The 42,561-nt window shown below is 71.9% G+C and carries 38 protein-coding genes; 11 read left to right on the top strand and 27 right to left on the bottom strand.

What is annotated here, in order from left to right; translation table 11 throughout:
• The 3 genes from AB0N03_RS47615 to AB0N03_RS47605 form a co-directional block, all read left to right on the top strand.
• Positions 1-386: universal stress protein (locus AB0N03_RS47615; protein WP_364387309.1), on the top strand; the 386-nt coding region annotated here is incomplete at its 5' end.
• A gap of 58 nt (positions 387-444) precedes the next feature.
• The gene (locus AB0N03_RS47610; RefSeq protein ID WP_364387307.1) at positions 445-846 is read left to right on the top strand and encodes a hypothetical protein; all 402 of its coding nucleotides are present in this window, start codon (positions 445-447) and stop codon (positions 844-846) included.
• Positions 847-1,014: 168 nt separating this feature from the next.
• The gene (locus tag AB0N03_RS47605) at positions 1,015-1,881 is read left to right on the top strand and encodes a manganese catalase family protein (RefSeq protein ID WP_364387305.1); all 867 of its coding nucleotides are present in this window, start codon (positions 1,015-1,017) and stop codon (positions 1,879-1,881) included.
• A 111-nt stretch (positions 1,882-1,992) separates the two neighbouring features.
• On the opposite strand, the gene AB0N03_RS47600 is transcribed toward AB0N03_RS47605, so the two are convergent.
• The 14 genes from AB0N03_RS47600 to AB0N03_RS47535 form a co-directional block, all read right to left on the bottom strand.
• Positions 1,993-4,890: a beta-galactosidase gene (locus tag AB0N03_RS47600; RefSeq protein WP_364387303.1), complete on the bottom strand. Its 2,898-nt coding sequence runs from the start codon at positions 4,888-4,890 to the stop codon at positions 1,993-1,995.
• Positions 4,891-4,900: 10 nt separating this feature from the next.
• A complete protein-coding gene (locus AB0N03_RS47595; protein ID WP_364387301.1) occupies positions 4,901-5,050 on the bottom strand; it encodes a hypothetical protein in 150 nt (49 codons plus the stop codon).
• A gap of 171 nt (positions 5,051-5,221) precedes the next feature.
• Positions 5,222-6,226 (bottom strand): pectinesterase family protein, encoded by a 1,005-nt coding sequence (locus tag AB0N03_RS47590; RefSeq protein ID WP_364387299.1) that lies wholly within the window; start codon positions 6,224-6,226, stop codon positions 5,222-5,224.
• Positions 6,227-6,289: 63 nt separating this feature from the next.
• Complete coding sequence (locus AB0N03_RS47585; protein ID WP_364387313.1) at positions 6,290-7,060, bottom strand: pectate lyase; 771 nt, start codon at positions 7,058-7,060, stop codon at positions 6,290-6,292.
• A gap of 161 nt (positions 7,061-7,221) precedes the next feature.
• Positions 7,222-8,505, bottom strand: a complete 1,284-nt coding sequence (locus AB0N03_RS47580) for a pectate lyase (protein WP_364387297.1) — start codon at positions 8,503-8,505, stop codon at positions 7,222-7,224.
• Between the two features lie 11 nt (positions 8,506-8,516).
• Complete coding sequence (locus AB0N03_RS47575; RefSeq protein ID WP_364387295.1) at positions 8,517-9,437, bottom strand: PmoA family protein; 921 nt, start codon at positions 9,435-9,437, stop codon at positions 8,517-8,519.
• A complete protein-coding gene (locus AB0N03_RS47570) occupies positions 9,434-10,660 on the bottom strand; it encodes a Gfo/Idh/MocA family oxidoreductase (protein ID WP_364387293.1) in 1,227 nt (408 codons plus the stop codon). Before AB0N03_RS47570 ends, AB0N03_RS47575 begins: the two co-directional genes overlap by 4 nt.
• Positions 10,657-11,766, bottom strand: a complete 1,110-nt coding sequence (locus AB0N03_RS47565; protein ID WP_364387291.1) for a Gfo/Idh/MocA family oxidoreductase — start codon at positions 11,764-11,766, stop codon at positions 10,657-10,659. Before AB0N03_RS47565 ends, AB0N03_RS47570 begins: the two co-directional genes overlap by 4 nt.
• Positions 11,763-12,320 carry a DUF624 domain-containing protein gene (locus AB0N03_RS47560; protein ID WP_364387289.1) on the bottom strand — a complete coding sequence of 186 codons (558 nt, stop codon included), beginning with the start codon at positions 12,318-12,320 and terminating at the stop codon, positions 11,763-11,765. Before AB0N03_RS47560 ends, AB0N03_RS47565 begins: the two co-directional genes overlap by 4 nt.
• Before the next feature lie 5 nt (positions 12,321-12,325).
• Positions 12,326-13,171 carry a carbohydrate ABC transporter permease gene (locus AB0N03_RS47555; protein WP_364387287.1) on the bottom strand — a complete coding sequence of 282 codons (846 nt, stop codon included), beginning with the start codon at positions 13,169-13,171 and terminating at the stop codon, positions 12,326-12,328.
• Positions 13,168-14,148 (bottom strand): sugar ABC transporter permease, encoded by a 981-nt coding sequence (locus AB0N03_RS47550; protein WP_364387285.1) that lies wholly within the window; start codon positions 14,146-14,148, stop codon positions 13,168-13,170. Before AB0N03_RS47550 ends, AB0N03_RS47555 begins: the two co-directional genes overlap by 4 nt.
• A 3-nt stretch (positions 14,149-14,151) precedes the next feature.
• Positions 14,152-15,441 (bottom strand): extracellular solute-binding protein, encoded by a 1,290-nt coding sequence (locus AB0N03_RS47545; RefSeq protein WP_364387283.1) that lies wholly within the window; start codon positions 15,439-15,441, stop codon positions 14,152-14,154.
• A 211-nt stretch (positions 15,442-15,652) separates the two neighbouring features.
• Complete coding sequence (locus AB0N03_RS47540) at positions 15,653-16,840, bottom strand: Gfo/Idh/MocA family oxidoreductase (protein WP_364387281.1); 1,188 nt, start codon at positions 16,838-16,840, stop codon at positions 15,653-15,655.
• 211 nt (positions 16,841-17,051) lie between these two features.
• Complete coding sequence (locus AB0N03_RS47535) at positions 17,052-18,020, bottom strand: polysaccharide lyase family 1 protein (RefSeq protein ID WP_364387279.1); 969 nt, start codon at positions 18,018-18,020, stop codon at positions 17,052-17,054.
• Between the two features lie 230 nt (positions 18,021-18,250).
• Here AB0N03_RS47535 and AB0N03_RS47530 point away from each other — a divergent pair, with 230 nt between their 5' ends.
• A complete protein-coding gene (locus AB0N03_RS47530) occupies positions 18,251-19,228 on the top strand; it encodes a LacI family DNA-binding transcriptional regulator (protein WP_364387277.1) in 978 nt (325 codons plus the stop codon).
• 86 nt (positions 19,229-19,314) lie between these two features.
• On the opposite strand, the gene AB0N03_RS47525 is transcribed toward AB0N03_RS47530, so the two are convergent.
• From AB0N03_RS47525 to AB0N03_RS47500, 6 genes are all read right to left on the bottom strand, one after another.
• Positions 19,315-20,550 carry an FAD-binding protein gene (locus AB0N03_RS47525; protein WP_364387275.1) on the bottom strand — a complete coding sequence of 412 codons (1,236 nt, stop codon included), beginning with the start codon at positions 20,548-20,550 and terminating at the stop codon, positions 19,315-19,317.
• A 41-nt stretch (positions 20,551-20,591) separates the two neighbouring features.
• Complete coding sequence (locus AB0N03_RS47520; protein WP_364387273.1) at positions 20,592-21,731, bottom strand: serine hydrolase domain-containing protein; 1,140 nt, start codon at positions 21,729-21,731, stop codon at positions 20,592-20,594.
• Between the two features lie 15 nt (positions 21,732-21,746).
• Positions 21,747-22,778 carry an Lrp/AsnC family transcriptional regulator gene (locus tag AB0N03_RS47515; protein WP_364387271.1) on the bottom strand — a complete coding sequence of 344 codons (1,032 nt, stop codon included), beginning with the start codon at positions 22,776-22,778 and terminating at the stop codon, positions 21,747-21,749.
• A 67-nt stretch (positions 22,779-22,845) separates the two neighbouring features.
• Positions 22,846-23,613, bottom strand: a complete 768-nt coding sequence (locus AB0N03_RS47510; RefSeq protein WP_364387269.1) for a hypothetical protein — start codon at positions 23,611-23,613, stop codon at positions 22,846-22,848.
• Positions 23,610-24,197, bottom strand: coding sequence for a papain-like cysteine protease family protein (locus AB0N03_RS47505; protein WP_364387267.1), 588 nt, complete (start codon positions 24,195-24,197; stop codon positions 23,610-23,612). Before AB0N03_RS47505 ends, AB0N03_RS47510 begins: the two co-directional genes overlap by 4 nt.
• A gap of 194 nt (positions 24,198-24,391) precedes the next feature.
• Positions 24,392-24,982: a DUF6801 domain-containing protein gene (locus AB0N03_RS47500; protein ID WP_364387265.1), complete on the bottom strand. Its 591-nt coding sequence runs from the start codon at positions 24,980-24,982 to the stop codon at positions 24,392-24,394.
• Between the two features lie 264 nt (positions 24,983-25,246).
• On the opposite strand from AB0N03_RS47500, the gene AB0N03_RS47495 reads away from it, so the two are divergent.
• Entirely contained in the window at positions 25,247-25,753 is a 507-nt protein-coding gene (locus AB0N03_RS47495) for a hypothetical protein (protein ID WP_364387263.1), read from the top strand.
• Positions 25,754-25,821: 68 nt separating this feature from the next.
• Here the strand turns inward: AB0N03_RS47495 and AB0N03_RS47490 are convergent, their stop codons facing one another.
• Positions 25,822-28,563, bottom strand: a complete 2,742-nt coding sequence (locus AB0N03_RS47490; protein ID WP_364387261.1) for a BTAD domain-containing putative transcriptional regulator — start codon at positions 28,561-28,563, stop codon at positions 25,822-25,824.
• 297 nt (positions 28,564-28,860) lie between these two features.
• Here AB0N03_RS47490 and AB0N03_RS47485 point away from each other — a divergent pair, with 297 nt between their 5' ends.
• The 3 genes from AB0N03_RS47485 to AB0N03_RS47475 all read left to right on the top strand — a co-directional run bounded on the left by AB0N03_RS47485 (position 28,861) and on the right by AB0N03_RS47475 (position 31,288).
• Complete coding sequence (locus AB0N03_RS47485) at positions 28,861-29,562, top strand: trypsin-like serine protease (protein WP_364387259.1); 702 nt, start codon at positions 28,861-28,863, stop codon at positions 29,560-29,562.
• Between the two features lie 71 nt (positions 29,563-29,633).
• Complete coding sequence (locus tag AB0N03_RS47480) at positions 29,634-30,203, top strand: TetR/AcrR family transcriptional regulator (protein WP_364387257.1); 570 nt, start codon at positions 29,634-29,636, stop codon at positions 30,201-30,203.
• A gap of 74 nt (positions 30,204-30,277) precedes the next feature.
• Complete coding sequence (locus AB0N03_RS47475; RefSeq protein ID WP_364387255.1) at positions 30,278-31,288, top strand: medium chain dehydrogenase/reductase family protein; 1,011 nt, start codon at positions 30,278-30,280, stop codon at positions 31,286-31,288.
• Positions 31,289-31,339: 51 nt separating this feature from the next.
• On the opposite strand, the gene argG is transcribed toward AB0N03_RS47475, so the two are convergent.
• Positions 31,340-32,788: an argininosuccinate synthase gene (gene argG / locus AB0N03_RS47470; protein ID WP_364387253.1), complete on the bottom strand. Its 1,449-nt coding sequence runs from the start codon at positions 32,786-32,788 to the stop codon at positions 31,340-31,342.
• Positions 32,789-32,885: 97 nt separating this feature from the next.
• On the opposite strand from argG, the gene AB0N03_RS47465 reads away from it, so the two are divergent.
• Positions 32,886-33,809: an aminoglycoside phosphotransferase family protein gene (locus AB0N03_RS47465; RefSeq protein ID WP_364387311.1), complete on the top strand. Its 924-nt coding sequence runs from the start codon at positions 32,886-32,888 to the stop codon at positions 33,807-33,809.
• Here AB0N03_RS47465 and AB0N03_RS47460 read toward each other — a convergent pair.
• The 4 genes from AB0N03_RS47460 to AB0N03_RS47445 form a co-directional block, all read right to left on the bottom strand.
• On the bottom strand, positions 33,733-34,830 hold the full coding sequence (locus tag AB0N03_RS47460; RefSeq protein ID WP_364387251.1) for a hypothetical protein: 1,098 nt from the start codon (positions 34,828-34,830) through the stop codon (positions 33,733-33,735). The genes AB0N03_RS47465 and AB0N03_RS47460 overlap by 77 nt on opposite strands.
• 65 nt (positions 34,831-34,895) lie before the next feature.
• Positions 34,896-36,602, bottom strand: coding sequence for a glycerol-3-phosphate dehydrogenase (gene glpD, locus AB0N03_RS47455; protein ID WP_364387249.1), 1,707 nt, complete (start codon positions 36,600-36,602; stop codon positions 34,896-34,898).
• Positions 36,603-36,611: 9 nt separating this feature from the next.
• Positions 36,612-38,126: a glycerol kinase GlpK gene (gene glpK, locus AB0N03_RS47450; protein WP_364387247.1), complete on the bottom strand. Its 1,515-nt coding sequence runs from the start codon at positions 38,124-38,126 to the stop codon at positions 36,612-36,614.
• A gap of 14 nt (positions 38,127-38,140) precedes the next feature.
• Positions 38,141-38,962, bottom strand: a complete 822-nt coding sequence (locus tag AB0N03_RS47445; protein WP_364387245.1) for an MIP/aquaporin family protein — start codon at positions 38,960-38,962, stop codon at positions 38,141-38,143.
• A 155-nt stretch (positions 38,963-39,117) separates the two neighbouring features.
• On the opposite strand from AB0N03_RS47445, the gene AB0N03_RS47440 reads away from it, so the two are divergent.
• Together AB0N03_RS47440 and glpK (AB0N03_RS47435) are read left to right on the top strand one after the other, a co-directional pair.
• Positions 39,118-39,870 (top strand): IclR family transcriptional regulator, encoded by a 753-nt coding sequence (locus AB0N03_RS47440; protein WP_364387243.1) that lies wholly within the window; start codon positions 39,118-39,120, stop codon positions 39,868-39,870.
• A gap of 10 nt (positions 39,871-39,880) precedes the next feature.
• On the top strand, positions 39,881-41,830 hold the full coding sequence (gene glpK, locus AB0N03_RS47435; RefSeq protein ID WP_364387241.1) for a glycerol kinase GlpK: 1,950 nt from the start codon (positions 39,881-39,883) through the stop codon (positions 41,828-41,830).
• Here the strand turns inward: glpK (AB0N03_RS47435) and AB0N03_RS47430 are convergent.
• The gene (locus AB0N03_RS47430) at positions 41,827-42,420 is read right to left on the bottom strand and encodes an acyl-CoA dehydrogenase family protein (RefSeq protein WP_364387239.1); all 594 of its coding nucleotides are present in this window, start codon (positions 42,418-42,420) and stop codon (positions 41,827-41,829) included. The two genes, glpK (AB0N03_RS47435) and AB0N03_RS47430, sit on opposite strands and share 4 nt — an antisense overlap.
• Positions 42,421-42,561 lie beyond the last annotated feature (141 nt).

The raw sequence follows: 42,561 nt of genomic DNA, 5'->3' as shown, positions 1-42,561 counted from the left end.
CCGGCATCGACGGCAGCGAGGCCGGCACGCGCGTGCTCGCGGCGGCGCTCGCCGAAGCCCGCGTCCGCCGCGCTCCCCTGGTCGTGCTGCACGCCTGGACGGACGCCTCGCCGCCGCGGCCGGACCCGCGGTGCGTCACCGACGCCGGGCGCCGGCTGCTCGGCGAACGGCTCCACGACCACGACGTCGGCGACGTCGCGGTCGAGCAGGTCGTCGTCCACGCTCACCCCCGGCGCGAGCTGATCGACCGCAGCGGGGCCGCGCAGCTGGTCGTCCTCGGCGACCGCGGCCGCGGCGGCTTCCCGGGGCTGCTGCTCGGGTCCACCGGCCAGGCGCTGCTGCACCACGCGGCGTGCCCGGTCCTGCTCGTCCGCACCGCCGGCTGAGGGAAGCGGGACGGAAGCGGGCTCCGGCAGGATGGCCGGGACCGAGAGCGAGGATCAGATGAAGACAGTGGTGCGAGCCGGGCTCGTCGCGATGCTGGCCACGGCGCTGGCGGCCCCGGCCCAGGCGGCGACCGTCAAGCAGGTCACCAGCACCTGCCATTCCGGGGAGTTCGGCGCGACGTTCACCCTGCGGTACGAAACCTCCGGCGGCTACCACCACCCGATCGGGTCGTACACGACGTCGGGCCCGTACATCGGCGACACGGGCACGCAGTCGCTGCGGATCTCCTACCGCGACGGGCTGGGCACCCACACGGTCTACACCCGGGTCGGGCCGGCCACCAACGGCACCGAGTCGCTGCCGGCGGGGCTCGCGATCCCGGCCACCGCACGAGGCACGGCGTCCACCACGTTCGACAACGGGACGGCGTCCTGCGTCGCCACGGTGCCGATCACGTAGCCCCGGCACGGCACGCGGGCGGCCGCTTCTACCCCGTTCCCTGGCACCGCAAACCTCCCGCGGAAATCACGGTTTTCGTGGTTATCGTCCCGACGTCCGGGAATGCGCTGGCTTCCGGCCACCGGTTCCGCCCCGGGAACCACCGGCGCCGACGAAAGGGACCTTCGCGTGTTCCGTCACACCAAGCTGCTGCAGTTCGAAGCCAAGCCCGAAAAGCCCGACCCCGTCTACGCGCACAAGCTGCAGGAACTCATCGGCGGCGCGTTCGGCGAGATGAGCGTCACCATGCAGTACCTGTTCCAGGGCTGGAACTGCCGCATCGAAGGCAAGTACAAAGACCTCCTCATGGACACCGCGACCGAAGAAATCGGGCACGTCGAAATGCTCGCCACCATGGTCGCCCGCCTCCTCGAAGGCGCACCCGCCACCATGACCGCCGAAGCCGTCAAAGACCCGGTCATGGCCGCCACCCTCGGCGGCATGGACGTCCAGCAGGCCATCGTCGCCGGTGGTGGCGCGCTCCCGGCCGACAGCAACGGCTACCCCTGGAACGGCCGCTACATCGTCGCCTCGGGCAACCTGCTCGCCGACTTCCGCGCCAACGTCGCCGCCGAAGCCCAAGGCCGCCTCCAGACCGCCCGGCTCTACAACATGACCGACGACCCCGGCGTCAAGGCCATGCTGCAGTTCAACCTCGCCCGCGACACCGTCCACCAGAAGCAATGGCTCGCCGCCATCGAAGAGCTGAAAGCCGACGGCCTCGAAGACGAAATCGTGCCGAACGCCCTGCTCGACGAAGAAGACCAGACCCACAACCACACCATCTGGCACCTCTCCGACGGCCCCGACGGCGCCAAGGGCACCAGCTGGACCACCGACGCGGGCATCGAATACCTCATGGACCCCGAACCCCTCGGTGGCCCCGGCACCGCGCCGAAGCCCGACCCCGCCCTCTACGGCACCTACGCCCCGCTGCAGGACGCGAAGGGCACCGCGAAGGGAAAGGCCAAGGAACTCAAGAACAAGCTGACCTGACCGGAAGCCCGGTGCGTCCCCGGGCGCACCGGGCCATCGGCCTGGGAGTGAGCGCGGTCGGCCCACGCCGTCGTGACGCGGCCGGCCCGCGACCTCGTGCTCAAGGCGCTGTCAGGGCCGCCACCCGGGTGAGTACACCGGCCGGACCGGCACGCCGCCGCGCGCCGAACCCAGGTCCGTCAGCGACACCTGCTCCAAGCCGTTGCCCTCGCCGCCATCGCTGGTCACCGCCAAGGCGAGCGTGTTGCGGCCGTGCGGGTCGAGGATTCCGGTCGGCAGCGCGAACGTGTGCTGCGGCCCCACGTCGGCGATGTACTGGCCGACGTTCCAGCCGTTGAGGAAGATCAGCACCCGGTAGTGCCCGCCGGAGCGAGGCCGCGCCGGATCGCCGAGGGTCAGGCCCACCGAGGTGTCCTGTCCGGCCGGCACCTTCAGTGAGAACGTCGTGCGGTACCACGTCGTCCCCGGGGCGGCCGTCGCCGCCGGGACGACGGCCGGCGTCCAGCTCCGGTCCGGGAAGCCCGGCAGGGACCAGCCCGCGCGCTCGCCCGCGAGACCGCCGCTGTTCAGCGGGCCGCGCACCGGATCCGCCGTGCCGCCCCGGATCTTCCACGTCGCGGCGGTCAGCGACGACGAGATCAGCCCGCGCCCCTCCTTGTGCGCGTCGTTGACGCCGCCGTCTTCGTTGTGGCCGTCGTTGCGCACCATCACCGACAGCACGTGCGGGCCGTCGCCGCGCAGTCCTTCGGGCACGGGGAACGTCGCGGTGCCGGTCGTCGGCGGCGAAGCCAGCGCGGACGGCAGCACGTTCTCGCCGAGGTACTGCCCGTCCAGCCACGCCTGCAGCATCCCGGCGCCGCCCCCGCCGTAGCGCAGGCTGACCTGTTTCCCCGGCGAACCCGTGAACCGCCCGCGGTACCAGACGTCGCCGACGCCGAAGCCGTAGTCGTCCGCGGTCAGCACCGGCTCGCCCGCCGGTGGTGGCGTCGTGCTGTTCGTCGTGGTCCGGTCCGCGGTGGGCCACGCCGAGTCGTCGTAGCCGGGCGCCGACTCCGGGGAGCCCGGCGCGGACCGCCAGCCGGTCAGCTCGGGCAACCGCGGGCCGGTGGGTCCCGGCAGCGGCCGGAGGGCGGCCAGGCTGCCCGACGCCGTCGGCCGCATCGGAACGACCGCGCCGTTCCACCGCACCACCGGGCCGCGGGCGCCCCAGACCTCGAGGTCCCGTGCTCCCTTCGTGTCGCCGGTGAGCGAGCGCGCGTCAGCGGTCCGCACCAGGTCCGGCCCGCGCACGAGCAAGCCCGAAGCCAGCCAGAACGTGTCGGCCGTCGGGTCGTCGGCGAGCAACAGGGTGACGGCCGGGCGGCCGCCGCCGCTGATCCGGACGCGGGCGAGGCCCTCGTGCCGGTAGTCCAGCCGCAGGTCGTTCCCGGTCCAGGTCGTCGTCACCGCGCCGGCGAGGACGTCCACCCGCGGCCGGGACGCGTACCGCAGCACGGTCCGGCCGTCTTCACCCGGCCGGCCGTGCAGCAGGAGGGTTCCGGCGGTCCCGGCCATCAGCTCCGACGTCGAATACACCAGGTGCTGGCCCGCGACGTCGAAGTTCGCCACCAGCTGCTTGGCGTCCTGGCCGTTCAGCCGCACCGGAACGGTGTAGGCACCGTCCGGTGTGGACAGTGGGAAGGTGAAGCTGTCGTCGGTCGTCACATTCGACGGCGAGTGCATCGGCACGTACAGCTGGACCCCGGTGTCCGGGTTGACGTTGTGGTAGACCTTCACCGCGGCCGACGACGGTGTCACCGGATCGCCCCGGTCCATCTTCGCCACGTCGGGAACCGTGGCGAGGAAGTAGCCCAGCTCCTTCATGGTCAGCGCCTTCGGCCGCAGCTGACGGCCTTCGTCGATCGCCGCGCCATAGTCGTACGACGAATAGACGACCGGTGCCGGCAGCCGGCCCCACGACGTGCCGCCGAAGGTCATGTAGAAGTTCTGGAGCGTCAGGCCGTTCGCCAGGTTGGTGCCGTAGAACACGCGCTCGTAGCCCGGCCCCTGCCGGACGGCGGTGCAGGGGTAGGTGCCGTTGCTGCCCCAGTAGTCGAACCAGCCGCCGCCGAACTCGGCGACGAACCCCGGGGTGTTCGGCGACGCGCTCGCGCCGCCCTTCGCCCCACCCGGCCCGTAGGTCCCCCAGTCCGGTGCGACGCTCGGGCTGCCGGGTGTCGCGTCGGTCCGGCAGGTGCCGCCGGGGTAGCCGTCGAAGGCGTACAAATCGACCTTGCCCGGCACCGTGCCGGGCACGCCGGAGTCCGCGGGCACCCAGATCCCGTTGCGGCCCTTGTCGTTGTGGAAGACCGGGACGGCGATGCCGTCGGACCGCACCTTGTCGTACAGGTGTGCCACGTAGTTCTGCTGGGACGTGCCGGTGGCCGCGAGCTCGTTCTCGATCTGGTAGAGGATCACCGAGCCGCGGCCGTCGGTGTACTGGTGGCGCGCGATGATCCGGTCGATCCGCGTCAGCCATTCGTCCGCAGCCGCGAGGTAGTCCGGCGCGTCGCTGCGGGCCCGACCGGCCTGGGTGCTCAGCCACGCCGGGAAGCCGCCGCCGGTGACCTCGGCGTTGATGTAGGGGCCGGGCCGCGCGATGACGTACAGCCCGGCCTCGGCCGCCAGGTCGAGCACGCGGTCCATGTCGCGGACGCCGGTGAAGTCGTAGACCCCGGGTGCCGGCGAGTGGTAGTTCCAGTCGAAGTAGATCGACACCGCCGTGTAGCCGGTGGCCTTCATCTTCTGCAGCACGTCCCGCCACAGGGCCGGGCTGGGCAGCCGGAACGGGTGGAACTCGCCGGACCAGACGACCTGGCGGCGGCCGTCCAGCATCAGCGAGTACTTGTCGAACGTGACCTGGTGCTTCGCCGGCGACCCCGCCGACCCGGCGGACACGGCCGACGTGGGCGCGGCGCACAGCCCGGCGCCGAGGAGCAGGGCGAGGACGAACGTGCTGAAACGGTGCATGGAAGGCCCTTCAGGCGCGGCTGCGGCCGACGTAGACGTTGCGGGCGCGGTAGTACGTGTCGGACGTCGGTCCCGGCGAGCCGGCCGAGCCCTCCATCTGCAGGTTCAGGATCAGCCACATCGGCTTGCCGGTGAAGTTCGCCCCGCGGCGCCGGCCCACCCAGGTGCCGTCGAGGTAGTAGTGGTTTCCCAGGTGGCCGCGGCGGCCCGGCCGCCGAGTGCGGCGCCGGCCGCCCCGGCGGCGCCCGCGGCGAGGGTGTGCGGCATGGTGAACCTCCCCAAGCTCAGTGGACGCAGGGGCCGGCGCTGTCGTAGCCCGGTTCGACGCTGATCAGTGCACGGGGTTCCACCCGTCGCCGCCCGCGAGGTAGCGCTGCGCGGTGAACGTCGCGGCCTGGGCGGCCGTCAGCTGCGGCCGGTCGGTGCCGGTACCCGCACCCGGTCCGGTGTTGCGGTACTCGAAGAACCGGGCGTCCTTCCAGGAGAAGCCGGACATGTCGGTCCACGGCGTCGCCTTGATCGCCGCCGGCAGGGCGGTTTCGCGGATGACGACCTGCGCGATGGCGTCGACGTCGCCGCTGGGGTGCCACGGCCGGCCCAGGTAGAAGCCGGCGTTCGCCGCCGGGCTGACCACCTTGCTGCCGACGACCAGGAAGCCGTACGGGTTGCTCCGGCGCGTGCTCGCCGCCGTCAGGTAGCCGTTGGGGTTCGAACCGCGGTCGAGCGCGGTGATCGTCGCGCGGTCGAACACGGCGGTGGCGCGGCCGAAGAGGAAGTCGACGTCCCCGCTGATCGCGCAGTTCCGGTAGTACTGGCGGCCCACCGTGCCGACCGCCGCGGTGTCGGCGTACAGCGTGTCCTGGTGGCCGAGGAACGTGACGTTGTCGAAGACCATCCGATCGCCGGTGGTCTTCACCGCGACCGCCTGGGTGGCGGTGATCTCCGGGTGCGCCTTGCGGTCGAAGGAGTTGCGGAAGGTGAGCGCGCTCGCGGTGAAGCCGTTCGCGGCGATCGTCGCGGTCGCGCTGCCCGTGGTGCCGTACGTCGAGCCGTCGGGTTTCCCGGTCCCGCTGGCGTTGTCGTAGTCGATGACGACGTCCGACGCCTTGCCGGTGGTGCCGCGCAAGGTGATCCCGGTCTTGCTCGCGGGCACGGTGATCACTTCGCGGTAGGTGCCGGGCTTGAGCGAAACCGTGCCCCCGGCCGGGACGGCGTCGATCGCCGCCTGGACGGACGCGAAGCTTCCCGAGCCGTCCGCGGCTACCACGAGGTGCGCGCACGCGGGCGCCGTGACCGACGCGCCGGCGAGGACCGAAGCGATGAGCAGGGTGAACACGGGACACCTCCACGGGTGGACGCCGGGGGTACCGGACGGCGGCCGGCACCCCCGGCGAGTCGATCACTGGTAGGTGATGTTCGCGGTCGTGTAGAGGCAGTTCGTCGAGTCGGGCCCGCTGCCGATCGTCGTCGGCTCGCCGCTGGTGACGCCCTTGTACTTCTGGCAGGGCACGATCTTGCGGCTCGAGTCGCCGACGATGGTGATCCGGGTCAGCTTGGCGGTGTCGCCGTAGTTGGTGTTGATGCCGACGAGCGCCTTGCCGGGCACGGCGGCGGTGACGTTGTCGACGACGACGTTGCGCTTGTACTGCGTCTTGCAGTTGCCGCAGGAGCGGTAGAGCTTGCCGAAGTCGTTGACCTGGAAGTTCCGGATGTACATGGTGCCGGGGCCGTTGTGCTGGAAGACCTTGTCCGACGCCTTGCGCGCGCCGCCGCCGTCGATGGTCATGGTCTGCGACGCCGAGGTGCCCTTGAAGGTCGCGGCGTCCTCGCCGACGTCCTCCCACCAGACGTTGAGCAGCGTGCAGGTGCCGAGGCAGTGCACGCCGTCGGCGGCCGGGTTGCCGAGGACGACGTTCTTCAAGGTGGTGCCGTTCGACAGTTCGAAGATCGGGCCCTGGTCCTCGTCCTGGCCGCCGGTGCCGAGGTCACCGGTGCCGTAGAACCGCTTCAGGCCGCCGTCGTAGGTGCCGCTGGTGACCTTGATGGTCGCGCCGACCGCCTGGCTGACGCTCGGGTTGGGCCACGAGGCGGCGCTCGCGGGGTGGCCGGCGACGATCACGGTGGACACCGCGAGCGCGGCGACGGCCGCGGCCCGGGCCACCCGGGAAATCGAAGACATGCTCATCACTCCTTGGTCTTCCCTGGTCGGGAAATGGTCCTAGCGAGTGCTGAAAGCGCTTTCTCAGTCTCGGGTTCCCGGGTTCGGCGTGTCAATGCCGCTGGGCGAAGGGACGTCGGTGTCGCCCGGATGGCCGTCGCGGAAGGGAGTTTTCAGAAAACGGGACCCGCACCCGTCAGCACGCGCACCGGCACCGCCCACGTCGGGTCCAGGCGGTCCACCAGCGTCGGCGTCCAGCCCACGTCAGAACCCAGATCCGGGTCGTTCGCCGCGTTGTACTCCGCCAGCAGGTCCACCGAGCGTGGCCGGGCCGCACCGGAAGAAACCAGCGTCCCCGTCGCGTGCAGCACCGTCCCCTTCCAGTACTCGACCAGCGCGCCCAGCGGCACCGAAGCCGGGATCCGGAAGAAGTTGTTCTCCGCGTAGATCCGCGACTCGACCCCCACCCCCAGCGAATACGTGTAAGCCGCCGGATCCCGCACCACGTACAGGTTGTCGTAGACGTGGACCTGCCCGTACCGCACCCGCGGCGCGCGCTGCCCGATCTCCGAGAACAGGTTGTGGTGCACCGTGACGCGCAGCTTGCCGACGTCGTAGGTGGGTTTGTCGGTGTTGCCGATCAGCATCGTCTTGTCGTGGTCGTGCAGCCGGTTGTCCGACACCGTCACGAGGTCCGAGCCGTTCACGATGTCCAACAGTCCGTCGTGGACTTCGTACTTCCGCCCGAAGTACGACGGCTGAGTGTTGTTCCCGCCGTCGCTGAACTCGTTGTGGTTCACCCAGACGTGCGTCGCCCCGACCAGGTCGACGTTGTCGTACTCGGAGTTCCAGTTCCCGTCCGCGCCGTCGAGCGGGTCCCATTGCGGGAAGCAGTCGTGCGCGTCGGAGAACCGCAGGTTCCGCAGGATGACGTTGTCGCCGGTGACGCGCAACGTCAGCCCGTGCAAAGTGGCGCCGCCGAGGCCGTAAATCGTCGTGTTCGGGCCGACGTCGAGCACCACCTGGGCGGCCTGGTTGGCTTGCGACCGGGCTCGCGCCTCCTCCAGCGGCCCGGACGGCTCGACCTTCCCCCAGGTCGCCGGGTCGTACGCCGCCAGGTACGCGGGCAAGGTGTAGGCCGGGTCGGCGAAGTCGTCGCACGACCGAGGCCGATCGCGGGCGTCCACGTTGCCCTCGATCGTGCCGCGGACGTAGATGATCTTCGGGGCGCCCGGGTGCGCCACCAGCGCGGCGACCAGCTCCGAGCGCTTCGACACCGTGTGGACGTCGCCGCGGGCGGCGGCCGCTCCCCCGCTCGTCCCGGTGGTCGCCGCGCCCCAGCCGTCGTGCGCGCCGAGCACCACCCGGCCCGGGTCGTGGCCGTGGGCTTCCGCCGGCCCGGCGGTGACGGTGAGTCCGAGCAGGGCGAGGCACCCCGCGAAGGCCTTCCAGCGCATGTCGGCTCCTTCTACTCGGCCGCCCGGGCCGCGAACTCGGCCAGCCGGGCGGGGTCCGGGTCGCCGTCGAAGACGACGACGTGGTGGGTCAGCGTCAGCTCTTCGCCCGGTTCGAGCCGCCGCGGCCGGTGGTACGTCTCGGCGAAGCTGACGACCGGGAACGGCTCGGCGCGCACGTACCAGGCGGTGGGGAAACCGGGGTTCGCCGGGCTGTCGGCGAACAGCAGCGTCGACGTGCGCAGGCTCTCGTCGTGCCGGCCGGTGAAGGCGAGCCACGGCGCGCGGTGGCCCATCGCCTCGTCCGCCGCCCGGCCGTCGGACGTCCGGACCGTGCCGCCGACGAACGAGCGCGGGCCGCGCCAGAACAGCCCGCCGTACCCGGCGGTGTCGCGGCCCTCGGTCACCGGGCTCCCCCAGCGCAGCTCGCGGCCGCTGGTGTTGCGCAGCCGGCTCGTCCACGTGAGGGTCCAGCTGTCCGCCGAGACGTCGCCGAAGCGCAGCGTGCGGTGCTCGGTCAGCCACTGTCGTCCCGCCGCGGTGCGCCAGGCCAGCTCGTGCCGCAGCTCGCAGTGCCCGGCCGCGCTCTCGATGCTCTCCCAGCGGACGTGGCCGACGCTGCCGTTGTTGTCGAGCGGTGTGTAGCCGCGGCCGCGCACGTAGGTCCGGCCGCCCCAGAAGTTCTCCCCCGACAGGTGGGCCATGGTGAACTGCAGGCCGTTGTGCCAGGTGTGGTCGTGCGGCCGGACGGCGGTCACGGTCTCTCCGGCGGTGGTGCGCACCGGGTGCAGGTACGGCTTCGGCGAGTCCCCGGCCGGCGTCGGCGGCGCCACGACGTACTCCGCCAGGACGAGGGCGCCGAGCTGGACGCGCACCCGGCCGTCGTCGTCCTCGGCCAGCTCGAGCGTCCCGCCGCCCACCGCCGCGCGGCTCACACCCGCTCCCCGATCTCAGCGAGCAATTCGTCGACCGAGACCGGCGCGCCGGTGGCCAGGGACCGGTTGGCGGCCAGCCCGGTGAGCAGCGCCTGCAGGCCGGAGTCGTGGTCGGCGGCGCAGCCCAGCTCGTCCGGCTCGGCGTCGCCGAGCAGCTCGGCGAGCATCCGCTCGTCCCCGCCGCCGTGCCCTTCGCCGAGGACTTCGTCGAGCACGACCTCGGGTGGCGCCCAGTGCCGCTGCACGGTCAGCCGGGCGCGTCCCGGCTCGGGCGCCGGTTCGGCACCGGCCGGGTGCTCGTTCTCCCGGACGTCCAGCTCGAGCCGTCCCTCGCTGCCGGCGAACGCGACGCGGTAGCCCTCGCGCGGCGAGTAGGCGTGCAGGTGATAGTTCAGGACCACCCCGCCGCGGTGACGCACGAGCACGGAAAGGTCGTCCTCGATGGTGACGCCAGGCGCGAACACGTTCTGGTTCCGGATGTAGCCGTCCTCCTGCTCCGCGTCGCGGTAGAGCGCGCGCAGCCGGGGCGAGGCCTCGAGGTCCAGCGCGAACCGGTCATCGGCGTGCCGGTGGGCGTTCCCGTCGCCGTAGAAGAACAGCCGGCCGAGCGCGAACACCGTCTCGGGCCCGCGGCCGAGCCACCAGTTGACCAGGTCGAAGTGGTGGCCGGACTTGTGCACGAGCAGCCCGCCGGAGTTCGCCTTCTCGCGGTGCCAGCGCCGGAAGTAGTCGGCGCCGTGCGCGGTGTCGAGCAGCCAGCTGAACTCGACCGAGCCGATCTCCCCGATCGCGCCCGCGGCGAGCAGCTCGCGCACGCGCCGGTGCACCGGGTTGTACCGGTAGTTGAAGGCGACCCGCACCGCGCGGCCGGTCTCGCGGCGGGCGGCGAGGATGCGCCGGGCGCCGTCGACGTCGGTCGTCATGGGCTTCTCGGTGACGACGTCGCAGCCGGCGTGCAGCGCGGCGACGACGTAGTCCGCGTGCGTGTGATCCGGGGTGCACACCACGACGACGTCGATGCGCTCCTTCGCCAGCATCGCCGTGAAGTCCGCCGGCCGGTAGCCCGGCACGGAAGCGCCGAGCCAGTCGTTGTGGACCCGCAGGCGGGTTTCGTTGTGGTCGCAGAAGGCCGCGAGCTCCGCCCGCGGTGAGCCGGCCAGCGCGCGGGTGAACAGCTGGGCCCGGGAACCCAGGCCGACGATCGCGTAGCGCGTCACCATCACGTCTCCTCTCGGGCGAGGGTCCAGGGCAGGGCGAGTTCGGAGAACAGCGCGAGGCGCTCGGCCGCGGCGTCGACGGCCCGATCGACGCCCGGCACGACGAACCGGCGCTCCGGGCCGGTGCCGACGGCGCGGGCCTGGGGCAGCCGCCTCGGCTCGGGCGCGTCGCGGACCGCCTCGACCAGTGCGGTGAACGCGCGGGTGGCGGCCAGCGGTGCGAGCAGCGGCACGCCGTCGCGGAGGTGGGCGACGAGGTTCGCCAGCAGGTCTTGCGGCGGGGCGACCGGCACCGGCTCGTCGTCGATGAGGAAGCGGTCGGTCTTGTAGGGCCAGCGGATCCGGCCTTCGGTGCCGTGGATCAGCACGTAGGGCTCATGGTCGGCTTCGGCGGCGAGCGTCGCCGCGACGACGACGTCCGGTGCGCCGGCGAAGCACAGGCGGGCGCACGCCGTGTCGTCCGACTCGATGTCGCGGGCGCGGTACAGCTCCACGGTCGTGCGCTCGGGCCGGGCTCCGGCCGTGCCGTTGAGCAGCAAGGCGGTCGCGACGGCGTGGGCGAACGGGTTCGTCAGAGCGCCGTCCACGACCGCCCGCCCGTCGAGCCGGCGACGGCCCGCCCAGGCGGTGCGCGAAAAGTAGCGGTCACGCCGGATCCACGCGCCCGCGGCGGCGATCCCGGTGACCGCCCCGATCGCGCCCCGCGCCAGCGCGGCCCGGATCGCCGGGACCGCGGGTGAGCCGAAACTCTGGAACCCGACCTGGCAGGCCCGGCCACGGGCCCGCTCGGTCAGCTCGTCGAACGCCGTCAGGTCGAGCACCGGCGGCTTCTCCACGAGCACGTGGCAGCCCGCGGCGAGCGCGAGGCGCGCCAGCGGCAGGTGCGTGTGCGGCGGGGTGGCCACCACCACGATGTCCGCCGGCACGCGGGCCAGCAGCTCGGCCGGATCGCGGGTGAACACCGGCACCAGCTCGCCGGCCTCGTCCGGGGGCTCGCGAACGTCGCACGCGCCGGCCAGGACGATCTCCCCCCGGTCGTGCAGTGCCCGGGCCCGGCGCAGGTGCGTGCGCGCGTAGCCGGCCGTGCCGAACACGACCACCGTAGGAGTCATCGGGGCCCGCCGGTCGCGACGGCGGCCAGGGCCAGGGGCCCGGCCACCAGCAGGGCCAGGATCGGCAGCATCCACACGAGCACGGCGGCCACGGCCAGCGCGGTCGCCGTGAGCAGGCCGTCGCGGGGCGAGGCCGCCGTCTCGCGGGCCGCCGTCACCACCGCCCGGCGCCAGGACGGTTCCCCGGTCGCGACGACTTCGCACGTCCGCACGGCGACGACGGCGACCGCGGCGGCCAGCACCCACAACGCCGGCCCGAGCACCCCCGCTCCCGGCATCGAGCGCGCGGCTTCGAGGTCCACCACGAACAGCACGGCGGCCAGCAGGCCCAGCCCGCCGAACGCCACCCCGCCCCGGGCGGCCTCCCGGAAGTCGGCCCAGAACGTCGTCCACAGTGGACGCCCGATGCCGTGGCGCGCCCGGTCGAGGGCCCGGCAGCCCGCCGCGAACGCCGGAGCCGCCGTCACCACCGGCACCGACGCGAGCGCGACGAGCAGACCGGTCAGCAAGCAGTCCGAGAAGTCGCCGAGCCCGGTTCGCCATGGGGTCCGCATCGTCGTCACCCCTTCAGGCCGCTGGTGCTGACGCCTTCGACCAGCAGGCGCTGGAAGGCGAGGAAGAAGAGCACGATCGGGACGAGCGCGAGCGCCGACATGGCGAACATCGCGCCGAAGTTCGACTCGCTGCTCGTGTCGACGAACAGCCGCAGGCCGAGCGGCACGGTGAACTTCTCCGTGTCGTTCAGGTACACCATCTGCGTGAAGAAGTCGTTCCACGTCCAGATGAACGTGAAGATCGACGTCGTGACGAGCGCCGGTTTCGACAGCGGCAGCACGACGTGCCAGAACGTCCGGTAGACCGAGCAGCCGTCGATCGTCGCGGCCTCGTCGAGCTCGCGCGGGATCCCGCGCATGAACTGGACGATCAGGAACACGAAGAACGCCTCGGTGGCCAGCAGCTTCGGCAGGATGAGCGGGACGAACGTGTTGACCAGGCCGGCCTGCTGGAAGATCACGTACTGCGGGATGAGCGTCACGTGGTAGGGCAGCATCAGCGTGGTGATCATGAACGCGAACAGCGCGCCGCGGAACCGGAACTTCAGCCGCGCGAAGGCGAACGCGGCCAGCGAGCAGGACAGCACGTTCGCGGCGACCGAGAGCCCGGCGACGAGGAACGAGTTGAGGAAGAAGCGGCCGAACCCGACGTCCGCCGCGCCTTCCCAGCCTTTCGTGTAGCCGTCGAAGACGAACCGGGTCGGCAGCAGCGAGAGCCGCGAGAGGATCTCGTCCGGCGGCTTGACCGACGCGAACGCCAGCCACACCAGCGGGTACAGCACCACGGCGACGATCACCAGGCACAGCACGTGCCGGCCCACCGAACGCGCCGAACGCGGGAGCACAGTCATGAGCGCTCCCCTGTGCCGTCCGCGTCGTCGTAGAACACCCACAGCTTGGCGGTGCGGAACACGATCGCGGTGACGATCGCGATCACCGCCAGCAGCACCCACGCCATCGCCGACGCGTAGCCCATGCGGAAGTCCTGGAAGCCGACCTCGAACAGGTAGAGCGTGTAGAACAGGTCCGCGTCGGCCGGCCCGCCGCGGCCACCGCCGATGACGAACGCCGGGGTGAACGCCTGGAACGCGTGGATGGCCTCCATCACCAGGTTGAAGAAGATCACCGGCGAGAGCATCGGCAGCGTGATGTGCCGGAACCGCCGGAACGCGCCGGCGCCGTCGATCGCGGCCGCCTCGTGCAGCTCCGCCGGGATCTGCTTGAGCCCGGCCAGGAAGATCACCATCGGCGCGCCGAACTGCCAGACCCCGAGCAGCACGATCGAGGCGAGGCTGAACTGCGGGTCGTCGACCCAGCTCGGCGTGTGCCAGCCGAAGAAGGCCAGGACCTCGTTCACCGGGCCGCCGCCCATGAACAGCGCCCGCCACACGAGCGCCGCCGCGACGCTCGCCCCGAGCAGCGAGGGCGCGTAGAACGCGGCCCGGTAGAAGCCGCCTCCGCCGCGGCGGGTGTTGAGCAGCATCGCCACCAGCAGCGACACCGCGAGCTTCAGCGGCACCGAGACCAGGACGTAGATCAGCGTGACCTTCACCGACTGCAGGTAGCGGTCGTCGTCGGTGAACATGTGCGCGAAGTTGCCGAAGCCGACCCACTTCGGGGCGGTGAAGAGGTCGTAGTCGGTGAAGGACAGGTAGAGCGAGACGACCATCGGGCCGACGGTCAGCGCCACCGCGCCGAGCAGCCACGGCGTCAGGAACGCGAAGGCCTCCGGCTGGCTTTTGCGGCGCCTGGCCGGCCGGTCCCGCCTCCGGACCCGCGCGGGAGCGTCCCGGGCGACCGGCGGGTCCGGGGTGCGCACGGTCGTCATCGGCTACCGGAGTCCCTTCTCGGCTTCGGACATGAACCGGCTGACGGCGTCGTCGATGCTCATCCGCCCGAACGCGACCTCCTCGTAGGTGCGCTGGAGCAGCTTCTGGATCGCCCCGGCGCCCTTGGGCGGGACCGGCGGCGCGGCCCCGAGCTTCGGTTCGAGACCGGCTTCGTAGTCGTAGAGCGTCTTGTCGGCGCCCTTCGCGGACCCCGCGAGCTGGGCGCGGACCTTGAGGTTCGGCGCGAGCCCGCGGTCGGTGCCGACGATCTTGCCGACTTCGGGGTCGTTGACCAGGAAGTCGACGAGCTTCGCCGCCGCCTCCTGCTGCTGGCTGCGCGCGGAGACCGACAGGAACATCGACGGCCGCCGGTACTGCCCGGTCTTCCCGGCGGCGTCGGTCGGGTACGGCGCCACGTTCAGCGGCTTGCCGTTCGCCTTCTGGTACGCGGGCAGGAGGTTGTCGTAGGCGAACTCGGAGCTCGTCAGCTTCTTGCCGAGCGGCGACTGCTCGGGCGAGGTGTTGTAGGACGCCGTGACGTCGGCCGGGGACGTGCCCTTGGCGTCCCGGAACCGGCCCGCGAGCTGCCAGTACCGGCGCAGGTCGTCGGCGGTGAAACCGAGCTTGCCCTCGGGCGTGTAGAACTGCTTGCCCTGCTGGCGCAGCCAGATCTCCAGCGTCGTGTCGAGGATGCCGAAGTCGGTCGCCCCGCGCGCGGCGAACCCGCCGGCGGCGCTGACCTTCTGGGTCGCGTCGGCGTACTGGTCCCAGGTCAGGCCCTTCGCCGGGTCCGCGCCCGCCGCGGTGAACGCGGCCGGGTCGTAGAGCATGGCCGGCGTGTTCTGCGCCCACGGCACGGCGTACCGCTTGCCCTGGTACACGCCGGTCGCCGCCAGCTCGGGGTTGATGTCGGCCAGCGAGATCGCCTTCCCCGCGCCCGTGTTCAGGTCGGCCAGGACGTTGCGGCCCCCGTACTCGGCCAGGTACCGCGTGTCGACGTTGAGCACGTCCGGCGGCTTGCCACCCGCCGTCTGCGTCGCCAGCTTCTCCCAGTAGGCGGCGTACGCCGAGAACGACGTCTGCACCTTGATCTTCGGGTTCTTCTGCTGGAACAGCTCGACGGCCTTCTTCGTCAGGGTGGCCCGGCCGTCACTCCCCCACCAGACGAACGTGATGGTCACGTCCCCGCCGTCGCCGCCGGAGTCCGAGCCGCACGCGGCGACCCCGGTCAGCAGCAGCGGGACCACCGCGGCCAGCGCGACGAGCGTTCGCCGCTCTCTTGTCCGACGCATCGAGCTCTCCGTTCTCAGCCGGTCAGCACTTTCTGAAAACGCTGTCAGCGCGTTCACGGTAGGCAGTGCGCTGGACTCGTGTCAACGGGCTCGACGAGGCAATACCCCTTGTGCAGCAACGAGGTCACCGAAATGTGGGCAGCGTGAGAAAGCGCTTACAGCACACTCGGATCGAAGCGGCTGTCAGCGCGACGGGCACCGGGTGAGAGCGTTACCCGGTGCGTTCCGCGGCCGGGCCGCGCCGGCGGGCACTCGCCCACGGGACGCCGATCTCGGAGAACAGCGCCAGCCGGTCCGCGGCGACGGCGACCTCCTCGCCGATCCCCCGGACCACGGGGTGCCGGCTCGCCCCTTCGCCGGCCGTGCGGATCCAGCCCGCCGGGATCCGGGCCGGCGACGGCGCGTCCCGGACCGCCTCGACCACCGACGCGAACGCCCGGGTGGCCGGCAGCGGCGCGAGCAGCGGCACCCCGGCCGGGTCGAGGTGGTGGGCGACCAGGTTCCGCAGCAGGTCCACCGGTTCGCCGAGGTGGACCCGTTCGTCGTCGAGCTCCAGCCGGTGGCTCTTGTACCAGAACTTCGCGCGCCCCTTGGTGCCGTGCACCACCACGTACGGCTCGTGGTCCTGTTCGGCGCACAGCGACGCGGCGACGACGATCTCGGGACCGCGGTCGAAGCGGATGCGCAGGCACGCCGTGTCGTCGGCCTCGATGTCGCGCGTGCCGAACAGCTCCAGGGCGATCTCCGCCGGGTCGCGGCCGCCGACGCCGCCCACGAGCAGCGCCGTGGCCACCGCGTGGGAGAACGGGTTGGTCAGGGCGCCGTCGACCACGGCTTCGCCGTCCAGCCACCGCCGGCCCGCCCAGGGGTTGCGGCGGTAGTAGGCGTCGGTGCGGATCCACGCCCCGGCCGCGCCCACGCCCACCACCTCGCCGAGCTTTCCCACCGCGATCGCCGCCCGCAGCACCGACAGCGCCGGGGAGCCGAAGCTCTGGAACCCCGTCTGGCACGCCGAGCCGTGCTCCGCGGCCAGCCGGGACAGGGTCCGGAACCCGGCCAGGTCGAGCACCGGCGGGGTTTCCAGCAGCAGGTCGCCGCCCGCCCGCAGCACCGCGCCGCCGACGCGGACGTGCGCGTGCGGCGGGGTCGCGACCACGGTGATGTCGGGACGGCAGCGGCGGAGCAGGTCGTCGACGCCGACGTGCGCGGTGCCGCCCTCGGGCAGCAGGGCGATCGCGGCGGCCGAGGGCACCCGGACGTCGGCCATGCCGGCGAACCGCACCAGGCCTTCGTCGTGCAGGATGCGGGCGCGGTGCAGGTAGCTGAACGCGTAGCCGGACGTGCCGACCACCGCCAGCCTCGGCGGGTCCGCGACGGTGCGGCACCTGCTCCCCGACATGGGTCTCCGATCGGCGCGCCGGGCTCGGCCGCGCGGGAACTGACGAATGGGCAGTCCGGGAGAAACTTCCGGTGGTCACGGTAGGGCGTTCGCGACAAGTGTGTCAATGTTCGGGACACTGTTTCGAATTCGTCGAAGGCCGGGTACTCCGAACGGCGGTGGCCGGTTCGAGATAGCGCTTACCCGAACCGGCCGCGCACTCCGCCGCCGGTCAGATCCGGCCGACGCCCGCACCCGCGGTCACGGTGGCCTTGACCGTCGAAGTCGGCTCCAGGGTGAAGGAATACGGCGCCGTCGTCATGCTGCCGGTGCGGGTGATCTTGTTCGTGCAGCCGCCGAAGGAGTTGCCCGACTCGTTCAGGTAGCCGTCGACGTCGCTGTCACCGGTCGTTTCCAGGCACACCTTCGTGGATTCGAAGACGTTGTTCTGGGCGAGGAACTGCGCGTTCATCCGCGAATGCACGGCGGAATCGGTCACAGCGTGGAAATAGTTGTCGTAGGCGTGCCCGGTGCCGAACCGCAGGCTGGGCATCCGCGAGTTCACGTTCTCGAACCAGTTGTGGCTGAATGTGACATGCAGCTTGCCGGTGTCCTCGGCGGCGTTGCTGTCGCTGTGCCCGACGAGGGAGACCTTGTAGTGGTCGTGGAACTTGTTCCAGGACACGGTGATCCCGTCGGCGGCGTGGCTGATGTCGAGCAGGCCGTCGTAGTAGTCCTTGCCGTGGTCGAGGTCGGAGGACAGGTCGTTGTGGTCGATCCACACCCGGGTGGCGCCGCGCTGGATCTGGATCGCGTCGGTGCCGACCGCCTTGGAGATGGCCAGGTTGCGGAGGATGACGTTCGACGACTTGTCCACGGCGAGCCCGCCGCCGGTGAAGCCGGAGCCGGACCCGACGCCGAGGACCGTCTTGTTCGACCCGATCTTCACGAGCGTCTTGTTCGCCAGGGTGATCTTCCCGCTCACCCGGACCGTCCGGGCCGTGCCGTCCGCCACCGCGCTGGTGAACGCCGACGCCGTCGTCACGGTCACGGTCTCGCCGCCCGCGCCGCCGGTCGTGCCGGCGCCGTAGCCGACGGGCGAACTCTCGTAGGCCGCATGCGCGACGCCGGTGGGGACCATCGCCGCGGCGAACGCGGCCGTGGCGAAAACGCGCAGGCAGAACTGGGCTTTCCTGGTCATCAGGCACCTCTGAGGGGGGTGGGGACCCGCGCCCCGGGGAACGGGGAACACGGCGGAGACTCCGTTCTACGATTTGCAGCAAAACCCGGTCAACGATTTGCAGGGTTTTCATCCCAACCCCAGCCGAATGGCCCTGCGACGGCCGGATCCCCGCTGCCGCAAGGCGATCCGTTGTTGACAACGCTGCCGGGCGTTTCCATGATGTGGCAGGAGCCTGCCGAGGAGTAGCCGTGAGCGTGACCATTCACGACGTCGCCCGCCGGGCCAACGTGTCGATCTCGACCGTGTCGCGCGCGTTCACGTCACCGGATCTGGTCCGCCACCAGACCCGCAGCCGGGTGCTGGCCGCGGCGAGCGAGCTCGGGTACCACGCGGTCGGCGCACCACAGCCCGCCGCCCGCACCGGGCACATCGGCATCGTGGTCTCGGACCTCGGCAACCCGTTCTTCACCGGCGTGCTCGACGGCGTCCAGGCCCGCGCGCGCCAGGACGACGTCGCCGTGTTGTTCGCGAGCAGCGACCAGGACCCGGCGACCGAGCAGAACCTGGTCCGCCGGATGGCCCGGCAGGTCGACGGCGTCGTGCTGGGCAGCCCGAGCATGACCGACGACCAGCTGCGCGCGCTGGCCGAGCAGACGACGCTCGTGCTGCTCAACCGCGAGGTGCCGGGGATCCCGTCGATCGTGATGGACGCCGCCGACGGGATGCGGCAGGCGATCGAGCACCTGGCCGCGCTGGGCCACCGCCGCTGCGCCTACCTCGGCGGGCCCCGCATGTCGTGGGCCAACCGCGCCCGCCGGCAGGGTCTGACGGAGGCGGCCGAGCGCCACGGCACGGAGGTCGTCGAGTTCGGCCCGTTCCCGCCGGTGTTCGAGGGCGGCCTGCAGGGCGCGGACCTGGCGCTGGCCGCGGACGTGACGGCGATCGTGGCGTACAACGACCTGGTGGCGTTCGGTGCGCTGGCCCGGCTCAACGCCCGCGGCGTCCCGGTGCCGGACGAGATCAGCCTGGTCGGCTTCGACGACCTGGTCTTCGCGGCGATCTCGGCACCGCCGTTGACGACGATCGCCATGCCGACGGAGGCGGCGGGCCGCGCGGCGGTCACGATCCTGCTGGACTTGCTCGACGGATCCGCCGACGAGCACACGACCCGGGTGCTCGACACGTACCTGATCGTCCGCGCGACCACGGCCCCGCCGGCGAGTTAGCCGCGGCGCCGGGTCCGGACGTCATGAAAGGGTCGTTCATGACGCTGGACGACAGGAAAGAGTCGTTCATGCCCTTCGGCCGCGAGCTAGCCACCGAAGACGTGGCGCTCCAGGAACGGGTTCCGGAACTTCCCGGAGGGGTCCAGTTCCCCGGCCAGCACGCGGAAATCGTCGATCCGCGGATACGACCCGGCCGTGTGGAAGAGCTTGCCCCAGTGCGGCCGCGCGCCGAACGGGGCCAGGCGTGCCTCGAGCACCGGGAGCACCGCCTCCACCTCCGGCTGGCGCGGCTGCCAGGTGAAGTGCAGCGCGACCCGGTCACCGCCGTGGCACGGGCTCAGCCACAGCTCGTCGCCCGCGATCGCGCGGATCTCCGACACCAGCAGCACCGGCGCCAGCAGGTCGCCGATCTCCCGGACCGCCCGCACCGCCGCCACCGCGTGCTCGTACGGCACGAAGTACTCCGACTGCAGCTCGTCCCCGACGCTCGGGGTGAACGCCAGCGCGAAGTGCGGCAGCCGCTCGTGCCACGGGCCTCCGACGCCCTGCTGCGGCGTGCAGTTGGCCGCTCCGATGCCCGCCGCGTGCGCCGGGTGCCGGGGTCCGTCGGCCGGGACCGCGCCGAACAGCTCCGTTCGCGAGGTGAACGCGTCCACGCGGCTCTTGACCCACACCTGGTCGATCGTGTCGTTCGCCCAGTTCGTGAACAGGCTGACGCTGTAGCCGGCGTCTTCGACCTCGTCGAAGTGCCGGTAGGCGGCCTCCCAGGGCAGGCCGTCGAAGACGTCCTGGCGGACGTCGAACGCGGGCTCGACGTCCAAGGTGATCCGCGTGACGACGCCGAGCGCGCCGAGGCCGACGACCAGTCCGGGGAACTCGGCGTGGGCGCGGGTGAACGTCCGCAGCTCGCCGTTCGCGGTGACCAGCTCGATCGCCGACACGGCCGACGCGAGCCCCGGCTGCCGGCGCCCGGAGCCGTGGGTGCCGGTCGCGACGCTGCCGGCCACCGTGATGTGCGGGAGCGACGCGAGGTTCGGCAGCGCGAACCCCGCAGCGTGCAGCTGCTCGGCGAAGTCGCCGTAGCGCGCGGAGCCGCCGACGGTGACCGTCCCGTCTCCGATCTCCACCGGGACGTCGAGCGCGCGCAGGTCCAGCAGGACGCCGCCCGGCGCGTCCGCGATGTCGTTGAAGCAGTGGCGGCTGCCCAGGGCCTTGACGCGTGCCGCGCCCGCGACAGCCTCCCGCACTTCGTCCACCGTGTGCGGAGTCAGCACCGAGTCCGCGGTGTAGGCGTGGTTCCCGGCCCAGTTCGACTCGCCCACGCAATGTGTCCTTCCACCGTGCCGGATCCCCGGCTCCGACCCTACGCGGCCGCGTCCCGCCAGAACTCGCGCATCCACTCCGGCGGCACCGGGTTGTCCTCGCCGACCTGGGTCAGCAGCACGGCGACCGTGCCGGTGGCGGGCACGACGTGGGCGGTGGTGCCGGTGCCGCCGACCCAGCCGTAGCGGCCGGGGACGGTCCACGGCTCGACGGCGGCGATGTCGACGGCGCCGCCCATCCCCCAGCCCTGGCCCTCCAGGAACAGCGCGCCGATCTCGCGCTGCGCGGCGGTGGTGTGGTCGGTCGTCATCAGCCTGACCGACTCGGGGCTGAGCACGCGCCCGCCGTCGTGGGCGGCACCCTCGGCGAGGAGCATCCGGCCGAAGGTCACCCAGTCTCCCGCCGTCCCGGCCAGGCCGCCGTTGCCGAGCGGCAGCGCCGGCATCGTGCTCCACTGGCCGTCCGGGGCGTCGGCGAGCACCAGCCCGTCCGGGGTCTTCTTGTAGAAGCCGGTGAACCGGTCCCGCCGGTCGGGCCCGACGACGAACCCGGTGTCGGCCATGCCCAGCGGCGCGAAGATCCGCTCCTCGAGGAACTCCGGCAGCGACCGGCCGGCCGCGCGGCCGGCGAGCACGCCCTGAATCGTGGAGCAGGTGTCGTACAACCACGATTCACCCGGCTGGAAGGCGAGCGGCACCTCGGCCAGCCGCGCGAGCCAGACGTCCGCCGGCGGGAAGCTCTGCACTTCGCGGCCGTCGCCCTGCACGGGGAACAGCGCCTGCACCGCCGGCAGCGTGAAGTCCGCGGCGAACCCCCAGCCGGCCTGGCCGGTGAGCACGTCGAAGACGGTGATCGGCCGCTTCGCCGGGACGACGTCGCCGACCGGGCTCGCCGGGGTGCGCACCACCTTCGGGTCCGCCAGCTCGGGCAGCCACCGGCCGATCGGGTCGTCGAGGGCGAGCCGGCCGTCGTCCACCAGGGCCAGGACCGCCGCGGCGGTGATCGGCTTGGTGATGGAGGCGAGGCGGAAGAGCGTGTCTTCGGCCATCGGCCTGCTGCCTTCGACGTCGACCGAGCCGACGGTCACGACCTCGGGGCGCCCGGCCCGGTCCACGATGGCCACCGCGCCGGGCAGCGTGCCGTCGTCGACGTGCCGTCGCAGGTTTTCACGCAGGCTCATGATCTCCGACGATAGTCAGCGCGCCGGGATGATCGCCTGGTGGGTGCCGCCGAGGCCGTGCGGGCTGAGCAGCCTGCCCATCCGCTTCGGCATCCGCAGCGTGATCGCGCGGTCGAGGACGCGGGCGCCCGGGGCGGCGGCCGCCAGCCGGGTCTCGTAGGCCGTGCAGCCGGCCGGTTCCCGCAGCCACGCCGACACCACCAGGTTGCCCTCGCCCACCACCGCGGCCGAGAGCCGCGTCTCCGGCAGGTGCGCGATCGCCGTGCCGGCGCGGTCCAGGTCGTCCGCGGCGACGTCGAGGCGGTAGCCCGCGATCACCGGCCAGCCCGCCGGGACGTGCGCGAGGTCGCAGCGGAAGTCGAGCTCGTGGTTGCGCAGCATCCGCGCGAGCGTGCGGCGCACCGCCGACTCGCTCATCCGGCAGTCGCGGGCCAGCTCGGCGTAGCTGCGCCGGCCGTCCTCCCCGAGGGACTCGACCAGCGCGCGCAGGTCCCGGTCGTCCCACTGCTGCGGGACGACCAGCCGGGCCTGCACCGCCGTCTCGTCGAGCGCCGCGCGCTGTTCCGGGGCCAGCGCGTTCACCAGCCAGCCGCTGCCCTCGCGGTAGACGCGCGTGGCGACGGCGAACCGGACCTCGCGCACCCCGGGCAGGGCCCCGAGGCGGCCGGTGACCAGCCCGTCCAGCGCGTCCAGGTCCCGGGCGGCCAGGGACAGGAACAGCGAGAACCGGCTGGTCGTGCGCTCGACGCTGAACACCGACGGCCAGCCGCACAGCTCCCGCGTCAGCTCGGTCAGCGCGTCCGGGCGGCACGCGAGATCGACGTAGCCGACCGTGGTCGTCGGGGCCGTGGCGTACGCGGTCAGCCACGCCAGCCCGGCCGCCTGCAGCCGGTCCCAGCGGCGCGCGGCCGTCGTCGCGTCGGTGCCGACGGCCGCGGCGATCCGCGTCCACGGCGCCCGCGGGTCGCGCTGCAGCGCCTCGACCAGCGCGAGGTCCGAGCCGCTCGGTCGCGCCGGTTCCGGCTGAGCGGCCGGGGAAACGGGCATGGCGCATTCTGACCTGATCATGATCACCTGCCAAGGGCCGCCGGACGCGCCGGCGGCCCCTCGCCGTCTACCGCCGGCGCAGCCGCGGCACCACGACCGCGCCCGCCACCAGCACGAGGACCCCGCCGAGCAGGAACGGCAGCACCGGCACGTCCCCGGGGTCCGCGGCCGGGACCGCGCGCTCGCGGCCGCCGTAGCCGCCGCCCGCGCCGTCGCGGTCGTAGGCCGAGCCCGGCAGCTTGTCCGCGTACCGCTGGTGCAGCGCCGCGCGGTAGTCGCGCACGCTCAGCTCGGCGCCGGCGGAGAGGCCGGTGACCGAGCCGTCCAGCACCGTCACGGCGTCGCCGTGCACCGCGTACCAGGCGTTGACCTGCGGTTCGTGCAGGAGGTAGCCCCCGGCCGCGGCCTCGGCGTACTTCCGCTCGTAGTCACCGGACGCGACGTTGACGACGGTCCAGGCCGCGCCCTGCCGCTCGGCCCAGACCGTCGCCGTGGTGCCGTCGCCGGTCCGCGCCGGCACCGCGACGTAGGCGAGCGCGGCCGGGACCTCCGAGGTCCCGGCGACGAACGCCGCCGTCGGCTCGTAGACCGCGACCTGGGTGCGCGGGTCGGCGTTCGCCGACTGCGCCGCGGCCGCCGCGTGCGCGCCGGGGAACTTCGTCGTCGCGAGCCGCTCGAGGGTCGACCGGCCGCCGGTCACCTGCCCGATCGCGGCGGTGTCGGCCGCGGTCGGGGTGCCGGCCGGTCCGGTGGCCGCGCCGGCGGCACCGGCGGTGGTGAGCATCGCGGCGCCGGCCAGCACGGCCGCGCCCAGCGCTTTCTTCAGCACGCTCATCCCTCGATCCCGTACAGCGTGTGCGTCCACTGGAACTGGTTGTTCGAGCGGTAGGTGTCGTAGTTCATGGAGTTGTAGCGGCTGTTGTCCGGCCACGGATCGCCGTAGTCCACCCGGGTCGCGCCGCTGGAGTTGTCGTACCCGTAGAGGACGTGCATGTGGCCGCCGCCGGAGCGCCAGCCGATCCGGGTGCCGATCGGCCGGCCCGCGTCGATCTGGTTCTTGATGGTGGTGAAGGAAAGGACCTGCCCGTTCGAGTTGTACGACCCGACGTTGGCGAAACCCAGTGAGCGGAACACCCGCTGCTGGTCGGACAGGTAGCCCTGGTTGTTCGCGCAGTCACTGCCGGATTCGTTGTGGGCGATCTGGCAGAACCGCGTCTGGGAAAGCGAAAATCCCCAGTAGTCGGCGATCGTGGTGCCGCTGGCGTCCCAGCACCACTGGTCCTTCTGCTGGGCCTGCATGCTGATGCCGAGATCGGTCCGCGCGGCCGCCGCGACCGCGGGCGCCTGCAGGGCGACGACGGCGGCCGCGGCGGCCGATACCGCCGCGAGTCCACGTAGGACTCCTGAAGTGGTTTTCACGAAGTGGTCCTCCAGCCGGTGACGATGCGACGTGGTGGCCCGGAATACTCCGCGCAGCGCCGTCGGACCGGTACCTACTAAGGGAGGATCACATTGGGAGGGAACGGTTTCCGGCGGATCCCGGCATTTCCCGGGTGCCGGATTCCGGCATCGGCTCCGGCCCGCCGGACGGATTCCGGCGGGCCGGGCCGGGGTCAGCCGACCGTCGTGGTGCCGAGGGTGGCGTCCTGGTCCGGCGGGTCGAGCGTCAGGTCGACGTCGAACTCGCCGAGGCCGCTGTCGGTGACGACATGGGTGGTCGCCGCGGAGTCGACGCTGCTGGTCGCCTCCCCCGCCGGGGTGCCGGCCGGGACGGTGAAGTCGACCTGGCCCGAGGCGGTGAACTTCAGGCTGCCTTCGGCGGGGACGGGCGTCTCCGGGATCGGCAGCTCGATCGGGATGACCACGGACTGGCCGCCGATCGCGACGTTCACCCGGGACTTGATGGTGCCGGAGATCTTGGTGGCACCGACCAGGCGCAGGCCGTCGCCGGCGGCCTGACCGGCGTCGACGGCGAGGCTGAACGGCACCGAAACCGGCGTGCCGGCGGTGGCGGTCGCGGGGATGTCCGCCGTGACCACCACGGTGACCTGCTGGTCGCCGATCAGCGGGAAGCCGCCTTGGTAGGTGAGCGATTTCTCGGCCGCCGCGGCCGGTGCGGCCGACAGCACGGCCACCGCGCCCGCGAGCAGCGTGGCCAGCCCGATCTTCAGGAACCGCTTTTTCCGCACGAGGGTTTCCGTCATGTCTGGTCCTTTCGTCGTCGAACGGCCTTTCGGATGCTAGGGGGAAACTTCCCAACCGGCCAATGCGCTTTTCCGTGGGCCGGGAATTTGTCATCCGCCGTTGCGTGATGGTCATTGTTTTTATGAGGTGCGCTTTCGCGCGTGACAATTTTCGGCTCGCGGGCACTCACGCGCGTCAGCACCGCGAGAGCGCGGGTGTAGTGGCGGTGTAGGAGCCGCGCGCAGGGTCGTCCCGGTCGGAACCCGTCCACTGAGGGAGACACCATGCGCAGCATCTACCCGGCAGCGGCGCTCTCGGCCGCCCTGCTCTTCGGCGGCGCGACCGTCGCTTCGGCCGCCACCGCGCCCACCGACGTCTACGCGGAGGTGACGGCCGCCGACATCGCCGACCCGGGCGCGGTGATCGTCGACTCACCGGCCGAACTGGCCGCGGCCAGGACCGCAGCACAGGCGATTGCGTGGTATTCGAGCCGCAACGGCAGCACGGCCTACCAGGGCTACTGCGAAAAGGCAGCCCGCCTTTCGTGGAACCGCACGACCCACCACGCGAGCGCGATCGAGCACTGGCGGTCCTCGGACGGCGCCCGCCACACGACGGGCACCCCGCCGAGGGGCGCGTTCGTGTTCTGGAACATTTCGGCCTACGGCCACGTGGGCATCGCGGACGGCAGCGGCGGCGTGTGGGCGACGAGCGTGAACGGCGCGATCGGCCACGCGAAGCAGAGCTACTTCGGCAGCTACCTGGGCTGGAAGCCGGGCAACAGCAACTGAGCACCGCCTCCGGCTTGGTGAATGACTCATTTCTGTTCCCTGACGACAGGAATGAGTCATTTCCGGAGTCAAGCGCGGGCGCAGGTTCGTCGCCGCCGAACCTGCTCCAGCAGCTCCAAACCTGTCGTTTCCCCTTGCCGGTTACCGGTTTCGCGAAACACCCGCAACGCGCGGTCGCACACCCCGCGCGCCTGCACCGGCTCGCCCGTCGCCAGCAGCGTCTGCCCGATCCCCAGCAACGCATACGCGCCGCACCGCTCGTCGTCCAGGTCCTCGAGGATGCTCGACGCCAGCCGCAGGCACGTCAACGACTCCGGCAGTTCCCCCCGGTCGCGGTGCAGCGTTCCCAGCTCCGTGAGGACCTTCGCCTCGCGGTGCGGGTCGTCGATCTCCCGCGCCAGCTCACGAGCCCGACGCAGCCACGAACCCGCCTCCGCGAACGAACCCGTCAACGCGTACGTCGTGCCCAAGGAGTTCCGCACCTGCGCGACGCCCCGGCGGTCACCGGCTCGCTCCAGCCCCGCCAATGCCCGACGGTAGAAGCCGAGCGCTTCCCGGGGCCGGTCGCGGACCCGCGCCACCGTCCCGAGACCCGCCACCGCGAGCGCCTCGCCACGGACGTCGCCGAGCGAGGCGAACAGCGACGCCGATCGCTCCATGTCGTGCACCGCCGCCGCGTACTCGTCGTGGTACAGGCGGACCTGGCCGAGTCCTCGGTACAGAACCGCCGCTCCCGCAGCGTTTCCCGCCGCTTCGACCGCGGCCAGCGCCGTCAGGTGGCTGCGGCGCCAGTCGTCGTACGCGCCGCGCAGGTCGTAAAACGGGACCGCGGTCGCCGTCAGCTGCCAGGCCAGCTCGTCCAGGCCCGCGTCCGCGGCCAGCTGGACCGCGGCCGCCAGCAGCTTGCGCTCCGCGGTGAACCAACCCAGCGGGTCGGGCACCAGCCCGGCCGTGGCCACCGGCTCCCCGACGGCCGGCCCGGTCATCGCGCCGAACGCCGGCGGCAGGCTCGCCGCGGCCGTCTTCGCCAGCGCCAGCAACACCGTCAGCACCCGGGCGAGGGTTTCGCGCCGCGAAGGATCCGCCGCCAGGAGCTCCGCCGCGTAACACCGCAGAAGGTCGTGCAGCCGGTAGCGAGGATTCCCACCGGAATCCCGTCCTGCCAAGGAAACGAGGTTCGCGTCGACGAGCACGTCGAGCACCTCGTGGGCGCCGTCGCGGTCCAGCAGCGCGTCGACCACCCAGCTCGGGAAGTCCTGCGCGCCCAGCACCGCCGAGCGGCAGAACGCCGTCCGCGCGTCCGCCGGCAGCTGCCGCAGGCTCAGCTCGAAGCTCGGCCGGACGCCGAGGGCGCCGACGCGCAGCTCGCTCAGCCGGCTCGACTCGTCGGCCAGCCGGTCGTGCAGCGTCCGCAGGCTCCACGCCTGCCGCCCGGCCAGCCGCGCGCCGGCGATCCTGATCGCCAACGGCAGGTAGCCGCAGCAGCGGACGATCGCCGCCGCCTCGGCCGGCTCGCCGACGACCCGGTCGACGCCCGCGATCCCGGCCAGCAGCCGCGAAGCCTCGTGCTCGCCGAACACCGTCAGCTCGACGTGCTTCGCGCCCGCCAGCTCCGGCAGCCGTCCACGGGTCGTCACCAGCACCGCGCACCCGGCGTCCCCGGGCAGCAGCGGGCGGACCTGCGCGGCGGTCGCGGCGTCGTCGAGCACCAGCAGCACCCGCCGCCCGGCCAGCCGCGAGCGGAACAGCGCGGCCCGCTGCCCGAGCCCGGCGGGGACGGTGTTCCCGGTGACGCCCAATGCGTGCAGGAAGTCGGCGAGCACCTCCGCCGAGGCGCGCGGCGCGCCCGTGCCGGCGAGGTCGACGTACAGCTGCCCGTCGGGGAACCGGTCCGCGAGGCGGTGGGCGACGTGCATGGCCAGCGCCGTCTTGCCGGTCCCCGGCGCGCCGGTCAGGACGACCGGCGCCGGGCCCAGCGCGGTTTCCAGCTCCCGGACGTAGTCCTCGCGGCCGGTGAAGTCGGGCAGGTCCGCGGGAAGCTGCCGCAGCGGCGGCGCCACCGACGGCGCCGCGACCGGCTCGCCCGCGAGGATCGCCGCCTGCACGGCCCGCAGCTCCGGCCCGGGTTCGACGCCCAGCTCGGTGACCAGCCGCTCCCGCGCCGTCGAATACGCCTGCAGCGCCTCGGCCCGCCGTCCCGCGCCGGTGAGCGCCAGCAGGTACTGCTGCCAGAGCCGTTCCCGGTAGGGGTGTTCGGCCAGCCGCACGGCGAGCTCGGCGATCGCCGGGTCGTGCCGCCCCAGCCGCACCTGCAGCGAAAGCCGTTCCTCGACGGCGGCCAGCCGGTTCTCGACGAGCCGCCCGAGTTCGGCGTCCCACGCCGGCGCGGTCGGCAGGTCCTCCAGGGGATCCCCGCGCCACAACGACTCCGCCTCGGCGAGCAGCTTCAACGCCGTCTCGGGCGCGGCCGCCCGCCCGGCGTCGGCGACGAGCCGGGCGAACCGGTGCGCGTCGACGGCGCCGGGGTCGACGACGAGCGAGTAACCCGGGTCGTGGCTGCGCAGGACCGGCCCCTCCGGCAGCAGCCGGCGCAGCCGCCACACGTAGGTCTGCAGGTTGGCGGTGGCCGACGTCGGCGGGCCGCTCGGCCAGATCGTGTCGACCAGTTGCCCGGGCGCGACCGTCCGGTTCGCGTTGAGCAGCAGGTGGGCCAGCAGGACCCGCTGCTTCGCCCCGCCGAGCGGCACCGGCCGCCCGCCCGCCGTCACGATCAGCGGTCCGAGCAGGTGAAACCGCACTTCAGGACTCATCGAGCACCCCGTTCCCGCGGCCGCCCCCAGGCGGAACCAAGCAGCGGGACTGTAGCCGGACGCCCCCGCGGCCCGTGCGGAAATCACGGACATCCGAGACAGCGAGCCAAAACATGTCACCCTTTGCCCCGGGTTGGCCATGATCTTGCTGCGCCGGACGGCCCACGACGAAAGTCGCGTTTTGGATCAACCGACTATCGGCGGGTTCCGGAGATTCACCCACAACGGTGACGGTAGGTGCGTCCTTCACTACTCGTCACCGCGAGACCCCGGTCCGCGGCAGGAGGTTGATCCTAAGTGCGTATCGCGCGAACCGGCGTAGTCGTCTCCGGTGTTTTGCTCTCGGCACTCGCGGCCGCCGCGCCGTCCCTGGCCGCCCAGCCAGCCATCATCGACGGCAGCAATGCCGACTCGCTCCACTCGGCGGCCCGGATGTTCGCCGGTGGCCAGGAGATCTGCTCGGCGACGATCATCGCGCCCGACTGGATCCTCACCGCCCGCCACTGCACGCAGGGTGCCGACGGCCGGCCGATCAGCTTCCACGTCGGCGACCTCGACCAGACGAAGGGCACCGCGGTCAACGCCACCTCGGTGCACGAGGCGCCGGACTCGGACCTCGCGCTGGTGCAGATCGACCAGCAGGTGCAGACGGAGTACGCGCCGCTGGGCAGCGAGGGCGACGTCAACGTCGGCGACCAGGCCGAGGTCTACGGCTGGGGCGCGACCTGCACCGACAAGCCCGAGATCGAGTGCCAGTCGCAGCTGCTGAAGGTCGCGAAGGTCAGCGTCAGCTCGATCGACTGCCCGGACGGCGCGGCCGGCGTCTCGGTGTGCGCGAACCGCGGCGACGGCATCACCGCGGGCGGCGACTCGGGCGGCCCGATGTACGCCAACGGGAAGCAGGTCGGCGTCGCCTCGACGAGCGACCGCCAGTCGTACACCGCCTACATCAACATCACGAAGTACCGCGACTGGATTTCCGCCACCGCGGGCGTCTGAGCCTTCCGCGAGCAGCCCCCGGGGAACCGGGGGCTTGCCTCGCCGACGAGAGTGAGTGTACAGTCACTCACATGACCAAGCGCGGTGCCACCCTCTCCACCTCCGACGCCCGGCGGGACGTCGTCGTCGACGCCGCCATCGCCGTGTTCGCCCGGAGCGGGTACCACAGCACGCCGATCAGTGCCGTGGCCGCGAGGGCCGACATCTCCCCCGCCTACGTCTTCAAGTTGTTCCCCGGCAAGGTTTCCCTCTTCGTCGCCGCGCTCGACCGGTGTTACGAGCTCGTCGCCCACGCCTTGTCGAACGGGGCCGCCCGCGCCGAAAACACCGACCCCGAGAAGATCCTCTACGAGATGGGCGGCGCGTACGCCGAGCTGATCGCCGACCGGAACCTGCTCATGCTGCAGGTGCACGCCCAGTCGGCCGCCGACACGCCCGAGATCGCCGACGCCGTGCGCCGCGGCCTGGCCAAGGTCACCGACCTGGCCCGCGACCGGTCCGGCGCGCCGGACGACCAGGTCCAGCGGTTCATCGCCTACGGCCAGCTCTGCCACCTCATCGCCACCCTCGACCTCGACGAGCGGGCCGGCGAGTGGGCCGCGGTGCTCTCCGCCGGCATCCGCCACCCCGGCAAAAAGTGATCCCCGCCGGCACATCTTTTCGCACGCCCATCGAGTGATTGACCAGTCACTCACATCCTCGGAAGGACAGCACCATGACCACCACCACCGAAATCGTCCTCCCCGGCCTCGTCGAGCCGGACGGCCTGCGCGTCGAGCACCGCGAGCTGCCACGGCCCGGCGCCGGCGAAGCCCTCGTCCGCGTCGAGGCGAGCGGGATCTCGTTCGCCGAACAGCAGATGCGCCGCGGGAAGTACTACGACCAGCCGCCGTTCCCGTTCGTACCCGGGTACGACGTCGTCGGCACGGTCCTCGAAGCCGAAGACCCCGCGCTCGTCGGCCGCCGCGTGGCCGCCATGACCAAGATCGGCGGGTGGAGCAGCCACCTCGTCGTCCCCGCCGCCGACCTGGTGCCCGTGCCCGACGCGCTGGACGCCGCCGACGCCGAGACGTTCGTGGTCAACGGCATCACGGCGTACCAGATGCTGCACCGGATCGCGCGGGTGCCGGCCGGCGGCACGATCCTGGTCCACGGCGCGAGCGGCGGCGTCGGCACGACACTCGTGCAGCTGGCCCGAGCCGCCGGGATCACGGTGATCGGCACGGCCTCGGCCCGCAACCTCGACGTCGTCACCGCGCTCGGCGCGACCGCCGTCGACTACCGCGGCGACGTCCCGGCCCGGGTCCGCGAACTGGCACCCCAGGGTGTCGACGCCGTCTTCGACCACGTCGGCGGACCCGGCATCGTCGACTCGTTCCGGCTGCTCGCCTCCGGCGGCACGCTGGTCGCTTACGGCAGCGCGTCCACGAAGGACACCGGCGGCAACCCGAAGCCGGCCGTGCTCAAGCTGGTCGCCCGGCTGCTGTGGTGGAACGCGCTCCCGAACCGCCGCCGGACGCACTTCTACAACGTCTGGGGCGGCAAGCGGAACCTCACCCGGTTCCGCGCGCGCCTGGCCGAAGATCTCACCGCCGTCTTCGACCTGGCCGCGAAGGGACAGCTCGAGGCGCAGGTCGCGGCGCGGATCCCGCTGACCGAAGCCGCGAAGGCGTTGACCCTGGCCGAATCCGGCACCGTCACCGGCAAGGTCGTGCTCGTCCCCTGAAGACACCGAAGGCCACCACGATCTCGCGTGGTGGCCTTCGGGACTGCGGAATCAGTCCGTGCCGAACTCCATCGCGGCGCTGTCGAGCAGCTCGACGTCGTCGGTCTTGCCGCGCGAGGCGATCACCTGGGCGCCGCCCTCGGGCATCGCGCCGATCAGCCCGGTCGAGGCCGCCTGGGCCGCGCCGATCAGCTTCGGGTGCGAGTTCCCGCCGACCATGCCGATGCTCGCGTACTGCTCGAGCTTGGCCCGCGAGTCCGCGATGTCGAGGTTGCGCATGGTCAGCTGGCCGATCCGGTCGACCGGGCCGAACGCCGAGTCCTCGGTCCGCTCCATCGACAGCTTGTCCGGGTGGTAGCTGAACGCCGGCCCGGTCGTGTCCAGGATGGAGTAGTCCTCACCGCGGCGCAGGCGCAGCGTCACCTCGCCGGTGACCGCGGTGCCGACCCAGCGCTGCAGGGACTCGCGCAGCATCATCGCCTGCGGGTCCAGCCAGCGGCCTTCGTACATCAGCCTGCCGAGCTGCCGCCCGTGGTTGTGGTAGCTGGCGAGGGTGTCCTCGTTGTGGATGGCGTTGACGAGCCGCTCGTAGGACGCGTGCAGCAGGGCCATGCCGGGCGCCTCGTAGATGCCACGGCTCTTGGCCTCGATGATCCGGTTCTCGATCTGGTCGGACATGCCCAGGCCGTGGCGGCCGCCGATGGCGTTGGCCTCCAGCACCAGGTCGACGGCGGAGGCGAACTCCTTGCCGTTGATCGTCACCGGCCGGCCCTGCTCGAAACCGATCGTGACGTCCTCGGGGGCGATCTCCACGTCGGCGTCCCAGAACGCCACACCCATGATGGGCTTGACGATCTCGATGCCGGTGTCCAGGTGCTCCAGCGACTTGGCCTCGTGGGTGGCGCCCCAGATGTTGGCGTCGGTCGAGTAGGCCTTCTCGGTGCTGTCGCGGTAGGGCAGGTCGTGGGCCAGCAGCCACTCCGACATCTCCTTGCGGCCACCGAGCTCGGTGACGAAGTCCGCGTCGAGCCACGGCTTGTAGACGCGCAGGGAGGGGTTGGCCAGCAGGCCGTAGCGGTAGAACCGCTCGATGTCGTTGCCCTTGTAGGTCGAGCCGTCGCCCCAGATCTGGACGTCGTCCTCGAGCATGGCGCGCACCAGCAGCGTGCCGGTGACCGCGCGGCCGAGCGGGGTGGTGTTGAAGTAGCTGCGGCCGCCGGTGCGGATGTGGAACGCGCCGCAGGTCAGCGCCGCGAGCCCCTCCTCGACGAGGGCCTCCTTGCAGTCGACCAGCCGCGCGATCTCGGCGCCGTACTGCCCGGCCCGGCCGGGCACCGACTCGATGTCGGGTTCGTCGTACTGGCCGATGTCGGCGGTGTAGGTGCAGGGGACCGCGCCTTTGTCGCGCATCCACGCGACCGCTACGGAAGTGTCGAGGCCACCGGAGAAGGCGATACCGACACGCTCGCCGACGGGCAGGGAAGTGAGCACCTTGGACATGCGAATGATTATGCACGCCTATGCATCATCGTGCAATCCGGGGTGCTCCGGCTCACGCAAATGCCGTTGACGTGCGTGGTTCGGTGGAGCCATGCCGATGCACGCCGACGAGCACGTCATCGACCCCGCGCTGGTCAGGCGGCTGCTGCGGGCCCAGTACCCGAGGTGGGCGGACCTCCCGATCACTCCCCTGGCTTCCGGCGGGACGGTCAATGCCGTGTACCGCCTGGGTGACGACCTCACGGTCCGGCTCCCCCTCACCGCGGGCGGCGCCGGGGACGTGGCCAAGGAGCACCGCGTCCTCACCGCACTCCCGCAGCTCCCGGTGCCGGTGCCGGCCGTCGTCGCGATCGGCGAGCCCGCCGAAGGCTACCCGTGGCCGTGGGCGGTGCACCGCTGGCTTGACGGCGAACCCGCGCTCGAAGGCCGGGCCGCACCGGCGCGTGAACTGGCGAAGTTCGTTCTCGCGCTGCGGGCGCGCTCCGCGGACGGTCCCCCGGCCTACCGCGGAAAGCCCTTGGCCCCGGTCGACCGGGCCACTCGCCGGGCGATCGACCAGCTGAGCCGCACCGATGAGCCGTTCGACGCGGACGCGGCCCTCGCGGTCTGGACCGAAGCCCTCGAAGCTCCACAGTGGACCGGGCCGCCCTGCTGGGTCCACTCCGACCTGATGCCGAGCAACCTGCTGCTGCGCGACGGCCGCCTGACCGGCGTCCTCGACTGGGCCACCGCGGGCGTCGGCGACCCGGCGTGCGACCTGATCCCGGCGTGGAACCTGCTGACGGCGGCCACGCGCCAGGTCTTCCGCGACGCCGTCGGCGCCGACGAAGCGACCTGGACACGCGGCCGCGGCTGGGCACTCGCCATGGCCGTGATCCAGCTGCCGTACTACCGGCACACGAATCCGGTCATCTCCGCCAACGCCCGCTACGTCCTCGGTCAGCTCAGTTGCCGACCGGTTCCCCGAAGCGCCACAGCACCGCGTGCGAGTTCCGGCCGGGCACGGAACAAGAACCCGTGACCTCCCAGTCGTTCAACCCGTACCCGTGGCAGGAGGCGTTCTCGACGGGCGGCGGCGGAAGCACCGAGACCTGCCCGGCGGTGTCCCAGACGACGGAGGTAGTCCAGTCGGTTTCGCCGAGCACGACGCCCGTCCGGCTGACGGCCGTGAACCGGCTCGGCACCCCGTTCGGCGTCGGGAGCACGGTGAGCCGGCCCGCCGGGTCCCAGCGCGCCACCCGCGTCTGCCGGTCCTTGCCGGTCACCTCGCCGATGATCGTCCCGCCGGCGGTGATCGCCAGCGCCGAGCTGGACTCCCAGGTGGTGTCGAGCACCGTGAGGTGTCCCGCCGGGCCCCATTTCGCCGCGTGAGAGCCGCTCCTGCCGACCACGGTGCCGGCGTCGTCGAGGTCGGACAAGGTGCCCGCGCCGGTCAGCTCGACGAGGTTGCCCGCCGGGTCCCAGTACCGGGCTTGGTCGCCGTACCAGCCGATCACCGCGCCCGCCTCGTTCATCGCCCGGACCCGGCCGAAGCCGAGTTCGGTGACGGTGCCGTCGGTCTCCCACCGCACGGCCGTGTCCGGCCCGGGCGCGCCGTAGGCGAATCCGGCGATCACCCCGCGGTCGTTGATCGCGGCTGCCTCCGTCGACGGGTGGTACGGGAATCCGGGCAGCAGCGGCAGTTCCACCGGGACGCCCGAAGCGTCCCAGCGCGTGGCCCGGCCGACGAGCACGTTGGTCATCGAGTTCCCGATCGCGACCCCGGCCTCGTTGATCGCGACGGCGGTCACCTCGTCGTGGCCGTCCGAGGGCCGCAGATCGGCGACCCGGCCGGCCGCGTCCCACCGCGCCGCGTGCTGGTGGAACGCGGCGTCGTACGCCGTGCCGAACACCGTCCCGTGGTTCGTCACCGCCAGCCCCGAGCTGGTCAGCCCGCCGGGCAGCGTGCCCAGGTCCACCGGTCCGGTCACCTCGTCCGCGCTCGCCGGGACCGCGGCGAGCACCGTCATCGCCGCCGCCAGCGCGCATACACCTCTGAACATCCCCTGCTCCTCCCCGGTCAGGTTGGTTCCGGGGTGTTCACGCGCGGCGGCGGCGATCGGTTGAGTCAGCCCGGCAGGAGCGCCGGGGCCGCGAGCCGGGTCGCGTTCGCGGCCTCGTCGTCCGGCGCCTCCTGCGCCGACCGTTCCGCCTCCACCCGCGCGAGGTAGTTCGCCACCTCGCGCTCCCGCTTGGGCCCGTCCCAGCCCAGCAGCGGGGCGACCAGCCCGGCGACCACCGGGGCCGCGGCGACCCCGCGGTCGCGTTCCTCGATCGAGATGCGCGTCCGCCGGGTCAGGACGTCCTCCAGGTGCAGCGCGCCTTCGTGGGAAACCGCGTACACCGCTTCGACCTTCAGGTACTCCGAGGTGTCCGTGATCGGCTCCCCCAGCTCGGGCCGCTCCTTGATCAGCTCGACGAGGTTCCAGATCCGCGTGCCGTAGCGCTGCAGCAGGTGCTCGACGCGCGGCAGCGGCAACCCCGTCGCCGAAGCGACCGAAAAGCGGTCGGCCCACAGTTCGTGGTACCCCTCGGCGCCGACGACCGGCAGCCGGTCGGTCCACGACGGCGGGGCCGGGCGGCCGAGCTCCTCGACCACGACGTCGACCGCGTCCGCGGCCATCACCCGGTACGTCGTGTACTTGCCGCCGGCCACGATGACCAGGCCCGGCACCGGATGCGCCACCGCGTGCTCCCGCGACAGCTTCGTCGTCGCGGCCGCCTTCGCCGCCAGCAGCGGACGCAGTCCGGCGTAGACGCCTTCGATGTCGTCGTGCGTCACCGGCGTCCGGAGCACGGCGTTGAGGTGCTCCAGCACGTAGTCGACGTCCGCGCGGCTCGCCGCCGGGTGCTCGCGGTCGAGGTCCCACTCGGTGTCGGTGGTGCCGACGATCCAGTGCCGGCCCCACGGGATGACGAACAGCACGCTCTTCTCGGTGCGCAGGATCAGCCCGGTGTCGAGGTCGATCTTCTCCCGCGGCACCACGAGGTGGACGCCCTTCGACGCGCGGACGGTGAACGGCGCGGGGATTCCGGCTGCCTCCGCCATGTCGTCGCTCCACACGCCCGTCGCGGCTACGACGGTCTTGGCGCGCACCTCGATCTCGGCGCCGCTTTCGCGGTCGACGACCTTCGCGCCGACCACCCGCTCGCCGTCACGAAGCAGCGACGTCACGCGAGCCCGCGTCAGAACCGAAGCGCCCTGCTCGGCGGCCGTCCGCGCGATCGTCATCGTGTGGCGGGCGTCGTCGACCTGCGCGTCGTAGTACTGGATCGCGCCGATCAGCGCGTCGTCGGCCAGGCCCGGCGCCACCTTGGCGGCTCCGCGCTTGGACAGGTGCCGGTGCCGGGGCAGCGCCCGGGCGCCGCCGAGCGTGTCGTACAGCGTGACACCGGCGCCGATGTAGCCGCGCTCCCACACCCGGTGCTTGAGCGGCACCAGGAACTTCACCGGCCGCACCAGGTGCGGGGCCAGCTTCTGCAGCAGTAGCCCGCGCTCCTTGAGCGCTTCGCGCACCAGCTTGAAGTCCAGCTGCTCCAGGTAGCGCAGGCCGCCGTGGATCAGCTTGGACGACCGGCTGGACGTGCCGGCGGCGAAGTCGCGGGCCTCGACCAGCGCGACGGACAACCCGCGCGACGCCGCGTCGAGTGCGACACCGGCGCCGGTCACTCCCCCGCCGACGACCAGGACGTCGACCTCTTCGCGGACCAGCTTCCGCAGTGCGTCCGCGCGGTACTGCGGGGAAAGTGCGGTCACGGTGTTCCTCCTCGTCATGTCACGGCCTCATTCCACGTCGACCCAGTCGAGCGTGCGGCCGACGGCCTTCTGCCAGCCCGCGTAGCCCTCGGCGCGCTGCTCGTCCGTCCACGACGGCGTCCAGCGCTTGTCCTCGTTCCAGTTCTGCTCGAGCTCGTCGGTCGACCGCCAGAAGCCGACGGCCAGCCCGGCCGCGTAGGCGGCACCGAGCGCGGTGGTCTCCGCGACGACCGGCTTCGACACCGGCACGCCCAGGATGTCCGCCTGCAGCTGCATGCACAGCTCGTTGGCGGTGACGCCACCGTCCACCCGCAACACGTCGAGGGTGACGCCGGAGTCGTTCTGCATCGCTTCGACGACGTCGCGGGTCTGGTAGCAGATCGCCTCCAGGGTCGCCCGCGCGAGATGAGCGTTGGTCGTGGCGCGGGTGAGCCCGACGATCGCGCCGCGGGCGTCCGAGCGCCAGTACGGCGCGAACAGGCCGGAGAACGCCGGGACGAAGTAGATGCCGCCGTTGTCCTCGACCTGGCGGGCCAGGCTTTCGCTCTGCGACGCGCCACTGATGATGCCGAGCTGGTCGCGCAGCCATTGCACGGCCGACCCGGTGACGGCGATCGAGCCTTCCAGCGCGTAGACGGGCTTGTCGTCGCCGAACTGGTAGCACAGCGTCGTGAGCAGGCCGTGGTTCGAGCGCACCAGCTCGTGGCCGGTGTTGAGCAGCAGGAAGTTGCCGGTGCCGTAGGTGTTCTTGGCCTCGCCGGGCCGGAAGCAGACCTGCCCGACGGTGGCCGCCTGCTGGTCGCCGAGGACGCCGGTGAGCACGACCTCACCGCCGAGCGGGCCGTCCGCGCGGGTGGTGCCGAAGCCGGAGTTCGACGACGGCTTGATCGCCGGCAGCATCCGCTTCGGGACGTTGAAGAACGACAGCAGCTCGTCGTCCCAGTCGAGGGTTTCGAGGTCCATCAGCATGGTGCGCGAGGCGTTGGTCGGGTCGGTCACGTGCACGCCGCCGTCCGGGCCGCCGGTGAGGTTCCAGATGAGCCACGAGTCGGTGGTGCCGAAGAGGGCGTCGCCCCTTTCGGCGTCCTCGCGCACGCCGTCGACGTTTTCGAGGATCCACTGCAGCTTGCCGCCGGAGAAGTACGTCGCGGGCGGGAGGCCGGCCTTGCGGCGGATGACCTCGCCCTGGCCGCCGCGCTCCAGCGCCGAGGCGATCCGGTCGGTGCGGGTGTCCTGCCAGACGATCGCGTTGTAGTAGGGACGGCCGGTGCGGCGGTTCCACACGACGGTGGTCTCGCGCTGGTTGGTGATGCCGAGCGCGGCGAGGTCCCCCGCGGTCAGGTTCGCCTTGGTGAGCGCGGTGGCGATGACCGAGCGGGTGCGTTCCCAGATCTCGGTGGCGTCGTGCTCGACCCAGCCCGGCTTGGGCAGGATCTGCTCGTGCTCGAGCTGGTGGCGGGCGATCTCGTTGCCGCCGTGGTCGAAGATCATGAAGCGGGTGCTGGTGGTGCCCTGGTCGACGGCACCGACGAAGTCCGGCATGGTCGTGCTCCTTCTCAGGCGGCGGTCTCGAAGTCCTTGGCGGGCATGGCGTCCAGGGGTTCCCCGGCGGGCAGGTGGCGCTCGATGAGGAACTTGTAGATCGCGCCGCCGATCACCGCGCCGACGATCGGCGCCACGATCGGGATCCACCAGTAGGGGAAGCCGTACTGGTCGGACCACGCCGTGTCGTAGCCGGTCAGCCAGGAGGCCAGGCGCGGGCCGAAGTCGCGGGCGGGGTTGATGGCGTAGCCGGCGTTGGTGCCCCAGGCCATGCCGATCGCGACGACGAGGAAGCCGACGACGACCGGGGCCAGGTTCGCGCCCGGCGAGGTGTTGCGGAGGTCGGTGATCGCGAAGATCACCAGGACGAGGATCGCGGTGCCGATGATCTGATCGCGGAAGGCGCCCCAGTCACCCACCGGGAGCGTGCCGTTACCCGGAAGCGTGGAGAACACGCCCTGGGTCTTGATGGTGTGGCCGGGGTCCTTGGCGTTGAGCACCTCGGTGTAGTTCCACCGCACGAGCAGGGCGGCGAGGAACGCGCCGGCCGTCTGCGCCAGGGCGTAGGGGGCGACCTTGCGCCAGTCGAAGCCCTTGAACACGGCGAGGGCGACGGTCACGGCCGGGTTCAGGTGCGCGCCGCTGATCCGCGAAGCGACGTAGACACCGAGCGTGACACCGAGGCCCCAGGCCCAGGCGATGCTGTCGTGGTCCCCGATGCCCGCGGCGGCGACCTGCGCCACCACCCCGCACCCGAACAGGATGAGGATCATCGTTCCCACGAACTCGGCGGCCATCTCGCCGGCGAGTCCGTGGGCCTTGAGGTTTCGCACCATTGCTTTCCTCCACAAAGGACCGTTCGTTCCCCCTGGTGGATGAAAGCTAGGTTCGCCGATCGGGACGGTCAACGGACGCCGGTCGGCATTGTCGAACGCGCGAAGACGATGTTCGACATTGTCGAATCGGAGCCGGTCGGGCTAGGGTCGCGGACGTGCCGGGTCCGATCCAGTCCATCGAGCGCGCCGCCGCCATCCTCAAGCTGCTGGCGCGCGGCTCGGGCCGGCTCGGGGTCGGCGAGATCGCCGAGTCCCTCGAACTGGCCAAGGGCACCGCGCACGGCATCCTGCGGACGCTGCAGGGCGTCGGGTTCGTCGAGCAGGACCGCGACACGGGCAAGTACCAGCTCGGGGCCACGCTGCTGCACCTGGGCACGAGCTACCTGGACGTCAACGAGCTGCGCTCGCGGGCGATCAACTGGGCGGACGCGCTGGCCTCACGCAGCGGCGAGGCCGTCCGGATCGGCGCGCCGCTGGAGGGCCGGGTGCTGGTGGTGCACCACGTGTTCCGCCCGGACGACAGCCTGCAGACCCTGGACGTCGGCACCCTGCTGCCGCTGCACGCGACGGCGCTGGGCAAAGTTCTGCTGGCCTACGACACGACGCTGAAGGCGACACCGGAGTCGTACACCCGCCGCACGCTGGTCACCCAGACGGCGATCAAGCGCGCGTGTGCGCAGGTACGCGAGGCGGGCTGGGCGGTGGAGAACGGCGAGATGATCTCGGGCGAGGCGGGGATAGCGGCCCCGATCCGCGGCCACGGCGGCATCGTGGTGGGCGCGATCGGCGTGTTCGGCGCGGTGGAGCGCATCTGCGAACCGGACGGCGGCCCGAGCCCTCGCCTGCTCGGCCACGTCCGCGACGCGGCCCGCGCGGTTTCCCGCGACCTGGGCGCGTCCCGATGGTGAAGGGAGGACCATGGTCCAGCGGTACGTGATGTCCATCGACCAGGGCACCACCTCCACCCGGTGCATCCTGTTCGACGCGCGCGGGCGGCTCGTGTCGGTCGTGCAGCGGGAGCACCAGCAGCACTTCCCGCGCCCCGGCTGGGTCGAACACGACGCGACCGAGATCTGGCGCAACGTCGGCAGGATAGTCCCGCAGGCCTTGGCCGACGCCGGCGCCACCGCGGAGCAGGTCGTCGGTCTCGGGATCGCCAACCAGCGGGAGACCACCGTTCTGTGGGACCGGCACACCGGGAACCCGATCGGGCGCGCGATCGTCTGGCAGGACACCCGCACCGACGCCATGCTCGAACAGCTCGCCCGCGAGCCGGGCGCCGACCGCGTCCGCCAGTTGTGCGGCCTCCCGCTGGCGACGTACTTCTCCGCGCCGCGCGTCCGCTGGCTGCTCGAACGCACGCCCGGCCTGCGCGAACGCGCCGAACGCGGCGACGTCCTCTTCGGCACCATCGAGAGCTGGCTGATCTGGAACCTCACCGGCGGCTCCGACGGCGGCGTGCACATCACCGACGTCACCAACGCCTCGCGCACCATGCTGATGAACCTGCGCACCCTCAACTGGGACGACGAGCTCCTCGACTTCTTCGACGTCCCGCGCGCGATGCTGCCGGAGATCCGGTCGTCGACGGAGGTCTACGGCACGACGTCACGCGTGGTCCCGGGAATCCGGATCGCCGCCGCTCTGGGTGACCAGCAGGCCGCGCTGTTCGGCCAGACGTGCTTCGCGCCCGGCGAGGCGAAGTGCACGTACGGCACCGGCAGCTTCCTGCTGCTCAACACCGGCTCGACACCCGTGCTGTCCACCCACGGCATGCTCACCACGGTCGGCTTCAAGATCGGCGACGAGCCGGCGGTGTACGCCCTCGAAGGGTCGATCGCCGTCACCGGGTCGCTGGTGCAGTGGTTCCGCGACGGCCTCGAGCTGATCGGCAGCGCCCCGGAGATCGAGACGCTCGCCCGGACGGTCGAGGACAACGGCGGCTGCTACATCGTGCCCGCGTTCTCCGGGCTGTTCGCGCCGCACTGGCACAGCGAGGCGCGCGGCGTGATCGCCGGGCTGACGTCGTACATCACCAAGGGCCACCTGGCCCGGGCGGTGCTGGAGGCGACCGGCTGGCAGACCCGCGAGGTCGTCGACGCCATGAACGCCGACTCCGGCCTGGCCTTGAAGACGCTCAAGGTCGACGGTGGGATGACCGCCGACAACCTGCTGATGCAGTGCATCGCGGACGTCCTCGACGTACCGGTGGTCCGCCCGATGGTGGCGGAGACGGTGTCGCTCGGCGCGGCGTACGCGGCGGGGCTGTCGGTCGGGTACTGGCCGGATCTGGAGGGGCTGCGGCGCAACTGGCACCGGGCCGGGCAGTGGCTGCCAGCGATGGACCCGGCCCGCCGCGACTCCGAGTACGGCCACTGGCGGCAAGCGGTCGAGCTGACGTTCGGCTGGATGCGGCCGGGCCCGGCCGCCGTCGCGCCCGGCTCCGACCTCGTCGAGGTGCTGCTGGCCGACCACCGCCGGTTCGAGCAGCTGTTCCGGGACCTGCGCAACGCCGAGGCCGACCGCCCGGCCCTGGTCGCGGAGCTGGCGGCCCTGCTGGTCGCCCACGCGACGGCGACCGAGCGGATCGTCCGGCCGGACTCCCCCGGCGTTTCGTTCTCCGACGACCTCCTGACGGTCCTCGAAGCCGACGACTTCGAGAAGGCGTTGCTGCGCTTGGAGAACGTCGTGGACGCGCACGTCCGCGGCGAAGAACGCGGGCTGCTGAACGAGCTGCGCCGCACGATGTCCACTTCGGATCGGACGGGTCTGGGGCGGGCGTTCGTGGCGGAGCGCCGCCGTCAGCTGGGCCTCGACTGCGGCGACGCCGACCACATCCGCGACCTCGGCGACCGCCTGACGCTCTAGAGGTATCCGGGAAAGGGTTGCGCGCCCAGGAAGACCGCGCCCGCGGCGTCGTACATGCCTTCCGTCAGGAAGGCGTGCTGCGGAACCACCGCCGCGTCGCGCAGGTGGCGCTGCAGCGGGTGGTCCGCCTCGATCGCCGACGTGCCGCCCAGCGTGTACGCCGCCCGCACCACGTCGAAGCCGACGCGGGCCGCGTGCGCCGCCGCCAGCCGGAGCAGGCTCACCTGCTCCGATCCGGGCGTTCCCGCCGTGGCGGCTTCCCAGGCTTCCTCGGTGACCTCGTAGAAGAACGCCCGCACCGAACGGAGGTCCGCTTCGGCCTTGGCGAGCGCGATCCGGGCGTACGCGCGGTCGGCGAGCACGGGCCCGCCGGTGAGCCCGGCGCGGCCCGCGCCGAACGCCGTCACGTGGTTCAGCGCCGCCCGGGCGATGCCGAGGTTGACCACCGCGAGCACCTGCGAGGCGTAGGCGAGCGCCGGGTAGCGGTAGAGCGGCTCGTCGATCGTCGCGCCGCCGCCGCGGACGAACGTCCACTCCGCCGGGACGACGACGTCGTCCACCCGCAGGTCATGGCTGCCGGTGCCGCGCATGCCGACCGCGTCCCAGGTGTCGACGACCTCGGCGCGCGCCGCCGTGGGGGGGGGGTGGGCGTTGGGGGGGCCGCGGGGGCGCCAGTGTCAATAGGGCGCGTTCTGGTGGGTTGTGGGGGGGAATTAATACAAAATTATGTG

The organism is Amycolatopsis sp. NPDC051061, from assembly GCF_040682935.1.
GTDB lineage: Bacteria > Actinomycetota > Actinomycetes > Mycobacteriales > Pseudonocardiaceae > Amycolatopsis.
Note: the sequence above shows the minus strand (reverse complement) of the source record. Positions and strands in the feature narration are given on the sequence as shown.

Bases quoted from the DNA above. Each gene is read 5' to 3' on its own strand.
- AB0N03_RS47580 (WP_364387297.1), bottom strand. From the start codon at position 8,505: ATGCGCTGGAAGGCCTTCGCGGGGTGCCTCGCCCTGCTCGGACTCACC.
- AB0N03_RS47495 (WP_364387263.1), top strand. From the start codon at position 25,247: ATGCGCAGCATCTACCCGGCAGCGGCGCTCTCGGCCGCCCTGCTCTTC.
- argG (WP_364387253.1), bottom strand. From the start codon at position 32,788: ATGTCCAAGGTGCTCACTTCCCTGCCCGTCGGCGAGCGTGTCGGTATC.
- AB0N03_RS47545 (WP_364387283.1), bottom strand. From the start codon at position 15,441: ATGCGTCGGACAAGAGAGCGGCGAACGCTCGTCGCGCTGGCCGCGGTG.
- AB0N03_RS47500 (WP_364387265.1), bottom strand. From the start codon at position 24,982: ATGACGGAAACCCTCGTGCGGAAAAAGCGGTTCCTGAAGATCGGGCTG.
- AB0N03_RS47560 (WP_364387289.1), bottom strand. From the start codon at position 12,320: ATGCGGACCCCATGGCGAACCGGGCTCGGCGACTTCTCGGACTGCTTG.
- AB0N03_RS47480 (WP_364387257.1), top strand. From the start codon at position 29,634: ATGACCAAGCGCGGTGCCACCCTCTCCACCTCCGACGCCCGGCGGGAC.
- AB0N03_RS47515 (WP_364387271.1), bottom strand. From the start codon at position 22,778: ATGCCCGTTTCCCCGGCCGCTCAGCCGGAACCGGCGCGACCGAGCGGC.
- AB0N03_RS47460 (WP_364387251.1), bottom strand. From the start codon at position 34,830: ATGTTCAGAGGTGTATGCGCGCTGGCGGCGGCGATGACGGTGCTCGCC.
- AB0N03_RS47600 (WP_364387303.1), bottom strand. From the start codon at position 4,890: ATGCACCGTTTCAGCACGTTCGTCCTCGCCCTGCTCCTCGGCGCCGGG.
- glpD (WP_364387249.1), bottom strand. From the start codon at position 36,602: ATGACGAGGAGGAACACCGTGACCGCACTTTCCCCGCAGTACCGCGCG.
- AB0N03_RS47445 (WP_364387245.1), bottom strand. From the start codon at position 38,962: ATGGTGCGAAACCTCAAGGCCCACGGACTCGCCGGCGAGATGGCCGCC.
- AB0N03_RS47535 (WP_364387279.1), bottom strand. From the start codon at position 18,020: ATGACCAGGAAAGCCCAGTTCTGCCTGCGCGTTTTCGCCACGGCCGCG.
- AB0N03_RS47465 (WP_364387311.1), top strand. From the start codon at position 32,886: ATGCACGCCGACGAGCACGTCATCGACCCCGCGCTGGTCAGGCGGCTG.
- AB0N03_RS47555 (WP_364387287.1), bottom strand. From the start codon at position 13,171: ATGACTGTGCTCCCGCGTTCGGCGCGTTCGGTGGGCCGGCACGTGCTG.
- AB0N03_RS47565 (WP_364387291.1), bottom strand. From the start codon at position 11,766: ATGACTCCTACGGTGGTCGTGTTCGGCACGGCCGGCTACGCGCGCACG.
- AB0N03_RS47490 (WP_364387261.1), bottom strand. From the start codon at position 28,563: ATGAGTCCTGAAGTGCGGTTTCACCTGCTCGGACCGCTGATCGTGACG.
- glpK (WP_364387241.1), top strand. From the start codon at position 39,881: ATGGTCCAGCGGTACGTGATGTCCATCGACCAGGGCACCACCTCCACC.
- AB0N03_RS47520 (WP_364387273.1), bottom strand. From the start codon at position 21,731: ATGAGCCTGCGTGAAAACCTGCGACGGCACGTCGACGACGGCACGCTG.
- AB0N03_RS47510 (WP_364387269.1), bottom strand. From the start codon at position 23,613: ATGAGCGTGCTGAAGAAAGCGCTGGGCGCGGCCGTGCTGGCCGGCGCC.
- glpK (WP_364387247.1), bottom strand. From the start codon at position 38,126: ATGCCGGACTTCGTCGGTGCCGTCGACCAGGGCACCACCAGCACCCGC.
- AB0N03_RS47540 (WP_364387281.1), bottom strand. From the start codon at position 16,840: ATGTCGGGGAGCAGGTGCCGCACCGTCGCGGACCCGCCGAGGCTGGCG.
- AB0N03_RS47475 (WP_364387255.1), top strand. From the start codon at position 30,278: ATGACCACCACCACCGAAATCGTCCTCCCCGGCCTCGTCGAGCCGGAC.
- AB0N03_RS47430 (WP_364387239.1), bottom strand. From the start codon at position 42,420: ATGCGCGGCACCGGCAGCCATGACCTGCGGGTGGACGACGTCGTCGTC.
- AB0N03_RS47610 (WP_364387307.1), top strand. From the start codon at position 445: ATGAAGACAGTGGTGCGAGCCGGGCTCGTCGCGATGCTGGCCACGGCG.
- AB0N03_RS47550 (WP_364387285.1), bottom strand. From the start codon at position 14,148: ATGACGACCGTGCGCACCCCGGACCCGCCGGTCGCCCGGGACGCTCCC.